At 57.2% G+C, this 53,387-nt stretch carries 54 protein-coding genes, 3 tRNA genes and 1 pseudogene; 23 read left to right on the forward strand and 35 right to left on the reverse strand.

The genetic code is table 11. From position 1 onward, the window contains the following. On the forward strand, window positions 1–249 hold a 249-nt coding region (locus DHN12_RS21905; protein ID WP_159090158.1), incomplete at its 5' end, for an integrase core domain-containing protein. A gap of 126 nt (window positions 250–375) precedes the next feature. Here DHN12_RS21905 and DHN12_RS21910 read toward each other — a convergent pair. The 7 genes from DHN12_RS21910 to DHN12_RS21940 form a co-directional block, all read right to left on the reverse strand. After that, the gene (locus DHN12_RS21910) at window positions 376–1,578 is read right to left on the reverse strand and encodes an integrase arm-type DNA-binding domain-containing protein (RefSeq protein ID WP_108862089.1); all 1,203 of its coding nucleotides are present in this window, start codon (window positions 1,576–1,578) and stop codon (window positions 376–378) included. A gap of 165 nt (window positions 1,579–1,743) precedes the next feature. Then, window positions 1,744–1,818 (reverse strand) — tRNA-Phe (locus DHN12_RS21915). 79 nt (window positions 1,819–1,897) lie between these two features. Beyond that, a complete protein-coding gene (locus DHN12_RS21920) occupies window positions 1,898–2,080 on the reverse strand; it encodes a DNA gyrase inhibitor YacG (protein ID WP_058275399.1) in 183 nt (60 codons plus the stop codon). Continuing rightward, window positions 2,077–3,099, reverse strand: a complete 1,023-nt coding sequence (locus DHN12_RS21925) for a ribonuclease E/G (protein ID WP_108862090.1) — start codon at window positions 3,097–3,099, stop codon at window positions 2,077–2,079. Before DHN12_RS21925 ends, DHN12_RS21920 begins: the two co-directional genes overlap by 4 nt. Then, entirely contained in the window at window positions 3,096–3,674 is a 579-nt protein-coding gene (locus DHN12_RS21930) for a nucleoside triphosphate pyrophosphatase (RefSeq protein WP_058279387.1), read from the reverse strand. Before DHN12_RS21930 ends, DHN12_RS21925 begins: the two co-directional genes overlap by 4 nt. 11 nt (window positions 3,675–3,685) lie before the next feature. Further along, entirely contained in the window at window positions 3,686–3,904 is a 219-nt protein-coding gene (gene infA, locus DHN12_RS21935; RefSeq protein WP_005978431.1) for a translation initiation factor IF-1, read from the reverse strand. Window positions 3,905–3,995: 91 nt separating this feature from the next. Continuing rightward, entirely contained in the window at window positions 3,996–4,871 is an 876-nt protein-coding gene (locus tag DHN12_RS21940) for a carbon-nitrogen hydrolase family protein (RefSeq protein WP_108862091.1), read from the reverse strand. A 497-nt stretch (window positions 4,872–5,368) separates the two neighbouring features. Here DHN12_RS21940 and DHN12_RS21945 point away from each other — a divergent pair, with 497 nt between their 5' ends. Beyond that, window positions 5,369–5,728, forward strand: coding sequence for a CHAP domain-containing protein (locus DHN12_RS21945; protein WP_306346077.1), 360 nt, complete (start codon window positions 5,369–5,371; stop codon window positions 5,726–5,728). A gap of 139 nt (window positions 5,729–5,867) precedes the next feature. On the opposite strand, the gene DHN12_RS21950 is transcribed toward DHN12_RS21945, so the two are convergent. The 10 genes from DHN12_RS21950 to DHN12_RS24680 all read right to left on the reverse strand — a co-directional run bounded on the left by DHN12_RS21950 (window position 5,868) and on the right by DHN12_RS24680 (window position 12,557). Continuing rightward, window positions 5,868–6,461, reverse strand: a complete 594-nt coding sequence (locus DHN12_RS21950) for a GNAT family N-acetyltransferase (protein WP_108862093.1) — start codon at window positions 6,459–6,461, stop codon at window positions 5,868–5,870. Further along, window positions 6,454–6,852 carry a ketosteroid isomerase-related protein gene (locus DHN12_RS21955; protein WP_108862094.1) on the reverse strand — a complete coding sequence of 133 codons (399 nt, stop codon included), beginning with the start codon at window positions 6,850–6,852 and terminating at the stop codon, window positions 6,454–6,456. Before DHN12_RS21955 ends, DHN12_RS21950 begins: the two co-directional genes overlap by 8 nt. A 2-nt stretch (window positions 6,853–6,854) precedes the next feature. Continuing rightward, window positions 6,855–7,307 carry a low molecular weight phosphatase family protein gene (locus DHN12_RS21960; protein WP_108862095.1) on the reverse strand — a complete coding sequence of 151 codons (453 nt, stop codon included), beginning with the start codon at window positions 7,305–7,307 and terminating at the stop codon, window positions 6,855–6,857. 3 nt (window positions 7,308–7,310) lie between these two features. Beyond that, window positions 7,311–7,790: a UPF0262 family protein gene (locus DHN12_RS21965; protein WP_108862096.1), complete on the reverse strand. Its 480-nt coding sequence runs from the start codon at window positions 7,788–7,790 to the stop codon at window positions 7,311–7,313. A 68-nt stretch (window positions 7,791–7,858) separates the two neighbouring features. Next, a complete protein-coding gene (locus DHN12_RS21970; protein WP_108862097.1) occupies window positions 7,859–8,659 on the reverse strand; it encodes a hypothetical protein in 801 nt (266 codons plus the stop codon). A 121-nt stretch (window positions 8,660–8,780) separates the two neighbouring features. Next, window positions 8,781–10,082: a histidinol dehydrogenase gene (gene hisD, locus DHN12_RS21975; protein WP_108862098.1), complete on the reverse strand. Its 1,302-nt coding sequence runs from the start codon at window positions 10,080–10,082 to the stop codon at window positions 8,781–8,783. Between the two features lie 60 nt (window positions 10,083–10,142). Then, the gene (locus DHN12_RS21980; RefSeq protein ID WP_234416745.1) at window positions 10,143–10,610 is read right to left on the reverse strand and encodes a GNAT family N-acetyltransferase; all 468 of its coding nucleotides are present in this window, start codon (window positions 10,608–10,610) and stop codon (window positions 10,143–10,145) included. A 43-nt stretch (window positions 10,611–10,653) separates the two neighbouring features. Then, entirely contained in the window at window positions 10,654–11,130 is a 477-nt protein-coding gene (locus DHN12_RS21985) for a DUF2948 family protein (protein WP_058275388.1), read from the reverse strand. Further along, window positions 11,127–12,395 (reverse strand): UDP-N-acetylglucosamine 1-carboxyvinyltransferase, encoded by a 1,269-nt coding sequence (murA, locus tag DHN12_RS21990; RefSeq protein ID WP_108862100.1) that lies wholly within the window; start codon window positions 12,393–12,395, stop codon window positions 11,127–11,129. Before murA ends, DHN12_RS21985 begins: the two co-directional genes overlap by 4 nt. Window positions 12,396–12,401: 6 nt before the next feature. Next, the gene (locus DHN12_RS24680; protein WP_199520031.1) at window positions 12,402–12,557 is read right to left on the reverse strand and encodes a hypothetical protein; all 156 of its coding nucleotides are present in this window, start codon (window positions 12,555–12,557) and stop codon (window positions 12,402–12,404) included. Between the two features lie 83 nt (window positions 12,558–12,640). Between DHN12_RS24680 and DHN12_RS21995 the strand changes: the two genes are divergently transcribed. Next, window positions 12,641–12,715 (forward strand) — tRNA-Thr (locus DHN12_RS21995). Between the two features lie 545 nt (window positions 12,716–13,260). Here DHN12_RS21995 and DHN12_RS22000 read toward each other — a convergent pair. From DHN12_RS22000 to DHN12_RS22015, 4 genes are read right to left on the reverse strand one after another with little or no spacing between them, the layout of a single operon-like run. Further along, window positions 13,261–14,172, reverse strand: a complete 912-nt coding sequence (locus tag DHN12_RS22000; protein WP_108862101.1) for a glycosyltransferase family 4 protein — start codon at window positions 14,170–14,172, stop codon at window positions 13,261–13,263. 13 nt (window positions 14,173–14,185) lie between these two features. Beyond that, window positions 14,186–15,172 carry a glycosyltransferase family 2 protein gene (locus tag DHN12_RS22005; RefSeq protein WP_108862102.1) on the reverse strand — a complete coding sequence of 329 codons (987 nt, stop codon included), beginning with the start codon at window positions 15,170–15,172 and terminating at the stop codon, window positions 14,186–14,188. A gap of 20 nt (window positions 15,173–15,192) precedes the next feature. Then, on the reverse strand, window positions 15,193–16,107 hold the full coding sequence (locus DHN12_RS22010) for a glycosyltransferase family 2 protein (protein WP_108862103.1): 915 nt from the start codon (window positions 16,105–16,107) through the stop codon (window positions 15,193–15,195). Then, window positions 16,104–17,342: an oligosaccharide flippase family protein gene (locus DHN12_RS22015; RefSeq protein ID WP_108862104.1), complete on the reverse strand. Its 1,239-nt coding sequence runs from the start codon at window positions 17,340–17,342 to the stop codon at window positions 16,104–16,106. The genes DHN12_RS22010 and DHN12_RS22015 overlap by 4 nt, the downstream gene beginning before the upstream one ends. A 195-nt stretch (window positions 17,343–17,537) precedes the next feature. Here DHN12_RS22015 and DHN12_RS22020 point away from each other — a divergent pair, with 195 nt between their 5' ends. Continuing rightward, entirely contained in the window at window positions 17,538–18,767 is a 1,230-nt protein-coding gene (locus tag DHN12_RS22020) for a polysaccharide biosynthesis/export family protein (RefSeq protein ID WP_108862105.1), read from the forward strand. 1 nt (window position 18,768) lies between these two features. Here the strand turns inward: DHN12_RS22020 and DHN12_RS22025 are convergent, their stop codons facing one another. From DHN12_RS22025 to DHN12_RS22040, 4 genes are all read right to left on the reverse strand, one after another. Then, window positions 18,769–21,306 carry a PAS domain-containing hybrid sensor histidine kinase/response regulator gene (locus tag DHN12_RS22025; RefSeq protein ID WP_159090161.1) on the reverse strand — a complete coding sequence of 846 codons (2,538 nt, stop codon included), beginning with the start codon at window positions 21,304–21,306 and terminating at the stop codon, window positions 18,769–18,771. Between the two features lie 45 nt (window positions 21,307–21,351). Next, complete coding sequence (locus tag DHN12_RS22030; RefSeq protein WP_199913565.1) at window positions 21,352–21,858, reverse strand: molybdopterin-dependent oxidoreductase; 507 nt, start codon at window positions 21,856–21,858, stop codon at window positions 21,352–21,354. A gap of 101 nt (window positions 21,859–21,959) precedes the next feature. Next, window positions 21,960–22,841 (reverse strand): UTP--glucose-1-phosphate uridylyltransferase, encoded by an 882-nt coding sequence (locus tag DHN12_RS22035; protein ID WP_108862107.1) that lies wholly within the window; start codon window positions 22,839–22,841, stop codon window positions 21,960–21,962. Window positions 22,842–22,861: 20 nt separating this feature from the next. After that, window positions 22,862–24,235, reverse strand: a complete 1,374-nt coding sequence (locus tag DHN12_RS22040) for a WecB/TagA/CpsF family glycosyltransferase (protein WP_234416746.1) — start codon at window positions 24,233–24,235, stop codon at window positions 22,862–22,864. A 252-nt stretch (window positions 24,236–24,487) separates the two neighbouring features. On the opposite strand from DHN12_RS22040, the gene DHN12_RS22045 reads away from it, so the two are divergent. The 5 genes from DHN12_RS22045 (at window position 24,488) to DHN12_RS22065 (ending at window position 30,177) form a co-directional block, all read left to right on the forward strand. Further along, complete coding sequence (locus DHN12_RS22045) at window positions 24,488–25,102, forward strand: response regulator transcription factor (RefSeq protein ID WP_108862108.1); 615 nt, start codon at window positions 24,488–24,490, stop codon at window positions 25,100–25,102. A 114-nt stretch (window positions 25,103–25,216) separates the two neighbouring features. After that, a complete protein-coding gene (locus DHN12_RS22050; RefSeq protein ID WP_108862133.1) occupies window positions 25,217–26,698 on the forward strand; it encodes a hypothetical protein in 1,482 nt (493 codons plus the stop codon). A gap of 5 nt (window positions 26,699–26,703) precedes the next feature. Further along, window positions 26,704–27,972 carry an O-antigen ligase domain-containing protein gene (locus DHN12_RS22055; RefSeq protein ID WP_234416751.1) on the forward strand — a complete coding sequence of 423 codons (1,269 nt, stop codon included), beginning with the start codon at window positions 26,704–26,706 and terminating at the stop codon, window positions 27,970–27,972. Between the two features lie 204 nt (window positions 27,973–28,176). Beyond that, complete coding sequence (locus DHN12_RS22060; RefSeq protein WP_108862110.1) at window positions 28,177–28,458, forward strand: HlyU family transcriptional regulator; 282 nt, start codon at window positions 28,177–28,179, stop codon at window positions 28,456–28,458. Window positions 28,459–28,836: 378 nt separating this feature from the next. Beyond that, the gene (locus tag DHN12_RS22065; RefSeq protein ID WP_108862111.1) at window positions 28,837–30,177 is read left to right on the forward strand and encodes an adenylate/guanylate cyclase domain-containing protein; all 1,341 of its coding nucleotides are present in this window, start codon (window positions 28,837–28,839) and stop codon (window positions 30,175–30,177) included. A gap of 616 nt (window positions 30,178–30,793) precedes the next feature. Here DHN12_RS22065 and DHN12_RS22070 read toward each other — a convergent pair. Continuing rightward, entirely contained in the window at window positions 30,794–31,297 is a 504-nt protein-coding gene (locus tag DHN12_RS22070; protein ID WP_108862112.1) for a hypothetical protein, read from the reverse strand. A gap of 384 nt (window positions 31,298–31,681) precedes the next feature. Beyond that, window positions 31,682–32,632, reverse strand: coding sequence for a GlxA family transcriptional regulator (locus DHN12_RS22075; protein WP_108862113.1), 951 nt, complete (start codon window positions 32,630–32,632; stop codon window positions 31,682–31,684). 137 nt (window positions 32,633–32,769) lie between these two features. Here DHN12_RS22075 and DHN12_RS22080 point away from each other — a divergent pair, with 137 nt between their 5' ends. Genes DHN12_RS22080 through DHN12_RS22095 form a run of 4 tightly spaced genes read left to right on the forward strand, consistent with a single transcriptional unit; the run spans window position 32,770 to window position 37,242 of the window. After that, on the forward strand, window positions 32,770–33,480 hold the full coding sequence (locus DHN12_RS22080) for a GntR family transcriptional regulator (RefSeq protein WP_108862114.1): 711 nt from the start codon (window positions 32,770–32,772) through the stop codon (window positions 33,478–33,480). A 7-nt stretch (window positions 33,481–33,487) separates the two neighbouring features. Beyond that, the gene (locus DHN12_RS22085; RefSeq protein ID WP_108862115.1) at window positions 33,488–34,405 is read left to right on the forward strand and encodes a dihydrodipicolinate synthase family protein; all 918 of its coding nucleotides are present in this window, start codon (window positions 33,488–33,490) and stop codon (window positions 34,403–34,405) included. A 3-nt stretch (window positions 34,406–34,408) separates the two neighbouring features. Further along, a complete protein-coding gene (locus tag DHN12_RS22090; protein ID WP_108862116.1) occupies window positions 34,409–35,905 on the forward strand; it encodes an aldehyde dehydrogenase in 1,497 nt (498 codons plus the stop codon). After that, window positions 35,902–37,242 (forward strand): FAD-binding oxidoreductase, encoded by a 1,341-nt coding sequence (locus DHN12_RS22095; RefSeq protein WP_108862117.1) that lies wholly within the window; start codon window positions 35,902–35,904, stop codon window positions 37,240–37,242. The genes DHN12_RS22090 and DHN12_RS22095 overlap by 4 nt, the downstream gene beginning before the upstream one ends. A gap of 4 nt (window positions 37,243–37,246) precedes the next feature. Here DHN12_RS22095 and DHN12_RS22100 read toward each other — a convergent pair whose 3' ends face one another. From DHN12_RS22100 to DHN12_RS22125, 6 genes are all read right to left on the reverse strand, one after another. After that, window positions 37,247–37,981, reverse strand: a complete 735-nt coding sequence (locus DHN12_RS22100) for an SDR family NAD(P)-dependent oxidoreductase (RefSeq protein WP_108862118.1) — start codon at window positions 37,979–37,981, stop codon at window positions 37,247–37,249. Further along, the gene (locus DHN12_RS22105) at window positions 37,978–38,709 is read right to left on the reverse strand and encodes an SDR family NAD(P)-dependent oxidoreductase (protein WP_199913566.1); all 732 of its coding nucleotides are present in this window, start codon (window positions 38,707–38,709) and stop codon (window positions 37,978–37,980) included. The genes DHN12_RS22100 and DHN12_RS22105 overlap by 4 nt, the downstream gene beginning before the upstream one ends. 11 nt (window positions 38,710–38,720) lie before the next feature. Beyond that, the gene (locus DHN12_RS22110; protein WP_108862120.1) at window positions 38,721–39,824 is read right to left on the reverse strand and encodes a mandelate racemase/muconate lactonizing enzyme family protein; all 1,104 of its coding nucleotides are present in this window, start codon (window positions 39,822–39,824) and stop codon (window positions 38,721–38,723) included. Window positions 39,825–39,900: 76 nt separating this feature from the next. Beyond that, window positions 39,901–41,448 (reverse strand): trimethylamine methyltransferase family protein, encoded by a 1,548-nt coding sequence (locus DHN12_RS22115; RefSeq protein WP_108862121.1) that lies wholly within the window; start codon window positions 41,446–41,448, stop codon window positions 39,901–39,903. Window positions 41,449–41,604: 156 nt separating this feature from the next. Continuing rightward, window positions 41,605–43,431, reverse strand: a complete 1,827-nt coding sequence (locus DHN12_RS22120) for a BCCT family transporter (RefSeq protein WP_108862122.1) — start codon at window positions 43,429–43,431, stop codon at window positions 41,605–41,607. A gap of 275 nt (window positions 43,432–43,706) precedes the next feature. Further along, the gene (locus DHN12_RS22125; RefSeq protein ID WP_108862123.1) at window positions 43,707–43,892 is read right to left on the reverse strand and encodes a hypothetical protein; all 186 of its coding nucleotides are present in this window, start codon (window positions 43,890–43,892) and stop codon (window positions 43,707–43,709) included. Window positions 43,893–43,987: 95 nt separating this feature from the next. Here DHN12_RS22125 and DHN12_RS22130 point away from each other — a divergent pair, with 95 nt between their 5' ends. The 9 genes from DHN12_RS22130 (at window position 43,988) to DHN12_RS22160 (ending at window position 51,459) form a co-directional block, all read left to right on the forward strand. Further along, on the forward strand, window positions 43,988–44,893 hold the full coding sequence (locus tag DHN12_RS22130) for a LysR substrate-binding domain-containing protein (RefSeq protein ID WP_108862124.1): 906 nt from the start codon (window positions 43,988–43,990) through the stop codon (window positions 44,891–44,893). A gap of 99 nt (window positions 44,894–44,992) precedes the next feature. After that, complete coding sequence (locus tag DHN12_RS22135; RefSeq protein ID WP_108862125.1) at window positions 44,993–46,147, forward strand: aromatic ring-hydroxylating dioxygenase subunit alpha; 1,155 nt, start codon at window positions 44,993–44,995, stop codon at window positions 46,145–46,147. A gap of 59 nt (window positions 46,148–46,206) precedes the next feature. Then, window positions 46,207–46,446: a hypothetical protein gene (locus DHN12_RS22140; RefSeq protein ID WP_108862126.1), complete on the forward strand. Its 240-nt coding sequence runs from the start codon at window positions 46,207–46,209 to the stop codon at window positions 46,444–46,446. 110 nt (window positions 46,447–46,556) lie between these two features. Next, a complete protein-coding gene (locus DHN12_RS22145; protein ID WP_108862127.1) occupies window positions 46,557–48,977 on the forward strand; it encodes an FAD-dependent oxidoreductase in 2,421 nt (806 codons plus the stop codon). Between the two features lie 121 nt (window positions 48,978–49,098). Further along, entirely contained in the window at window positions 49,099–49,560 is a 462-nt protein-coding gene (locus DHN12_RS24945) for an FAD-dependent oxidoreductase (RefSeq protein ID WP_234416747.1), read from the forward strand. Window positions 49,561–49,838: 278 nt separating this feature from the next. Continuing rightward, the gene (locus DHN12_RS24950) at window positions 49,839–49,985 is read left to right on the forward strand and encodes a hypothetical protein (protein WP_234416748.1); all 147 of its coding nucleotides are present in this window, start codon (window positions 49,839–49,841) and stop codon (window positions 49,983–49,985) included. A gap of 15 nt (window positions 49,986–50,000) precedes the next feature. Next, window positions 50,001–50,258: a hypothetical protein gene (locus tag DHN12_RS24955; protein WP_234416749.1), complete on the forward strand. Its 258-nt coding sequence runs from the start codon at window positions 50,001–50,003 to the stop codon at window positions 50,256–50,258. 68 nt (window positions 50,259–50,326) lie between these two features. After that, a complete protein-coding gene (locus DHN12_RS22155) occupies window positions 50,327–51,301 on the forward strand; it encodes an alpha/beta fold hydrolase (protein ID WP_108862128.1) in 975 nt (324 codons plus the stop codon). A gap of 81 nt (window positions 51,302–51,382) precedes the next feature. Beyond that, window positions 51,383–51,459 (forward strand) — tRNA-Met (locus DHN12_RS22160). 382 nt (window positions 51,460–51,841) lie between these two features. On the opposite strand, the gene DHN12_RS22165 is transcribed toward DHN12_RS22160, so the two are convergent. Next, on the reverse strand, window positions 51,842–52,300 hold the full coding sequence (locus tag DHN12_RS22165; RefSeq protein WP_159090163.1) for a cytochrome c family protein: 459 nt from the start codon (window positions 52,298–52,300) through the stop codon (window positions 51,842–51,844). Next, window positions 52,251–52,697 (reverse strand): ankyrin repeat domain-containing protein, encoded by a 447-nt coding sequence (locus tag DHN12_RS22170; protein ID WP_108862130.1) that lies wholly within the window; start codon window positions 52,695–52,697, stop codon window positions 52,251–52,253. Before DHN12_RS22170 ends, DHN12_RS22165 begins: the two co-directional genes overlap by 50 nt. 264 nt (window positions 52,698–52,961) lie before the next feature. On the opposite strand from DHN12_RS22170, the pseudogene DHN12_RS24960 reads away from it, so the two are divergent. Then, window positions 52,962–53,387, forward strand: a pseudogene (locus tag DHN12_RS24960) (IS481 family transposase); the annotation flags it as partial.

The raw sequence follows: 53,387 nt of genomic DNA on the forward strand, positions 1-53,387 counted from the left end.
GTTGGCGCCCAGACGGCTTACATTGAACCTGGGAGCCCGTGGGAGAACGGATACTGTGAAAGTTTCAATGGCAGGTTCAGGGACGAGTTGCTCAACGGTGAGATCTTCTACAGTTTGCGCGAAGCACAAATCCTGATCGAACAATGGAGGAGACACTACAACACAAAACGCCCCCACAGTGCTCTGGGCTATCGCCCGCCAGCGCCCGAAACCATCATCCCGATGGATCACAGGCCGATCATGCACTAACAATCAACTTGGACCAGTCAGATGAGGCTGCTCACGATGATGTTCTTCACATCAACAAAGGTCAGGAGTCTTCGCCACCCGATCGATTCCTGACTCAGGGTAATAAACTTTTCAGATTTCAACACTTCACCGATCATTCTGAGCCGCCTCTTTCATTCTGCATAACTCACCCGCCCACCAGTCTGCCATTCTCACCCGTTCCTCCCAGTGTTCTCCCCGAACATAGGCGCGTCGCACGTCGTTGCCCTCAACATGGGCCAGAGCACGTTCAACCGCGTCTGCAGCCCACAGACCGCTTTCGTTTGCGAAGGTGCTGAACGTTGCCCTGAAGCCGTGTGCGGTTATCTGATCGGACGAGTACCCCATCCGCCGGAGTGCAGCGTTCAGAGTGTTTTCCGACATGGGTTTCTTCCAGGACCGCGCGGAGGGAAACAGATAATCGCTTGTTCCCGTATGACAATGCAGTTCTTTCAGCTGATCCAGCGCCTGCTGCGGCAACGGAACACGGTGAGGGCGGCGCATTTTCATTCGTTCCGCCGGGACACGCCATGTCGCCTCCTGACACTCAAATTCATCCCATGTCGCCAGTCTGAGCTCTCCGGGGCGCGGGGCCAGAAGGGCCAGGAGATGTAGCGCGTGTTTAGTCGCAGGCTGACCCGAGAAAGCGTCGATCCGGTTCAGAAGCAGGCCAAGCTCTTTCGGATCAAGTATCGCTGATCTGGAGCGCACCTGAGGACGGATAAGCGCGCCCTTAAGTGCCTCTGTCGGATCCTTTTGCGCCCGTCCGGTCGCAATTGCATAGCGGAACACTGAGCCGATCGTGCTCCGGAGCCGGCTGGTTGTTTCATAGGTCCCTTTGCTCTCAACCTGCCTTAGCAGGCGCAGAACATCCGGGGTCTCTATCTGCGCAACAGGGCGCTCTGAAAGCACCGGCTCAGTCTGACTGACGAGCCAGTTCAGCTTCTTCAGAGTGGCAGGCGCCCGCCCTTCTTTTTCGAGCTTTGCGACATACTCCCGGGCCACCACGCCAAAGGTCACTGCGCGTTCCCGTTCGGCCTCAATCCGTGCCAGTTTCCGCTCCTCTCCCGGGTCTTTGTCTTCCAGCAAAAGCAACTTCGCGGCATCACGTTTTTCGCGTGCAAGTTTGAGGCTGACAAGGGGGTAAGGACCCAGAGACAGGAGCTTTTCTCTACCCCCAAACCGGTACTTGAGCCGCCAGAGCCTGGACCCGCCCGGATTGATCAGCAGGTGCAGACCGCCCCCATCGAATATTTTGTAAGGTTTTTCGCGGCTTGCGGTGTTTCGGATGGCTGTATCGGTCAACGGCATAGGAACAGGAATCGAATTAATGTGGTTTTGAAAATACCCCCGGAAATACCCCCAGATCGTCTGGCTGCCCCCGGAATCACCTGAACGACGCTGGACTCAGAATGCAGCAAAATCATGGCGTTACCGAAAATATCGGACAGTGCTGGACGCTGCTGAAAGTATAAATGGTGCCCGGGGGCGGAATCGAACCACCGACACGAGGATTTTCAATCCACTGCTCTACCCCTGAGCTACCCGGGCACGGGAACGGCGTTTGCCGTTGGGTGGAGGCCTTCTATGACTTGCTACAGGCAGTGTCCAGAGGCTTTTTCACATTTTTTCAATGTGGACGTTGTTGCTCTGGTTCGGGATCGGAGACTTCTGTTTCAACGTCCTCTTCCCGCTGCGATGGAACCGCGTAGGACCCGTTCAGCCACTTGGCCAGATCAATATCAGCACACCGTTTCGAACAGAATGGCCGAAACTCGGTTACAGACTTTTCTGCGCAGATCGGGCAGCTCATTTCAGAACTTCCGACAACGGGATACGGCCGCGTTTGCGCTGTAGCTCGTAGTGGCCAAGAGGGGTCCAGCCTGCCAGCGTGGTTTCGACCGAATCTGCCTTCAACGCAGCGCGCAGAGAGGCCTCGAACCCACGGCGATCCTTTTTGGGCATTGGTGCTAGGTCCAGAGTGATTTGCCCCCCAAGACCGCGAACGCGCAAGGCACGGGCAAGCCCCTTGGCACAGGCGAAATTTACTTTGGTTCCGGCTGCCATCGACGTGTCGGACCCGGTGTTGACATCCACAGCGACCAAGGCCCGGGTGGGCTGAATATATAGATACCCGCCTCCGGGCAGTGGCTCGGAAATACCACGCGCCACGTCCAATGCATCCACTACGCCATGCGTTTCGAAACTGCCCGGCTGTGTCACAACCTCAGCTGGGTAGGTCCAGTCGCGCCAAGCCAGAACGTGGGGTCCGTCACCTTCCAGCAGCAGCTCGGGCTCAGTTCCCAGATCGTTCAAAACCTGATCCGCATGGGCCAGCATCGCGCCGATATCTTCGGCGATTTCAGCCGCGCCTTCGCCCTCACAACAGGACCGCAGGATCAGGCCATGGCTGCTGCCCTCCATGCTCTCATGAGCGATTTCAAGAAGGCGGTCACGCTCATCTTCGTCGTGGATGGAACGTGAGATATTCAAACCGGGCGCATCAGGCGTGACGATCGCATAGCGGCTTTTGAACAGAACCCGATCGGTCACTGGCAGCGCCTTACCGGGTTCGGCATAGCCCGTCACCTGAACCAACATCAGTGCACCGGGTGCGAGCCCTTTGATCTGTCGTAGAAAAGCCGGACCGTTAGGTGTGGTCAGGAACATGCCGCCCTGCCCTTTGACCGGTCGGTCGGCACGGGCACGGTAAATCGTACCCGGCGCGGGCGCGTCAGCTGCAATCAGGAAATCGTCCAGCTGACCGTCGACCATAAGGGCGGCAGCTTCGCGGTTTTCGATGTGATCCAGAACAATGGTTCGACCCTTCATGACACCTCACGATACAGGGGATAGCCGATGCCTTGCAAAAGCGCGGCAGTCTCGGACAGGGGGAGCCCCACGATGCCGGTAAACGAACCAGAAATCCAAGGGATGAAAGCCCCGGCAGGGCCTTGAATGGCGTAAGCGCCTGCTTTGCCCTGCCAGTCTCCGGTCGCCAGGTAAGCGTTGATTTCAACGTCTGACAGGCGTTTGACCTTGACCTGAGACACAACATCACGCTGTAGAACGCGGTCCCCGCATCGTACGGCGACCGAGGTGATTACGCGGTGCCGTCGACCGGACAAAGCATGCAGGAATTCAGCCGCCTGGCCCGCGTCTTCCGGTTTTCCCAGAATACGGCGACCCAGTGCGACAGTGGTATCCGCACAAAGAGTTACATCGTCGCCATCGGCCTGTACCGCCTGCACTTTTGCCCGCGTAATGCGATTGCAATAGGGCACCGGCAGCTCACCTTTCAGCGGCGTTTCATCAATGTCGGGTGCACGGATGGCATCGGGCTGCACGCCAAGCTGGGCCAACAGGTCCAGCCGCCTTGGGCTGCCCGATCCTAAGATAAACGCCATTGCGGCAGGCGTTACTTGAAGCGGTAGTTGATCCGACCCTTGGTCAGATCATAGGGGGTCATCTCGACCTGAACTTTGTCGCCGGCCAGAACACGGATGCGGTTCTTGCGCATCTTGCCTGCCGTATGTGCGATGATCTCATGGCCGTTTTCCAGCTCGACCCGAAACGTCGCATTAGGCAGGAGTTCCTTCACGACACCGGGAAATTCGAGCGTATCTTCCTTGGCCATGTTGTCTCCACATTTAAGTTGCACCCGCAGAATCTGCGGGGATGTGCGCTTAAATGAGCCTATTTTGGCCCTATTTCAAGGGCGGAATCACCTATAGGGCGGATATTGTGACCGAATCGACTCGGGGTGATTGCTCATCCCAATGAGTTCGGTTGAGGACATGGCCATCGGAACGCACACAGGCGATGGCCGACATGTCGACCTCAGCATAAGTCCAGCCGGGTTGGTTCAGGGTGCCTTCGGCCAGCACTCCGGTCGCGGGAAAGCCCTTGTCCGGTGGACCAAATATACCGCCAGTGCCGGTGTTCAGGTCAACGACTTCGGACCAATCATTAACGCCCACTAGGGACGACATCACCGTAACGCATTGATTTTCTAATGCTCTGGACATCGCGCCGATACGCACACGCCAATAGCCTGACAACGCCTCGGTGCAGGACGGGACAAGGATAAGGTCTGCCTCGCTGAGAGCACGACCCAACAGCGGAAACTCACTATCGTAACAGATCAGCACCCCGATTTTGCCCAGCGCAGTATCAAACAGCTTCAGCGGGCCGCCAGAGGCAATATCCCAAGACTCGCGTTCGAACCGGGTCATGATCTGTTTGTCCTGGTGGTCCTGTTTGCCATCTGGGGCATAGAATGCAGCCCGGTTCACAGGTCGCTCGGGGCCATCCACAACCGGGGCCGATGCGCCCAGAATGTACGCCTTGTACTCCTGTGCGAGGCGCTGGTGCAGGTTTCGCACTTCCTCCATCCGATCCGAAACCGCGTGGATTGACCGCCCCAGATCACCCGCCACCTCGGCCCCGTCGAGCGTCGACAGCTCCATCGCGCCATATTCAGGAAAAACCAGCAGGTCCGCCCCCTGCCCCGCGGCGTCTGAGATCCAGCGGTCCAGCTTGTCCTCATACTGCGCCCAGCTGTCGAGCCAATCGAGGTTATAGGCGGCAGTAGCGACTTTCATGGGCTATCCTTGCGGTCCAAACTCGGGCGAATTTATGTGTGAGTTCGCGGTCTGTATAGCCCCATCCTGTCAACATGTGTATTGAACGAACAACACCACTGTGAGCCCAGTGCTGACTTCTTGTTCAAGCGCAACATCCATCACAACGATTGCATATGCGTCTTCCATCTCAGCCATTGAGTTAATAACGGCACAGGGAACTGGCAAAATCTTGCTGGAGAATTGGCAGGCCCCTTTTCAATTTCGGTCAAATCATCGTAGAACCCCGTTAGTCTTCGAAGCGGCAATGAAGCATCTTGGAATACAGCGCCCACAAAACAAATACGATTTGGCCGCGCGTGTCCGGCACCGCCCGAACCGCGATTGCGGTGGGAGTTTGTTGTATTGTCTCCGCCTGCTCCGAGCGTCCAACCGATGCGGACCTCAATCCGGAACGTCAGTCAATGGCTTTGCGGGAGGTCGCGCAAAAGCAAGCCCGGGGGCAAAGGGTGTGGTGCGTGCCCTACGCACGTAACCTCAGCGGCATCCAAATTCGCGGCAACGCCAAGGATTGGTGGGGAAGGGCGCGCAGTGCATTTGAACGCGGCAATGAACCAGCTGTCGGTGCTGTGATGTCGTTTCGAGCAACCAGCGGGATGCCCTTGGGTCATGTGGCTGTCGTGTCGGATATTGTCACGGACCGGGAAGTCATTGTGAATCACGCCAACTGGCACCGCAACAAGGTATCGTTGAAAATGGGCGTCAGGGACGTATCCAAACACAATGATTGGACCTTGGTCCGGGTCGAAACTCAGCCGGGCCGGTATGGCAATTTCTACCCAGTGAACGGGTTTATCTATCCGAAAGATGACGGGTAGCTCAATTTCTCTTCGCGTCTGCCGCAAGGCATCGGAATGCGCCACGAGCGTTTCCTGCTTCGGCCGTGAATAGCGAGCACTTACCGTTTGCGCGGGGAGGTCTAACGTCGATATCGTCCGCAGAGCAGACGAAAACTATCTACAAATCCCGCATCCAAAACTGCAGTCGCTTTGCTGTCTCGCCCTCTTCCCCTACATCCTTCCACAAAAACTGCGCGATCACACCGGGCAGTGGCTCATATCCCCGCGCGCGCCAGAAGGTATCCAAGGGGCGAAAATTATCGGGCCGCATTGGGTGGTCGGGCGCGCGCTGTGCACTGCAAAAGGCACATTTTCTGTAGCCCAGCTTGCGCGCGTGTGCCTCGCGATGGTCAAAGAACTTATGCCCAACGCCCTGCCCCCGATAATCCGACAAAAGGACGGATTCGGCACAATAGAAGATTTTGGCCAGATCTAGGCCCGAGCCTTCAAAGGCGGCGGCAAAATCGTCGGCGTGATCGGTCAGAGGGGCACCGGTCGAAGCGCCTATCAGGCGGTCACCATCGAATGCTCCAACAACGACTGCTTTGTCGCTGTCACGGTAAGATTGCAGGTACTTCCGCTCGTAGTTGACGTCGCCGTCATACAGATACGGCCACGCACGAAACACCCGAATCCGCAAACGCGCCACATCGTCCAAGGCATCTGTCAGCGCCGCCCCGGTCAGGGGGCGGACAGCTGTGACCTCAGCCATTCGAAACCTGCTTGGTCCAGTCAGCGAGGTTGTAGAACGTGGTAACGCGGGTGATCTTGCCGTCTTTCACGTCAAAGAAGGACCCGGCGGGCAAGCGATAGGATTGACCGCGGGCTTCGGGCAAACCCTCATCCGTCTGCAGATAGGTACCGTTCACAGTGAACTCGGCCGCAGCGCGAGTACCGCCTGCGGCCTCAAACACCACGATGTCCGTCAAGTGTTCCTTATAGCAGCGGTTCATATGGGCGCAGAAGGCTACAAATTTTTCCTTGCCTGCGCGAATCTGGCCTTCGTTCACGTGATGCGCCACGTCATCTGACAGGCATGCCAGCATGCCGTCGACGTCACCAGCATTGAAAGCGTCGAAATAGGTCTTGACGGTTTGGTTCATGGTCACTCCGTAGGTTTGCCCCAGCGGCCTTTGAGATGCTGAATGATCTGGTCGCGGGTCTGTCGGTAGTGAATTAACTTGTCTGCGCGGCTTTCGCCCAGTCCGGTAGGGTCCATTATTGGCCAATAATCGACATCCAGGTGAAAAATGCGGGTCAATTCCAGCGCCTGACGCTGACTGGCCGGTGACAACGCAACGATCAGGTCGAACGAGCTGAGGTCGTCACCCCATTCCTGCATCTCATCAAACGAGCGGGACCGATGGCGGGACAGTTCAACGCCAACCTCCTGACAGACCGCGATGCAAAACCCGTCAATCTCAAGGTCATTTCGCACACCGGCGGATTGTACGTAGGTGCCGGTACCATAGAACTTTTTCATGAGCCCTTCGGCCATAGGGGACCGAACCGCGTTATGGTCGCAACAAAACAGGACCGACTGCGGTAAAGGCTTCACGCGTCAGCCCCCGAAATGCAGCACGCAGATCAGCGTGAACAGGCGACGCGCGGTATCGGTATCTATGTCGGCCTTACCTTCAAGTCGCTCCTGCAAGACGCGGCTGCCTTCGTTGTGGATGCCGCGACGGGCCATGTCGATGGTTTCGATCTGGCTAGGCGGCAGGGTCTTTACCGCGTTGAAATAGCTTTCGCAGATCTGAAAGTAGTCTTTGACCACCTGGCGAAACGGCCCCAGCGACAGATGAAACTCTGCCGCCTTTTCTTCGGCCTCTGTGGCAATGTCGAAAACCAGCCGTTTGTCGCGGATCGATAGCTGCACACGGTAAGGTCCGTCGGGCACGACACGGTCATCGCGTACAGGCAGCGCAAAGCTGTTTTCTTCCAGCAGATCATAGATCGCAACCTTACGCTCCTGCTCGATTTCGGGGGTCGGCGGAGGCAGGTTTCGGTCATCTAGTTCGATGTACGAGATACGAGTCATAATGCGTGGTCCGTTCAGGTCTGGACAGACTTATAGCAATAAAAATTAATGAACAACGCAAGAGCAGATCAAATCGGAAACACCGCAGGGTCGATTTTATGATTTTTCAGAAGCTGATCGATCAGAGAGCCTTCATTGAAGCTTTTAACACCTGAAAACATCCGTCGGAACCACGATCCATAAAAGTGAATCGACATCTTGTCCTGCCACTCGAGAAAATCGAGCTTTGAAATGTCAGGGTCGTTCCACAATGCGCGGAAGCGAGGCGGAATAGAATACAGCTCGGTACGGGGCGTTGCCATCGCACTCTCATCGCCAAGGGACACGAAGTGATACAGCATTGGGGGCCCCAAACTGAACAAGGGCAAACTCCAATACGTGGACCTGCCAAAAATGCGCAGATACGCTTGCTTCTGTTCTTCTGGCCACCAGGGCGGAATAAGATCGCTTTCGAATGCGAAATGGCACATCTGCTTTAAGGCCGGGCTTTCAGACGGAAAGGCCAGTACGCCATTCATTAGTCGTTTTTTCTTTCGATTTCCTTGCGGAAACAAGTAACCTTGGTTGGTCTCGAACGGTCTGAGCGCGTAGGCATCGGCATCCACCCAGATATAGTCGGTATCCTGCATAAGCTTCAGGCGGAACAAATCCGCGTGAACGGCAACGGATCGGGTGATCGGGTCGCAGTAAATCTCGGACGTGTCAAAAATTTCGCGTGCGTCGCACGCCTCAATGTAGTCCGGAATGTCCTCTAGGTCGCCATAGTGGTAGACGATCGGCTTCTGGTCCACATCTGCAAAGGACTTCAGGCACAAATGCTCCAGAAAACTAAACCGCTTGCCGATCCAGAGTGTTGCCACGCGTTCCAAGTCTGGCTCCTATGTGTCAGGTCCTTCGGTCAAGGCGCCGTTGAACAACAGGTTGTTTCAAGTCCCTACCTAGATAATCCGTGCAGGTTCGCGGCGGGTGTGACCCTTAGGCCATAAGGATTTAGCCGTTCAGACGCTTCAACCGCGCCGTTACTGAAAGTCCATGCGCCTCGAGGCTTTCGGAGTTGGCCAGCTGTTCGGCTGCGGGTCCAATCGCACGCAGGGCGTCAGGTGTCATCTGGCTCAGGGTCGTACGTTTGAGGAAATCCATCACACTGAGGCCCGACGAGAAACGGGCCGAACGCGCTGTTGGCAGCACGTGATTGGGACCACCGACATAATCGCCAATGGCCTCCGGTGTGTACTGGCCCAAGAAGATCGCCCCGGCGTGGACAGTCTTAGCGCTCAGCGTCACTGGGTCCGCCACGCACAGCTCCAGGTGTTCGGGCGCGATGCGGTTCGACAATGCCGCTGCTTCGTCCAGATCACGTACGGTGATTATCGCGCCAAAATCACGCCAGCTTGCGCCCGCGATGGCGCGGCGCTGCAGAGTTTCCAGGCGTTTATCGACAGCTTTGGCGACAGCTTGTCCAAATCCTGCGTCATCTGTAACCAGGATCGATTGCGCGCTTTCGTCATGTTCTGCCTGGCTAAGAAGGTCCAGTGCAATCCAGTCAGGATCGTTGTCCTTGTCGGCGATGACCAGAATCTCGGACGGACCGGCAATCATATCGATGCCAACCTTACCGAATACGCGGCGCTTGGCGGCGGCTACAAATGCGTTGCCCGGACCCGTGATCTTGTCGACCGCTGCAATTGTGTCGGTGCCATAGGCCAGTGCGGCAATCGCCTGTGCCCCGCCAATGCGATAGATCGTGTCCACACCGGAAAGCTGCGCCGCCAGCAGGACCAACGGGTTCACTTGCCCGTCTGGTGTCGGCACGGCAATGGCCAGACGCTCAACCCCAGCGACCTTCGCGGGGATTGCGTTCATCAGCACGGAAGACGGGTACGATGCCAGCCCGCCGGGCACGTAGAGACCGGCAGCCGACACAGCTGACCAACGCCAACCCAGCATTGCGCCCGACGAATCTGTCCACTCGTGATCCTCTGGCAACTGCTTTTCGTGATAGGATCTGATGCGCTCAGCGGCCAATTCCAAAGCAGCCCGATCTTCGGACGAGACCTGATCCACAGCCTCGGTGATCTGTTCAGGGCTGAAGGCCATTGTTTCGGGCGTCAGCTCCAGCCGGTCAAACTTGGCGGTCAGCTGGATCACCGCCGCATCGCCACGTTTCCGCACGTCATCGATAATCCCGGCGACAACGGCGTCCACATCCGGGCTGTCCTCGCGCTTGGCGGACAACAGTGTTTTGAAGGCGGTCTCGAATTCAGACGACGTCGTGTCGAGGAAAACAGGCATGTTCTGGCACTCCGGAGCGTTTGATCGGGACATACCGCCCAGATGGGCCGGCCTCAACCCTCAGTCCCGTAGGTGCAGCGATTTGCGCATACCCAGACAGGACACGTCATTGCGCTGACTGCAACCTCCGGTGGTTTCCCAGCCGTGCCGCGCATAGAAACCCTGTGCCGTTTGGGTGGCTTCAAGCTGCCCCTCGGTACAGCCAAGGGCGATTAGTTCCTGCTCAAGCGCCTTCAACAAAGCGCCGCCAATACCCCAACCAATGTGATCTGGATCGATATACAAAAGCGTGATTTCTCCGGCTTCGGTCAGCCCACCGACTGCCGCAGGCTGCCCGTTATTCTCAGCAAGCCAGATTTGCGCCCCGTTCCTGATCCAGCCTCTGATCGTCTCCGGATCCTTGTTAGCGACCCATTGTGCGATCACCTCAGGATTATCCTGATGGTCCGCCTTACAAAGTTCGGTAATTGACCGGATCAGAACGCGGCTCAGATCGAACACGTCGAAAACGGTCGCACGGCGCAGCACCAGACCCCGTGGGGGTCCGGTGAATGCCTGCGCTATGCCGCGCTTATTCCGGATGGTGCGGTGCCTGACCGGATGGGGCCTGATACGGTCGGGTCACGTCCTTGAGGGTGACATCCAGCGCCTCGACCGACAAGCGGATCGTACCGTCTCCCGCCAGTGTCAGCATGATCTGCCCGGCACCGTCTTCGCCTGCTTCGAAATCAATCGACAGCAGGGACATCACCATTTCCTTGTCGCCGCGTTCGACCCCCTGGCTCGCCACAGATAGTACTGAATCGAAAACCAGAACCGACTGCACCCGTTCAAACGGGCGGTCGCGGCGGGCAGCGGCATCCTTGTCTTCCCAGCGGAACCGGTTCAGCAACAGGCCAAAGCGACGCTCAGAGGGCCGCCACGTCATCTCGGTGATTGGGAAAATCGCATCCTGCGCCAGGGTCGAAATCACCTGAAGATCATCGGCGTCCTCGGCCCCCAGATTCAGTGGGGCTTCGCGTCCGTCTTCGAAACTTGCATCTGTCATTGGCCTTTGATCCGTTCAATCTTTGCGCCCACGCCTTCCAGCTTACGCACCACATGTTCATATCCGCGGTCCAGATGATAGACCCGACTGACTGTCGTTTCCCCTTCAGCCGCCATTCCGGCCAGAATCAACGAGACTGAGGCCCGCAAATCCGTCGCCATCACGGGCGCTCCCTTCAGACGTTCAACCCCGGTCACGGTCGCCGTGCCACCGTGCACTTCAATATTCGCGCCCATGCGCACCAATTCCGGGGCATGCATAAAGCGGTTCTCAAAGATACGCTCTTCCAGAACCGAGGTACCTTCGGCCGTACACATCAAAGCCATCATCTGCGCCTGCAAATCTGTCGGGAAACCGGGGAATGGCTCGGTCACAACATCCACAGCGTTAACACGGCCGTTCTTACGGGCAACCTTCAGGCCTTTTGGGGTTTCTTCGACTTGCACTCCCGCCGCATCCAGCTTGGCCGCAAAAGATTCGACCAAAGCCATCCGACCACCCAACAACTCAACCTCACCACCGCACATCGCGGGGGCCAACATATAGGTGCCCAGTTCGATCCGGTCGGTCACCACCTGATGCGTCGCACCGTGCAAGCGATCAACGCCCTGAATCTCGATGGTCGAGGTCCCCTCACCCGAGATTTGCGCGCCCATCTTGCGCAGACATTCGACCAGGTCGACAATCTCAGGCTCGCGCGCGGCGTTCTTCAGAACGGTCGTGCCTTTGGCCAGCGTGGCGGCCATGACGATGTTCTCAGTCGCGCCCACCGAGGCAAAGCGCATCTCATGCACTGCGCCTTTCAGCCCACCCGGGGCATTGGCGTGCAAGTAACCGTCTTTAAGCTCGATCTCGGCGCCCAGCGCCTCAAGCCCTTCGACGTGCAGGTCCATCGGCCGCGCACCGATGGCACAGCCACCGGGCAGCGACACAACAGCCTGTCCAAAACGCGCCAACAAAGGACCCAGCACCAGATTGGACGCCCGCATCTTGCGCACGATCTCATAATCCGCCGTCTGACTGGTCAGGTCATGGCTGGACATCGCCAGCACCTGCCCGTCCTGCAGCGAAGACACTTCTGCCCCCAGCGATTGCAACAGCGCAGTCATTGTTTTGATGTCACTCAGTCGCGGCGCATTGGTCAGCGTCAGCGGTTCTTCGCTGAGCAACGTTGCAGGCATCAGCGTCAGGCATGCGTTCTTGGCCCCCGCAATCGGTATCTGACCGTTCAGCGGCCCGTTGCCCGTTACCAAAATCGAATCCATCTGCTCTTATCCCTCGTCCTTGCCGGTCTTGTCCTCGGATGCCGCCCGCGCCTTGGCTTGCGCCTTGCGCCGCGCCATATTCGCCTTAAGCGCGGCCTTAAGCCGTTCTTCGCGCGCGTCCCCGGATTTACCGTCTTTTTTAGGTGAATTTTTGTCTGCCATTGTCTTTCTCTACAGGAGACGAAAAAAACCGTCCAGACACCCTTGCGCCGCGTTTCGTTTGAGTCTAATCACCCGCCCACAGCGCTGCTGTAGCTCAGAGGTAGAGCACTCCCTTGGTAAGGGAGAGGTCGAGAGTTCAATTCTCTCCAGCAGCACCATAAAATCAAAGACTTATAGGATTGTCCGCGTGCGCCCACAGTGGACAGGCGACCACATGGGGGCCATCGCACAGGATTGCTCATCCGATGGCTACGTTGCGCCGATTGGCTTGAGCATTCGATGATAGGCTGCACCTACCTGACTAACCCGCCCCCCGGCCTACCCCCACAGTCAGCCTTGCGTGTGCCATTGAGGCTCGCCGACTTTGCGGGGCATGATTTTCAAAGGGCCATCCCTTCTGAAGTAAGGCTCTCGGTGTTCTTTGAAGGCTGTCGGATTGGGGGCTCGGGACGAATGCCCGCTTCAGCCCGACAGTGGACGTTCACACAAGACGGAGCTAGGTCCGAGGTGCGGACATAGCTGCCGTCCACTTGGCACAAGGCAATAACCGCTCGCAGTCCACAGAGGGCACCAAGATGTACTGCGCTAAGTAGGCTCGCGCACAAAACGCAAAGCTGGCCTCAGGCAATTTCTTTGAAATCACAGTTGATTTTGCAGCGAATGGCTCGGCAATAACGCAAAAGATCCAGTGTCAAATTTTGATTCAGCTGCTTTTCTCAATAGTGTTGGAAAGCAGAAAATTATTGATCGCAAGTCGCCAATCATAAGGGTCAAGGTTGCAGAATGAAACTCTCGTATCTCCTTCACGGTCACGTAACCCATCAACTTTACTGGCGATCACATTGCGCTTCGCGGCAAGCGCTTCGTCCAGCACAAGTCCGTAAGCCTCCCAACGCGACGGAATCGCAACAATATCGACGGCTTGATAGGCCTCTGCAGGGTCCTCGGCGTGGCCCCGAAATTCTATGCGCGGGTCACCCTCTGCCAGTGTCTCAAGGTATAAACGCTGACTGCCTTCGCCAAAGATCAACAAACGCGCGCCCGGCGTTCGGGTTAACCGAAAGCCTTGGATCAGGATGTCGAAGCCTTTCTGCTGCTCGAGCCGCCCGATGGCACCAATTGTGGTCTTTGACTTGGGAGGCATCGTGTTGCGCGACAACTGCTCAAGATCAACGGTCGGAGGAATGACGGTCAGCTTTTCCGAGGCGGCCAGGCGTCTTTCCTTCATCCAGCCCGACTGCGAATGGCTGACCGCGACCACCTGATCGAAGAAGGAATAGATCACCCTCAGCATTGCAAAGAACCGACGTTTGTGTGGGACATTCAGAGTGGTGAATGCCCGGGTGTAACTGTGTTCGACATGGACCAGTCGAGTGTCCAGATGCATTGCGCGAAGCGCCGAGAACGCGGGTAAGCTTCTCCAGCTTGGTACGACGTGGGACACGATGACATCCGCATTCAGTTTGCCCCAAGAAAATGCAGTCCGTTTGACCTTCAACACCTTTTGATCGACCGTTTCGGACAGATCTGATTGCGCCAAAAGATGGTCGAGCATCCGCATCACGCCGCCCGCTGTCGTGTCGTCCACCAGGTGGAGTATCTTTTTCTGTTCCATGATGACGCCTCTCTCAGATCGATTGCAGTTTGGATTTCATTTGTCCCAGCCGGGTGATTGGGCCGGGTCCAAACGTTTTCAACACAAGAGCTGCGGCGAAAGTGCTGAACGTTTTCACAGGTTCCTCAAACACCGGGCGGAGGCTTTCCTGGACGCTGCGTGCAAACAACTCCCAAGCTTTGTCCCGATCGAGGTTGGTGATAGCCCGCCGCGCCAGATAGCGCAGCTGATAAGCACGGGACGAGGGTTCGTGCCGGGCAAAGAATTCAGGGTTCAGCGGGCGCAGCTTCGCGACCATCCTCTCCCACGCCTCTAACTGGCGATCTAAAGCCGCCGAAAGCCCGCCTGCATTGATCCGGTAGTGGGTCAGCAGCCCCGGAACACCTTCGATCTGCCAATCGGTCTTCAACATCAGCCGCATCCAGCATTCGATATCTTCGGACTGCCGGAAGGTCTCATCGAAGACCCAATCCCGCTCGGTTTCAAAGCTCGGGCGGTAGGCCAAAGCCTCCAGCACTGTCTTTCGAATAACGGCCGCCGATCCGTTGCCGATCGGGTTGCGGTTCAGAACATGTGCTGCGGTCACATTCTTCAGGCGGGGTGCTTGTTTGATCCCCATCATGCACCCCGCTTCGTCGATCAAGGCACTGCCGGAGTAACTAACCCCCACGTCCGGTTCGGCCTTGAGATGGTGAATATGAGCCGCCAGCTTCTCGGGCATCCACAGATCGTCGGCGTCGCATAAGCCGACTAATTTACCCCGCGCGGCAGCGATGCCAGTATTTCTTGCCCCCGCCAGCCCACGATTGGCTTGCCCGACAAGTCGTACGCGTGTGTCGCCTTGGTGCGCGCGAGCAATCTCGGAGGTCGCGTCCTGCGATCCATCGTCGACGATGATGATTTCGAAATCGTCATAGGTCTGCGCCTGCAGTGAGGCGAGCGTTTCGGCCAAGGTTGCTTCGGCATTGTAAGCGGGTACGACGATGGATGCTGTGGGCATGGTGATCTCCTTCAGAATTCTTAAGAAAACAACGCGCTTTTGATCGCTTGCGGTAGGATCGGGGCCAGCGCGGCCCCTGCGGCGGTAGGCAGTCCTCGGCGCAGGGGCAGCAGAAAACTGCGCGCATGCAGGCTCAAGCCTTTGCGTGTGTAAGACAGCGCCTGACCCTGATGCCCTAACCGCAACGCCCGGCGGGCGAGATAGCGCAGATAGACGGCCTCGGACGACCGCGACGGGAACACGCCATATGATGCGGCTGTTTTGACCGCGTAGGCCCGCCCAGCGCGCATGGCGGCCAAATCCGAGGACAAGCCCCGGGCGCTGGTGCGATACCAGACCTGAAATTGATCCACCCCTTTGATGGTGAACCCTTCGCCTGCGAGGCGGATCAACAGCTCCAAGTCTTCGTTATGCACCGTTCTCGCGTCCAACCCGCCAACGGCGTTAAAGACCTCGCGACGGATTGAAAGGTTGGACATGGTGCAGACCGGGTTCTCAGCCAACAGGTCCTGAATGGTCAGTGGTGCGTTAGGAACCCTCGAGCATGTCTGAGAATCTCCGAGCTGATCGGCGAAGAACCTGATCTGCCCAAAAACCGCATCCGTCGAAGAGGATTGGAAGGCTTCGTTCAGCTGCGCCAGCTTGTCCTTGTGCCACAGATCGTCTGCATCGCAGAACGCCAGCATGTCTCCCTTGGCCAGTTCGGCCCCATAGTTGCGGGCGGCACTTGGGCCATCGAAGGGGCTGCTTGCGATCCGGATACGGTGGTCTTGGGCAATGTGATTCAGCACAATGGACAGGCACGCCTTCGAGGGACGATCGCCGACGCAGATCGCCTCCCATTCCGTGAAGCTTTGCGCGCGAATGCTGGTCAGCGTGTCAGCAATTGTGTCCGCATCGGTGTGAAACGGCACGATGATGGTAAAGCGGGTCATTGGAAGCCGAACCTCTCTGTTGTCTTTTGATCCCGAGGCAGCAGAACCCAAGAGGCGATCAACATGAGGGCAGCACTGGTCATCAGGTATCCAATCGCCACCGGCATCAGCCCGAACGGCGCCATGATCGCGGTGTTGAGGATCAATGCGAATGCAAGGGCCGTGCTGACTCGTAGCTCGGTGATCGCGCGGTTCTCGGACCGCAGCCAGCCGGCCACGGCGGACCAGATGACGCTGGGCAATGCGGCAAGGCACAAGACCGAAACCACCGGTGAAATCTGCTGCCACTCAGCACCCAGCAGCAGCGGCACGTAGATCGGTGCAAGCGCGGCTTGCAGCAAAACCAACGGGCTCAGCACCAGGAGGGACGTGCCGAGCCCATGACGCAGCGCCTTGGTTTTATCCGGGGCTGCGCAAAGATGTGGGAAAAGAACGACTGAAAAGGCCTGCGTGAACGATGTCGCCAAGCCGAGCCCAGCGTTGAAAGCCATGAAGTAGATGCCAAGGCTCTCGGCCCCCAGCATCGCGCCAACCACAAGCTTGTCGGCCTGCAAACGCAGAACTTTGACAACCTCAACCCCCAGAACAGCCCAGCCAAAGTCAACAAAGGGGCGAAGGGCGGCAAACCCGCGCGGCGCGTTTGATGCCCAGGGACGTAGACGGCGCATCAGGACCAGCCAAATCGGGGCGGCCAGCAATCGGGGCAGCACCAAAGCCAGCGGCGAGGCCCAGAGCAGCGCCAGTAGCGCGGCCATAGCATTTGCGCCAACCACCTGCCCTCCGGCAACAGCGGCTGTCTTTTGTAGCTTGCCCTCACGCATCGCAAGCGCGGCCTGCACCAGACCGGCGGGCATGAACAGGTACTCTCCGGCCAGAATAGCGAGCAGCAGCGCCAGGGTCTGGTGCCCTATCGCATAGAGGGCAATGGCGATGGTCACCTGCAGCAAAAACAGTGCCCCGCACCAGACCCAGAAGATACGATGCGCGGTGTTGCAGCGCTGTTCCAGCTCGGACTGCGGGGCTTGGATGATCCTCTGCCCCACGCCGTTCTCGGTTAGCGCCTTTAGGATATCCCCTGCCGCGAGGGCAGCGGCAGCCAGCCCTATAGCCTCGGGGCTGAGAGTGCGGGCCACAACCACGACCACCGCAAGACGTGAGGCTTTTGCCGCCACTTCGGACACCGCATAGGCTAGCAGGTGCCGCAGGAAACTGGAATGTACCAATCGCTGAGTCATATCGCCAAGTGTCCAAAAACAGTGTTGGGATCAGTTCTAATTGGCAGCAACATCCCTGTCCCAGACGCGGGCGGACAGCCAGACGAACCATCGGGCGAGCGACCTATCCGATTGGGATAAACGGCAATCCCGATGCCGGTCTGACACACATCAAGACACTGCTGTAGCTGTGGATGCAGTTCAGGAGAGTTCAAAATGAAACGACATTTCAAAGTTTTGGTTTTAGGGGCCGTCAGCGCGATTGCTCTGTCGGGTTGCAGCAGCATGAAGACCCCGCGCAACATCGAACCCGTCGCAAAAGGCGAAAGCTATCAGGCCCAGTACCGTGCCCCATCACGGCGCCGGGCAAATGCGCCCTTGCTGCAAGCGGAACACTTGAACGGGCGCGCCTGTATGCCTCCGACCGGGGATCAGGGCACAGACGCCTTTGCCAAATGGTCTAAACCCGCGCTTAGCCCTTTGCTGGGCGAGAAACTTTCGCGCAATGATATGGTACAGATCACAATCGACGGAGATGAGCTTCTCAGCGACACCTATGTTGTGTCCCGCGATGGCGACCTGAAGCTGCCGTACCTGCCGCCGGTGCGCGCGCAGGGCAGAACGACCGAGCAGGTCGAGCGGGACGTGGCCCGGGTTCTGGTAGCCGCACAGTTCTACGACAGTACCCCGCGCGTCACGGCGCGCATCAGCGATTTCGCCTCGGTCACTGTCGGCGTGAAAGGCGCGGTGTTTGAACCCCATTCGGTCGAGATCGGAGGCATCCCCGGCGACGCACTGGATCGAGGGCGTCAGGGCGTGCTGGGTGCCTCGACCGAGGCGCGCAACCTCTCGGTCGCCATTCGCGCTTCCGGAGGTGTGCGCCCGGATGCGGATCTGTCAGCAGTTGAGCTGCACCGGCAGGGCACGATCTACCGGATGGACCTGCGCGGGGTGTTCGAAGGCTCGGATCCGACCGACATCATGCTGCTGACCGGGGATCAGATCGTGATCAACAGCCGAGGGTGTTTCCAGGATGATTTGATGCGTCCCAGCCCGATCAGCCCGCCCGGCGTAACGCTTTATATGTCCAACCTCACGCAACCTGCCACCGGCAACGCAGAGTCAGCCATTGGAAGAGACGTGCGTGAGGTACCCTATGGCACGCGCTACCTGCAGGCCGTAGTCGATACCAATTGCGTCGGTGGGGCCAAGACCACCAATGCCAATCGCAGCGCGGTCCTGTTCACCCGCAACCCGATGACCGGGAACTCGATCGTTATTGAACGCAATATCGAAAAGCTGCTGCGACGTGGGGATCGCGATGACTATGACCCCTATGTTCTGCCAGGAGATGCGATTGCATGCTACGACAGTAAGGTTACCGGCCTGACCGAGGTCGCCCGCGCAGTTGGCATCGTCGGCGCAGCGGCGCTGCTGGCGCCCTAAGTCAATCCCAAGCGGGCGATGATTTCGCCCGCTCCCAAGCAGTGGAGACTGCAGCGAGTTTGTTAGTGATGTCTTTGTGTTCTTTGGCTGCAGTCTCTACCGCAACTAACGCCTCTCGAAACTCTTCCACGCCGAAGGTTGCTGCACTCCCAGCCAATTTGTGACAGGCCTGAGCTATTTGACTTAAATCTGTCTGGTCAAATGCCCCGGTTTCTAGCTGTTCAACCAATTCATCCCCTTCGGCAATGAACTTGGCATGCAGGCGGGCAAAGACTTCAGGGCCGAGGCTGCCTTTCAACTCCGCTAACGGATCTGGCTGCGCATGCTCCGAAATCTGCCCGTCGGTGCGCGTGACCACCGAAAGCGCCCTGCGCAGGGCATTCAGCGAAATCGGTTTTCCAATGAAAGCCGTCATACCGGCGGCGCGAAAGGTCTCAACCGCATCTGGCAGGACATTGGCCGACACAGCGATAATCGGCACATCGGTCGACTGCCCCTGACCGCCACGAATATGGCGCGCAGCGGTTGGCCCATCCATCACTGGCATGCTGATATCCATCAGGATCGCATCGAACCTCTGACTGCTGGCCTTGTCGACGCCAACCAGCCCGTTCTCCGCCGTAGTTACACGGTGCCCGTCCAGCGCAAGCATATTGCAGATGACCTCGAGGTTGATCTCGTTGTCTTCGACCACCAACAAGTTCAGCGGGAGAGCGGTCTCGGTATTGATCTGAGCAGCTTCTAGCAGTTGGTCGCGCGCTGACGGCTGTAACGGTATCCGCAGCCAAAAAACGCTTCCTTCGCCCAATGTGCTTTCCGCCCCCATCTCACCACCCATGGCCTGCGCGAACCTGCGGGCAATTCCCAGGCCAAGCCCGGTCCCTCCGACCGTTCGACCGATAGAGGGATCGCTGGTGTAGAAGTCATCAAAAATGGCGTCGATCTCATCCTCGGCGATGCCAGCCCCGCTGTCGATCACACGCACTTCGTAGACATGCGCCTTACCCTGACCGCAAGGTTCACATCTTTCGACCTCGATCGACACACGGCCATTTTCGGTAAACTTGATCGCATTACCCACAAGGTTCAGCAGAATTTGCCGCAACCTTTGCACGTCAGTCGCGACATGCGGATAGGCTCCGCCCACCCATTGCCACGAGATTGAATTGCCGCGCGAGGCCGCATTGCCGCTTTGACCATCCACAAGGTCCTGCAACATCGCGTTCAGGTCGGTTGGCTCGTGCGCGACAGACAGCTTGCCGGCCTCGAACCGAGCAATATCCAGCACTGCATCCACATGATTTTGCAGAACCTGGCCCGAGATCTCCATGTTGCGGACAAACTGAGACTGCTGTTTGGTCGTGCGTGTATTCTTGAGAAGGGTGAGGTTGCCCAGCAACCCGTTCAACGGGGTTCTGATCTCATGACTCATAACAGTCAGAAAATCCGACTTGGCCTTTTCCCCGGCAAGGGCACGGTCGCGGGCCGAGACAAGCTCTTTCTGATCCGCAACGCTTTGTGAGATATCGCGGACAAAACCGATAACAATTTCCTCCTCCCCGGCCTGAGCGGATTGCAAAGCGAGTTCGACGGGAAATACATCGCCATTCTTGCGCAACGCCTCAAGTTGAACGCGACCCTTGCCAACCACGTGGCGGTCGCCCCCGCTCTGCATCCGCTCCATGCCTGCATCATGCGCCGCGCGTAGATGCGCAGGAACAATCAAGTCGCCGATCGAACGCCCTTTGGCCTCATCTTCGGAATACCCGAAAATCGCCTGTGCAGCTGGGTTGAACTCCAGCACTTCGCCGGCGGCGTTCACCACGATCACGGCATCCAATGAGGTAGAAAGGATCGTATTCATGCGCTGGTTGGCCTGCTGGATTGCCCCACCGCGTCGATCTGCCTTGCGATTGACCACCAAGAGATAGGCGCTGACCGCGGTCAGCGTCAGAAACAATCCCCCGGACAAAACGGCCAGTTGAAACAGGCTGAGCGCGGTTTCTTCACGGCGCTGATCCGACTGGCTTGCAAAGTACGAGATCGCCGAGACCGAAAGCTCTCGCACTTTTTGAGCGATCCCCTGCGCGCCGTCATAGAGAACCGGCAGCCCCGCCTTCAACCCAGGGTCCTCAGCATCGATTGTAGGCACCGAGACCTCCAGATATGCGGAGACGTCGTTCAGAGGTTCAGCGAATTTCGGGTCACTTCGCAGCGTTTCAAACAGACGCGAGGTGTCTAGAATATCGATACGGCTGTAAAAAAGATCGAAACGGCGCCGGACAAGGTCCAGGTTTTCTGTGCTTGGCTCTGCGTCCGATACACCCGTCTCAAGCGCGTTGAGGTAGAACAGGAACTCGACCTCGACCTGCGTCAACGTCCATTGCACGTTATCTGTCTGGGCTGACTGCCGGTCGCTTAGGTCAGATATCACCTTGACGGACAGCAACACGACCAAAGCAAGGGCGCCCAAAACGGCGATACCGATGAGCCCGAGAGCCCACCGGCGCCGCGAGTGGTATTGGAAATTTCTTGTCAAAGTCTTGCCCGTATCACCCACTTCACACTGTGTTGTAACCCCACGCTATTTAACGATTTCCAACCTGTCGAGTTGCCAAATGCTGCGAGAGTAAATCACCTCGGTCTGGTACTTGGTGTCACTGTCATATGGATATACGATCCATAGCGGACCTTTCTGCCGCCGGGACATCGCCGCGCCGTCCATCTCATAGGCGACAATCGGGTCTTGCGCCGATATTGAGCCCACAGGTATCTCAACCGCGTAGTCGTTGATCGCCGTTGCCCGGATCGTAGCACCTTCTGCTTCGACCTGTTCCAGCAAGACAGAGAGGGGAACGCCGACAAAGGTGGTCTCGCCTTCAGTCCAGATCGTCGAGGTTTCAAAGCTGCGCTGCGGTAGCGCCTGCAACATTTCCATATCGAACTGCGCCGCCCCGTCGGGGCCGGTCTGTGCAATGTTGCCCGAAACGGTCAGGACCACTCCTCCTGTCGGAGTTCCCAAGTCTGCGGCTTGCGCAGGCGTCAGGCAAATGGTGAACGCCGCTGTGAGGATCGCAAAAAACATACGCATCGTAGTCTCCACTTCATTGACCTCAAGAAACCAGAAAGAGATCCGCCGCGACAGATGGGCATGGGGATACGCACCTATCCGAACGGATAGGTGCGCAGGTCTCATGCCGCGGCAGACAGGAGGTTCATGCGCTGACGCAACATGGATTTGAAACCGTCACGCAGCTCGGCACGTTCCAGCGCAAAGACGGTCGTTGCCTCAAGATATCCGGCGACTGACCCACAATCGAAGCGCTCTCCTTGAAAAGCGAAACCGCAGCATCCGGTCGCTTCGATATCGGCCGCAATCGCATCGGTCAGTTGAATTTCATTACCCGCGCCGGGTGCCAAACCGTCCAGCTGATCGAAGATCGAAGGGTGCAGCAGATACCGCCCGACAATGCCAAACTCTGACGGAGCCTGATCGGCCGCGGGCTTTTCGACCAACCCTTTCAGATGCTGTACCTGCCCTGTCCCATGCGCGATATCGACCACGCCATAGTCGCTGATCCGGTCGGATGGAACGGCCTCGGTTGCGATCATGTGGCTGCCTTGAAAGTTCTGGACCATTTGCGCCAGGACCGGGCGCCGCGCGTGGATCACATCATCCGGCAGGATCACCGCGAAGGGATCGTCACCGACAAGGTCGCGCGCCAGAGACACCGCGTGGCCCAAACCACGCGGGCTGTCTTGTTGGATAAAGTTGTATGTCTCATCATCAAGATTCGATCGGCGCAAACGGTTCAGTAGGTTGGTCTTGCCACCATCCTTCAGTTTGCGCTCCAGCCCTGAGTTGCGCCCGAAATACGCCTCGAGCACGGATTGTCCGGTTGAGGTGACGAAGATGAATTCATCAATCCCGGCGGCGCGAGCCTCGTCCACAGCGTATTGGATCAAAGGGCGGTCGATCAGCGGCAACATTTCCTTTGCCACAGATTTGGTGGCGGGCAGAAACCTTGTGCCCAGACCCGCGACCGGGAAAACAGCTTTGCGAATACCTGTCATTTCAATGCTCCTAGGTTTGATCAGTAAGCGCCGCGACCTGACACGACGGCACGTGCGGTCATTGCAATGAGGATGAGGTTCAGAAGGGGCGAGCGGGAGCGGACATAGGCTGCATCCAGCGCGATCATGTGGTCAAAGCCGATGCCGGCGCGGCCCGAAACCTGCCAGAGGCCGGTGATGCCGGGACGCACCTGCAGGCGCTCCAGCGCTTGTTCGGGATAGGCAGCAACCTCTTCGGGCAAAGCTGGGCGCGGGCCGACCAGCGACATATCCCCTTTTAGCACGTTGAAGATTTGCGGCAATTCATCCAGCGAGAACCGGCGCAGAACCTTCCCAACGCGGGTGATGCGTGGGTCATTTTTGGCTTTGAAGCACACGCCCTTACGATCCGAATGGGTGAGCAAATCCGCACGTCGCGCTTCGGCGTCCTGCGTCATCGAGCGAAACTTGTACATCGTAAAGGGCACCCCGTTTCGACCAATACGTGTCTGCCGAAAAAAGGCGGAGCCGCGACTGTCCAATCGCACCAATGCGGCGATTGCGGCCATGGGAAGGGCCAGAAGAGACAGCGCGACCACCGCCAAAGTGAGGTCCAGCAGGCGACATGCTGAGACCTTGGGAACAGAATTGTGCGCGACACGCACGAGGAATTCGAAATTACCCAATAGATATCTGCGGGCCATACGGCGGGGCTCCATCGCCAACCGCCATGCCCATTCCATCCGGGCGCGCCGAACGATGCGCGGTGCCCGACGCACATTCCCGGCCAGGAAGTCGAACAAAGCACCCACGCCAAGCGCGATTCCAGGGTCAAGCCGGTGACGGTTCTGCGTAATCCAAAGCTCCTGCAGTGGGACGCCCATAGCGATCAACAGAATGTCCGCGCCAGATTGGTTGATATCGTCGATCGCCTCATCAACCCGCGCTGCCCCTTCATAGCCATCGCGCGTACCAACCACGACCAAATCGGGGATCATGTGCTGCAACCGCGCCGCCGCAGCCTGAGCTGTTCCGGGACTTCCCCCCAACAGGTAGACCGACTGGCCAAGACGCGCGGCACGTTTTAGTAGTTTTGGAACAAAATCCGTACCGTTCAGATTCTCGGCCAACGGGACGCCTTGCAACTTCGCCGCGACCTCCACCCCAATTCCGTCAGGTAGGATCATATCTGCCCGGGCCAAAGCTGCTCGATATGTATGGTTGCGGGTCCTTATATTTGCGCAATGTGCATTCAGGAAAAACACAGTCCGGCGGGTCCCATCCAGCAGTTTTGAGATCACCTGTCCGGATCGGGCGTTCACAACTGGCAGACCCAAAATCTCAGGCTTTTCCAAAGTTGGTATGGGTGTTGGCTGCGCGCCTTTATGCATATCTTGGACTGACAGGAACTGCATGGAACTCTCCGATCAACGATGACAATCTGTGGCTTCAGACTGCCAATGAGACCCTGCAACCGATAGGCGAGCATCCGGAGAGGGATCGGAGAATAGGTCTATTCAAACGACCCCGCAGCACATAGCGTGGTGAAAACGGCCCGCTGACCTATCCGATTGGATATTCACCTGTCCGTCAGGAAGGCTTCATGCCATGGGTTCAATGTTTTACTAACGCATATGGGTGTGGTTGGGGGCAGACGGAGATTTGAGATGAAAGTTCTTATTGCTGACGACCACGACCTTATTTTGGATACGCTCGTTGCCTTCATAGATGCAGCAGGCGGGATCGAGGTGGAGACCGCGCCGGATTTCCCAGCCGCGAAAACTTTGATTGAGAACGACGGAGCCTTTGATCTGGTTCTTCTGGACCTGAACATGCCCGGCATGAACGGGTTGGCCGGACTTGAAACCTGCATCGCTTTGGACAGTGCCCAGCATGTGGCCCTGTTTACCGGCGACACCTCGCGTGATCTGGCGCAACGCGCGCTAGAGCTTGGTGCAGCCGGTTTCGTCCCAAAAACTTTACCGGCTAAATCTCTGGTCAACGCGATCCGCTTTATGGCGATGGGGGAACAATACCTTCCTGCGGGTTTCATGAACGCAGAGCAGCCGGAAGACTCCCACCCCATGGCTCAAAAACTGACAGAGCGTGAGCGGCAAGTTCTGAAAGGGCTGACTGAGGGCAAATCCAACAAGGAAATCGCTCGTGATCTGGATCTGTCAGAGCCGACAATCAAACTGCATATGAAGACTTTGTACCGAAAAGTTGGTGTCAGCAATCGAACGCAGGCCGCCCTGGCCGCGCGCGAGGCTGGGTTGTTCTAGGCCTAACTATCCGAAGGGATAGGGGACGCTCCCAATCCCCTCGGCCCCTAGCCTGCTGAGCGAATGATCAGCAATCAGATGCGGTGTATCACCCTTGTAAGAAAGGGTTCTTCCATGCCGCAACAGATTTCGAACTCCTCTGAGTCCACGCGCGACATGCAATTTCTGCATTGGGTGCGCATTTCCCGGTCCAATTTCAGAACGCTCGGGTGGCGCCGCATCGTAAAGGGCGGGCGCCTTAGCGATGTAGGCCGCCTGCCTCGTTACGTGGCATTATACCTTCTTGGGGCGAGTTGCATCTGGGCCCCGATCAGCGGCTATTTGGCGACCGCGCCTGTCAAATACACCTCTCACGCATCATTAATCCTGCCAGGATCTGGCGCTTCGGCATCGGTCAATCTGGCCAATATCGGTCAGGCATCCTCGTACGCGAATTCCGCCTTTGCCAACGGGTCAATCAGCCCGACCGAGACGTATAAACGTTTGTTGTCGGCCGACCGTATACTCGACGCGGCAGCCAAGGCGGTAGAGGCTGACCGGGACGCGTTTGGAAAGCCGCGGGTGCAACTGGTCGATCAAACCAGCCTGATCCATATCGAGCTTCAGGCGGCCTCTCCGGCAGACGCTCAGCAATATGGAGACGCCTTGGTGGCCGCCTTTTTCGCTGAGATTGACGCCCTGCGCGCCGATGAAATTGCCACCCGTCAGGCCAGCAATACCGGCGCGATCGAAGACTACACGAGCGCAATTCAGGCCACGCGGGCCGAGATCAAACAGCTGCAATCGCAAAGCGGTCTGATATCAGTCGCGCAATACCAAGAGCAGGTCGCCGCTAATGACCGTGCAAAGCAGGAGCTGCGAACGCAGGAGAGCGAGCTGGCACGCCAATCGGAACGTGTCGCCGCGCTTCAAGTCGCGTTGAATCTGCCCTCTGACGCAGCGGCGGCAACGCTGAAACTCTATGCTGATGCGCAGTACCTATCGTTGCTTGCGGATGTGTCGGTGGGGGCTGCAAAGCTGGCGCAAGCCGACGCGACCTACGGATCGCGCCACCCAATCTATGTGAATGCCCAAAACGAATATGAAGGGGCGCGTTCGGTTGCTTTAAAACGCGCGGCGCAGGTGACTGGTCTTGAGGTCGAGCAGCTCGGTGGTCTGGATCGCGCGCCGGAAGGGCAACGGGCGCAGTTGCTCAGCGAGTTGGTGCGCGAAGATGCCTTGCGCGCCGGATTGGAAGAGCATGTCGCGACACAGCGCGCGCAAGTTCGTTTGGAAACCCTGCGCCTGTCAGACCTCGCCCCTATCGCCGCTGAATTGGAGGACCGGCAGAGAGATTTCGCCGTGGCAGAAGCCGTGTTCGCCTCTGCCATCGCGCGGTCCGAGTCGAAAAAGACCGATGTCTATGCCTCCTATCCCTTGATCCAAGTGCTGGAGAACCCGTCTCTGCCGACTCGCCAGTCTTCGCCGAACAAGAAGATCTCGATTGCCGCCGGGATCGTTGCAAGCCTTATGCTGCTGATGGGTTTGGTTCTGGCATGGATCCGGAACCCGCTGATCTCAAAGCTGCTGAAAGACCAGAAAGAGGCCGCAGTTTGACGCGTGTGGCCCCTCAAACGCCAGCCGAAAAGATCGTCTGGTGTACGCTGATCTGGACATGGCCGTTCTACGGGCTTGGCGCGCTGTATGTTGTCGGTCCGGTGCTAGGTTGGATGTTGGCTACGATAGCCGGGGTGTCACTTTTTCTCGGCCCGGTGATCCGTTTGGATATGCGTGCAACGGGCCCTGTACCTGCTCTGGTCTGGATCTGGAGCGTTGGCATGCTGGTGATGCTGGTCTCACTTTGGGCAGGCCACGCGGACTGGAACCTCGGCACCACCAAAACGATCAAATCGAGTATCGGATGGGCAAAGGGTTGGGCGCTGATCCCGTTGTTTATCCTAGCAGGGGCGGTTTTGCCAATACGGCGCGAGGTTTTGGTCAGAGGGCAATGTGTGGTGGGCCTTTGGACCTTGTGCCTTCTGCCGTTGCTCATTGCCGCCCCCTATGCCGGTCTGCCGCATCTGCTGTTTACATCTCCCCTTAAAGCAGTAGGCGGCCCGGGACCTGAATATTTCTCGGTCTACCTGTATACAATCGACCCCGCCAGCGGCACGCCGCGGTGGCAGTTCTTTGCGCCCTGGTCGCCATTCGCAGCCTTGTTGGGTGTCTGCATGGTCCTATTTGCCCTGGAAGAAAAGCACAGCAGCTGGAAGGTCATCGGCTTGGCTGCCGGAGTTCTGATGATCCTTATGTCCAAGTCCCGAATGGGTATGGTCGGATTGGTGATCTGCTCGCTGTCACCCCGCCTCTTGCCACTTGTCGCCCGCAGCTTGGGGTGGATTCTATTGTCTACAGTCACCACCACCGTAGCCGTTTGGGGCGCAGTCTTTGTCGAATTCGGCAACCGAGCCCTTTACAGGTTCAAATCCGCGCGCGCCGATAGTACCCGCGTACGCGAAACTCTGCAGCGTATAGCGTATGAGCGCTGGCAATCGGATGCGATGGTTTTCGGGCACGGCACAGTCAGACCCGGTGCGCATCTTGTTGAGTACATGCCGATCGGCAGCCATCACACCTGGTACGGATTGCTATTCGTGAAAGGGCTGACCGGATTTGCCGCGTTTATCGTTCCTTTCCTCGGTCATTTAGCAATCGTCACCCTGGACGCCATAAAGTCGGAACGCGGGAGGCTGCCGCTCGGGCTGTTGCTCACAGTTCTCCTGCTGACCTTTGGAGAGAACGTTGAAATCCAAACCTATCTACTCTGGCCGACCTTACTGATGCTCGGATTGCATTTGCGAGAGGTCAAATCAGTGTGTCTGGGAAGCTGATACGCCGCTAGGATTGTTGCGACACCAGCGTAGTGTCAGACGTCACTCTTTTGGGTTGGTTCTTCACTGCTGATAGGGACATTTTGACCTTGTAAAGTGAGTACTTTCACATCGGGCAACCAACGAATTGACCGTGAATTGCTCTTCAGCCCGGCATTTAGTGGCACTAGTCGCCGACTAGAGCCGGCTGAAAGGAGCCGCCCGTTGTCCCTCTACTCAAAACTCTTCGGCGGCGTTGAGAAGTCCGAGCCGGACCCGCTCTCTTACAAAGGGTTCGAGATCTTCCCCGACCTGATGGCGGAAGGCAGCAAATACCGTCTGTTGGTCCGTTTGGAGAAGACCATCGACGGAGATCGAAAGACCCATACTTTGATCAGGGCGGACGTGTTTGACAGCCGAAATCAAGTCGAGAGCTTTAGCATTGCAAAGCCGAAGCAAATGATTGGTGAGCAGGACGAAAACGTTTTCGACTTGGCAAGCCGGTAGCTTGAAGCTCGATCTATTGATCGGGAGCACTATGTGAGCGGCACCGTGCGCGCGCCGCTAGGCATGCTTCTACGTCCAAGATTGAACGGACGGCTTAGGTTATCATTGGTCAACCATTTGTTGGGCAAAGGAGACTGTTTATCCGCCCTGTTGGTTTGTTAGCGGCTTCCGCAAAGCGCGGAAAGCGAACGTTCGCGAAAAACACTGTAAGACAGGTTTGTCCCGCATCGCAGTCATTAATGTACTGCAGAGAGAATGGCTCCTTTGCGGACACAGCAGCCGTCAGAATTATTGGCTACAATATCAAACTGAACGAATGGTTTTGGCTTTTGCCATGAGTGAGTCATATTCGGCAGCGAAACGCATTCGGAACGCGCCATGACCACTTTTATAAAACCACCCACTCAATTCACACGCGCGGGCGATGTTGCAATCGCGTATCAAGTCGTCGGCGAAGGGCCGGTCGATTTGATTTATATCTCCGGCTGGCTCCACAACATTGATGTGGTCTGGGAGCACCAGGGTTACCGAGACTTCCTTCGCGGACTGGCAGAAAAGTGCCGGGTCATCATGTTCGATAAACGCGGAACAGGAATGTCCGATCGTGATGTCGGAGCACCCACGCTGGAAGAACGCGCGGAAGATATTCGTGCTGTTATGGCTGCCGTAGGCGGTGAAAAAGCAGCAATTTTCGGAATCAGCGAAGGAGGCGCGATGACAGCAATGTTCGCAGCGTGCTATCCGGAAAAAGTGAGTTCAATCGTAATGATTGGCAGCCGTCCCTGCGACGCATGGAAACCAGACTGGCCGAGAGGTAGGCGACGTGCTGAATTCGAAGAGGACCTTAAACACCTCGAAGCCAATTGGGGAAACCTTGGTTGCGAGTTGGAGTGGGCAGCCCCTTCAGTTAAGGATGATCCGGAAGAACAGGCATTTTTTAATAAACTGCTCACTTTGTCTGCTAGCCCCCGTTCGGCAATTGCCATCACGCGTCTGAATTATGATACGGACTACAGGTCAATTCTTCCCGCAATTGAAGCTCCTGCTCTCATTTTGCACCCTGAAAAGGATATTTCCATTTCGGTGGAAGACGGGCGGTACCTTGCGGAGAACATTCGCAATGCCCGTTTTGAGTTCGTAAAGAACTCAGATCATCTGCCTTGGATTGGCGACACGCGTGCCATTGTAAAGCAAATTACCGATTTCGTTTGCAGCGAAGCACCTCAGAAGGAAGAAACCCGTGTGCTTTCGACAATTCTCATGACCGACATTGAAGGGTCGACCGCCATCGCGACACGCGTCGGAGATGAGGAATGGAAACACATCATAGAGAAACATGATGCTCTCGCAGCGCGTGCAATTGCCCGCCACGACGGAACGTTGATCAAGACAATGGGTGACGGAATACTTGCTACTTTTGCCGGTCCCAGCCGGGCTATCGCATGCGCGGAGGCAATAAAGTCCCAAGCATCTGATATTGGTCTCACCATACGCGCGGGCATCCATACAGGAGAGTGTTTGCGCCGGAGCAATGATGTTTCCGGTTTGGCAGTAACTATCGCCGCGCGAATTCTTGAGTTAGTGCCGGGTGGCGAGGCTTGGGTGTCTGGCGTTGTAAGAAGTCTCGTCGTTGGATCGGGATTACAGTTTGAGTCATTGGGAGAACGGCAACTAAAGGGAGTTCCCGACGAGTGGCCTTTGTATAAAGTTTCAAGCTGACAGCTTTTTCTTGCTGACTTGAGGCTGCGTTGGGCTCAATGCAGTCATTCGGTGCGCAATGTATGAACAACTGCTCTGCGGACAAAGCCGCCATTTATTGTCCAACGCAATCGGCACTCGAATTACCTCGGTCGGTGAATACTCCGCACTAAACTTGTTCACTTTCCAACCGGCGTCAGTTCTATTGACACCATACTTATTGGTCACCCAGAGATATGGTAGTGTTCTTGCGCAGACAACACGTTGGATCGCGAATTGACCGAGTTTAGGTTTTCCCCGTCGAAGTATCCCCACCTACAATGCACTGCCACCAGCAAACGTAGTGGCAAGCGCTGTAAACGATGTCGTCGCCCTGGGTGGGCCGTATGCCGGATGCATGGGGCTGGAGGCCGATGCACAGAGGCACGTCAAAAACCAGAACCTAGTGTCGGATCGAATAACCAGAGAAATCGGATGGTGAAGATGGGACGCCGCCTGGGGTTGGGACTTGGCGTATGCAAACCCACTTGCCGAGAGAAACTTGAATTTGTCGATCCACTCTCCCATTGAGAAACCGACTGTGTGTTGAATTATTTTTTGTCGAAATCACCCAGCGCGTGTGGGATCCCCGGTCGCGTCAAATACGCCGTTCCGACGCTGACAATGCGCCCGCAAGCGAGCTCTTGATCTCTGACGGGGTGTCCCGACCTTGCTGATTCAGCTTTGCGGCGATCCAGCCCGCAGAATGTCCACGGCATCCGATCTTGTTCAAGCGCGCCGCGGCCGGTGTTGTCACTTCACCCTGAGCCAGGGCCATGGATGCTTCAACCTCTGTGTCCGGCAGGATCATTCTAACGGCGCTGAACACGTCCATCGAGACCTGTAAAGTTTGACGCTCTAGCCGATGGGCGGCGTTGGTCAGCAATCGCGTGCAATAAGCCGACAAGAAATACCAACGGAACACCTGAAAAACCTGACCGTTGGACGCCGCCATATCCGGCGCGCGACCCGCAACAGCGGTCAGTTCGGAAAAGGCAGCTTCGGCCAATTTGGCCGCATCGCAAATCTGACGCTCGCGACTGGCACGAGAAACCGCGCCGTTGGCGAAGCGGGAGTCAGATTTACCGATTTCCAAGTGCATTGGTATCCTCCACCGTCAAATTGTGATGAAGATATAAAATCTGACGGCATCGCCCGCATGGGAATTGCGGTCAGAATTTCCCGATTTGTCGTCTTTTTTGGCCAACTTCAGAGTCTGTCTATACATTTCACCCTAAAGTTGGCCTGTTTTGAGCCATTTGGTCAACTGGTGAACACCGCAAACGTTAATGTTTTAAACAAAAAGCACACATATCTGACACGATCTTGTAATAGTTATGCCCACTTCGATATGTATGAATACTCAATCCTGCTGACCAGTTTACCAGTAAAGTTTTAACGAGGGGGTACGAAGCAGGATCAGGGGGTGAGCGCCTGTTCAGCCAGGCTCGCCTTAGGACAGAGACGCTCCCCCCGTCCTTATCACTTAGTCTATCTTGTTCTTTTGAGCATGTGGCGTCACACCAAAACTCGACCGGTAAACGCGCGAAAAATGTCCCGGATTTTCGAACCCGCAGGCCATTGCCACTTCGGTCACGGATGCCTCGGTTTGCAATAACAGCTTCTGAGCGCGCTCCAGCCGAAGCTCCATAAAGTACTTCTTGGGCGACGTGTTGAGGTATTTACCGAACAACCGTTCCAACTGGCGTGTTGAAATCCCCAGATCCCCGGCAATATCAGATGGGGAAACCGGTGCCTCGATGCAGTCCTGCATGATATGAATTGCCTTGGCGAGATGCGCGTTACGCATCCCGTTGCGCGATTGAAGGGACACGCGCTGTTTGGCTGTGGCATTGCGCACGGCGTTGTAGACCATCTGGTCAGCAACCGCGATGGACAACTCTTCGCCGTGGTCCCTTTCAATCAGGTGCAACATCAGGTCGGCGGTCGCCGTGCCACCCGAGGCGGTGATGTGCTTTTCATCGGCGACAAAGACACTGCGCACCAGATTCACCTCGGGAAAGGCCTCCATAAAGGCATCGTGGTACTCCCAGTGAATGGCGGCCTGCATCCCGTCCAGAAATCCTGCCTCGGCCAGCAACCACGCGCCCGAACACAAGGCGCCGATGGCCGTACCTCTCGCCCGCTCGCGCCGCAGGGTTGCAAGCAAAGGGCGCGAGACATGGTTGCGCATATGAATACCTGACAGCACGAACAGTTGGTCGGTCTTTGGCAACGCGTCCAGTCCCCCATGAACCAAAGTCACCGACCCGTTGGAACAGACGGCCTGCTTGCTGTGTTCGGATACAAAAGACCACTCATACAGATCTTGACCGCTGACGAGGTTGGCAATGCGCAGCGGCTCGACCGCGCAGGAAAAGGCGAGATGCGAGAATTCCTCGATCAGGATGAAAGTGATGTGGCGGGGTTGGCGCATAGACGTCCGATTCAGTTTGACGTGGTCGACGGCCTATGCTGCACGATTCTTTTCTGTATACAACTTGTATTTTATTGGAATACAGAGAATGAACGAAATAGCCGGCACGATTCGCGCAGCGACTGTTGGAGGAACGGATGAAAGACGACGCCAAATCCCGAAAGGCCGAGTTGATGGAGCACCTGAAAGTGTCGATCCTGACGCTGCGCCTGCAACCAGGCACAGATTTGGACGAAGCGCATCTGTCCGACGCTTTCGGCCTGTCCCGCACGCCATTGCGTGAAGTGTTCCGGCAACTGGCGGGAGAAGGCTATCTGGACTTGCGCACCAATCGCAGTGCCCGGGTGTCTGAGATGTCTTATACCACCCTGCGTGACTTCTTTCTGGCTGCACCCATGGTCTATGGCGCGGTTTTGCGACTTGCCGCGCAGAACGCCACACGAACTCAGATCAACGACCTGAAAGACTCGCAACAGGCGTTCAAGGCTGCGTTGCAATCCGGATCCGCCGAAGATCGGGCGCTGGCCAATAACCGCTTTCATGATGTGACCGGAGAGATGTCAGGCAATGTCTACTTGCGGCCATCATTCAACCGGTTGCTGATCGACCATGCCCGGATCGGGATGACCTTCTATAGACCCCAATCCGCGCACAAGGCCGAGAACCTGTCCGAGGCAAGTCGCCAGCATGACGCCATCATCGCCGCCATCGAGGCGGGCGATGAGGCGGCTGCTGCGCAGCTGGCCGAGGACCACTGGAACCTGTCACGCGACCAAATCGAACTGTTCGTGATGCCTGCTGCGCTGGATATCCCGATGGGTATCCCGCCCCTTTCGAAACCTGCATGAGGACGGAATGAACCCGATTTTCAGATTTGAGGGGATCTATACCCCGGTGGTCACGCCCTATCACCAAGATGGCCGCGTGAACTGGGATGCCCTGTCCCACGTGATCGAATACCTGATCGAGAATGGTGTGCACGGGCTGATCTCGGGCGGGTCAACGGGTGAGAACTATGCCCAGACCGTCGAAGAACGGCTGGAACTGGCGTCGTTCACGCACAAGCAGTTGAAAGGCCGGTTGCCTCTGGTTGTCGGAACTGGAGCGATGCTGACGCCGGATTCCATCGCGCTGGCCTCGGGCGCGCGTGAGATTGGCGCAGACGCGATCCTGCTGGCCAGCCCACCCTATTCTGTGCCGACCGATCGGGAAAACGCCCTGAACGCGCTGGCTATCGACAAGGCCGCTGACTTGCCGGTGATGTTGTACAACTACCCGCACCGCACCGGTACAATGATGGGGGAAGAATTCCTTGACCGCGTGGGGCGCAGCCGAAACTTCTGCGGCATCAAGGAAAGCTCAGGGGATATCAACCGGGTGCATTTGTTGGCGCGGGATTACCCGCATATCCAGCTTGGCTGCGGCATGGATGATCAGGCGCTGGAATTCTTCGCCTGGGGCGCACCGTTCTGGGTCTGCGGTGGGTCGAACTTCCTGCCAGCCGAACATGTAGCACTATATCAAGCCTGCGTTGTCGAAGGGAACTTCGCCAAGGGCCGCCGCATCATGTCCGCCATGATGCCGTTGATGCGGGTGCTGGAACAGGGCGGCAAGTTCATCCAGACCATCAAGCATGGCGTCACCATGAACGGGGTCGACGCAGGCGCGATGCGGCCCCCGCTTAAGGGGCTGAACAAGGATGACAAACGCGCATTGGAACAGGTGACGCGCGTGATGAAGAAAACAATCGCAGATATCGTGGCGGAGGGCTAAGGCATGGAATTGCTGACACAAGACGAATACAAATCCATCGCTGCGGGCCTGACCTTGCCCACCGGGGCCTTCATCGACGGCGCTTTCCGCCCGGCTGTCTCAGGCAAGACCTTTGAGACGGTGAACCCCGCTACAGGCGAGAAACTGGCCGATGTTGCCGCTTGCGACGCGGCGGATGTGGATTTTGCCGTCGAAAAAGCGCGAGAGGCATTTGACGATGGGCGCTGGTCCAGGATGCACCCCTCGGATCGCAAGGGCATACTGATCCGACTGGCCAAGTTGATGATCCGCAATGCCCGTGAATTGGCAGTGATGGAGAGTATCGACAGCGGCAAGACCATCTATGACTGCGAAACCGTGGATATCCCCGAAACGATCCACTGCCTGAAATGGCATGCCGAGGCGATCGACAAAATCTATGATCAGGTCTCGCCCGCCAGCGACGACCACATCGCCATGGTGGTTCGCGAACCCATCGGAGTTGTGGGGTTGGTGCTGCCGTGGAACTTCCCGCTGCTGATGCTGGCGTGGAAGATCGGACCTGCCTTGGCGGCGGGCTGTTCGGTGGTGGTGAAACCAGCAACCGAAACCACGCTGACCGCCCTGCGCCTCGCGGAACTGGCGATGGAGGCGGGCCTGCCGCGCGGCGTTCTGAACATCGTTCCGGGCGGCGGTGCTGATGTCGGTGAGCCGATTGGTCGACACATGGAAATCGACATGGTCTCTTTCACCGGCTCGACCGTCACTGGCAAACGGTTCCTGACCTATTCGGCGGAAAGCAACGCCAAGGAGGTTGTGTTGGAGATGGGCGGCAAGAACCCGGCCATCGTGATGGATGACGCCGAGAACCTTGACCGCGTGGCGGCCCATGTCGTGAATGGCGCGTTCTGGAATATGGGTGAGAATTGTTCCGCCTCGTCCCGTCTGATCGTGCACAAGGACGTAAAGGCCGAGTTGCTGCAGCGGATCGCCCATCACGCGAAGCAGTGGAACATCGGTGATCCGCTGGACCCGGAAACCCGAATAGGTGCGTTGGTCAGCGAAGGCCACTACAACAAGGTCTGCGGCTACTTGGAACAAGCCGAAAACGTGGTGATTGGTGGCAATGCCAACAAGGGTTTTGTCGAAGCGACCGTGGTCGAAGTACCCGGCAATCACAGCACTCTGGCGCGCGAAGAGATCTTTGGTCCCGTTCTGTCGGTGATCGAAGTGTCTGGCTTTGACGAGGCCATCAAGATTGCCAATGACACCGACTATGGCCTGTGTGCTTCGATCTTTACGGCTAACGCCAAGCGAGCCATCCGCGGCGCGCGGGCGATCCGCGCCGGAACCGTGACGGTGAACAGCTTTGGCGAGGGTGACATCACCACCCCCTTTGGCGGCTACAAACAATCCGGTTTTGGTGGCCGCGACAACTCGGTCCACGCCCACGACCAGTACACCCAGTTGAAAACCATCTGGATTGATCTGGCCGATGACGCGGACGAGACGATCGATTGACGGCCTATACTGCAAAACGACTGCCACGACAGACCGGGCAGGCGGGGTGGACCGCCATCCTGCCGCCCCAAATATCGCTACCCCGGCTTGAACAGAACATCTCAGCCGACGTCACCATTGTCGGTGGCGGGTTTGCCGGGCTCAACGCTGCGCGCAGGTTGCGCCAGCTTGACCCAGCGCTCAAGGTTGTTCTGTTGGAGGCCGGTCGTTTCGCCGAAGGTTCCGCTGGCCGCAATTCGGGCTTCATGATCGATCTGCCCCATGATCTGGCCTCGGACAATTACGCCGGAGGCGGGCTGGAAGCAGACCGCGCAACCATAGCCCTAAACCGCCGCGCAATAAGATTTGCAACGAACGTGGCTGAAGAATGCGAGCTGCCGCAGGAAATGTTCGACCCCTGCGGTAAGTTCAACGCAGCCGCCACACGAGCCGGGGACAGGCACAACCGCGAATTCGCCGCACATCTGGATCGGTTGGGAGAGCCTAGCACGCTTTTTGACCGCCAACAGATGCAAGAGATCACGGGCAGCCCGCACTACAGCTCGGGCCTCTACGCACCCGGCACAGTGATGATCCAGCCCGCCGGCTACATTCGGGCTCTGTCCTCTCACCTATCGCCACATATTGATCTGTTCGAAAACTCTCCTGTTACCGGCTTTGAAAAACAAGGCGTGGGATGGCTGGTAAAAACACCTGAAGCGCAGGTTTCGACGGGCCGTATCATTCTGGCCAATAACGGCCATCTGGAGAGCTTTGGCTTTTACGAACGCCGACTGATGCACATCTGCCTTTACGCGTCGATCACCGAGCGTTTGACGCCTGAACAGATCACGACATTGGGCGGTCAATCCCGCTGGGCCGTCACTCCGGCTGATCCGATGGGAACCTCGGTTCGGCGGGTCTCGGGCAGCTATGGCGACCGGATTCTGATCCGGTCCTGTTCAACTTTTCACCCGACAATCGAAACCAGCCCCATGCGCCTGCGCAATGCAGGCTGGGTGCACGACCGCAAATTTCGCGAACGGTTCCCGCATCTGCCCAATGTGCAAATGGAGCATCGTTGGGCCGGAATGCTTTGCCTTAGCCGAAACGGATCAGCGGCGTTCGGAGAGTTGGACAAGGGCGTCTTCGCGGCCTGTTGTCAGAACGGTTTGGGAATTGCCCGAGGGACGTTGCAGGGCATGGCAGTGGCGGAATTGGTCACGCAGGGCGGATCGGACATTGCGGATCATTTCCTGGCCCAACCGATGCCGCCGCGCCTACCACCCGAGCCGTTCGCATCATTGGGTGCAAATAGCTATCTGATTTGGAAAGAGTGGCGTTCAGGAAAGGAATGACCTGTCAGGGCAGGCTGAGCTTGGTCATGCGACCGCCGTCCACGGTGTAGACCTGACCGGTGACAAAACTGGCCTCTTCAGACGCAAGAAACGCTACCACTGCCGCGACCTCCTCTGGTCGGCCAGTCCGGGCGACGGAATGAATGCGGCCAATGTCGCGGCGAAATGCATCCGGGTCCGGCTGAGCGTCGATGAAACCCATGTTCAGTTCAGTGTCGATCCAGCCGGGCGCCACCGCGTTGCACCGGACCCTCTCTGCCCCGTGATCCACGGCGACGGCACGGGTCAATCCGTGCAATCCGGCATTGGTCGCACAATAGGCCGCATGGCCAGGATTACTGCCCAACCCTTCGATCGAGCCGATGTTGACGATGTTCCCTTGCGTCTGCCGCAGATGGGGCAGCGCCGCCTTGATCAGCAGAAAAGGGGCCGTCAGGTTAACTGTCAGGTTGCGCTGCCAATCCTCCAGGCTCATGTTTTCGACAAGGGCTTCTTGCATCATGCCCGCGTTGTTGACGAGGATATCCAGACGCCCTGCCCGCTCAACAACCCGAGTGACTACAGATTGCGGGCTGCTCGGATCACCAAAATCTGCCTCGATCCCTTCGAACTTGGGATCTTGCCCGCGTTGTGCAGTAAAAACCCTTGCCCCGTCCTGACGCAGTCGTTCAGCAATGGCCCGACCGATCCCGCTGCGTCCGCCAGTGACAAGGGCGGTTTTGCCTTCAAATCGGGTCATGATACTGGCTTGCCTCCGTTCACCTCAAGCACCGCGCCGCAGATATAACGCGACGCATCCGAGGCCAAAAACAGGATCACATCAGCAATGTCTTCGGGTTCCGCAATTCGCCCCAAGGGAACAGTCTGCCCCAGCTTAGCGACAGCTGTGTCCGGGTCGAACCCGCGCTTGGCAAAACCGGATCGCAACATGGGTGTGTTCACCTCGTTCGGGCAAACCGCGTTGATGCGGATGCCCTGATGGGCGTGGTCCATCCCCATGCATTGGGTCAGAGAGGCAATCGCGGCCTTGGTCATGCAGTAGACAGCGTGGTTTGGACCGGGGCGCAGGCCCCAGCAGGATGCGGTGTTTACGATCGCCCCGCCTCCGTTCACAGCCATAATCGGGATCGCAGCGCGGCAAATGCGAAAGGGGGCCTCGACGTTCACGCCCAGAGACAGAGACCAATCCTGATCCGAGGTTTCGGTGACGGCACCCCGCGTAATGACACCCGCATTGTTGACCAAAATGTCCAGCCCGCCCAGCGCATCTGCTGCCCTTTGCGGAAGTGCATCGGAATAGGCCGGGTCCAGCAGATCACCGGGCAGATGGGCATCAGCCTCGATCCCGTCGGTCAGGCGGTCAGCAACAGCAACCTGCGCGCCGGCGGCACGTAGGCGGCGCACCAGAGAGGTTCCGATCCCCCCCGCAGCGCCCGTGACCAAAGCCGATTTTCCTGCAAACTCCATAATATGCTCCTTCAGAAAGATGCGACCGGCGCGCCAAAGCGGGTTTCGTCGGGCACGACACCCAGCCCCGGTCCGGTTGGAACTTGGATATGCCCGCCTTCAATGCGAATTCCATTCTGGGCATCGTAATTGCCTTCGATGTATGGCGCAGCCAGCCAAACGCCTTCCAGCAGATCGGGCCGAACAGTCGCGCCGATATGTGTGCATGCTGCGGCAATAATGTCCCCTCCCCAACTGTCGTCGCAGGTATGGGGCAGATTACGCGCCTCACAGAGGTCTCGGAACGCGCGCATGGGCTGCAGGCCACCGATCCGCGTGACCTTCATACCGAACCCATCCACCAGACCAGTGCCCGCCGCAGTGATAACCGTGTTCAGATTGGTGGCGTTTTCGTCCATGTAGATCGGGTGGCTCACTTGTGACCGTATCTTTTGCAGATCTTCGATCGTATTGCAGGGTTGTTCCATGACAAACGGAATGTCCGGGCATTCGCGGCTGACACGCAACGCATCACGAGTTGTCCAGCCGCGGTTTCCGTCCACGGCCAGGCGCATGCCTGACGCGCCGATTGCCTCCCACACTTTGCGGATGGTTTCGATATCAATTTCAACCGGCCGACCACCAACCTTGATCTGCAGGCGTGGGTAACCTTCGGCCAATTTTTCCCTTGCCAGAACCGCAATATCGTCAGGCGCCCCAACCCCCGTCGCATAGTATGAGGGAACCTTGCCGACCGCAGCGCCGCCATGCAGTTCCGACACGCTGATCCCAAATTTCTTGCCCAGCAGGTCATGTGCGGCGATGTCGATAGCCGCCTTGGCATAGTTGTGTCCGTTCAAAAGGCCATCCATCCGTCGGTGCAGCCCTAGCGGAGAGACCTCGGCACCCAATAGTCCTGCGGCCATCTGAGCCAACGCAGCCCGAGCACCAGCGGCGTGGGCCTCAGCATAGGTGGGGCCAACCGGGCAGGTCTCTCCCCATCCGACCAATCCGTTGTCGGCCACCAGTTTGACCAATGTGGTGTCCAGGGCCCAGACCTCGGCATTGGCCATTGTGTACGGGCCGTTTTTGACAGGCAGATCGTGGCTATAGATTTGAATTTCAGCGATTTTCACGACTTGTGTTCCGTACTGCTATTGAAGGGATAAACTCTCCCAACTGGCCGGGCGGGTGGAAAACGGGGGATTAACTTCAGTAACTTTGGTTCAGCTCATCAGCGGCCGGGATTTCACGCTCACGTCGGGCGATGTAGTCCAGCAGGGCCTCGTTTTTCGCCTCATCCAGTTTGGGTTCTTCATACTCGGCCAGCAACGCGCGCGCGCGGTTCAGGGCGCGCGCGGTGATTTCAATGCTGCCTTCTGCCTGCCATTGTTCGATCGAGTTGTTGTCGAACAGCTCGGGCATGAAGAATGCACTCTGGAAATTGTCCTGTGTATGTGGGTGACCAAGATAGTGACCGCCGGGCCCAACTTCCGGAACCGCAGCGAGGGCTTGATCGAAATCGTGCCACTTTGGCCCCTCGGCCATGCGGTACGCCATCGCACATTGTTCGGCGTCGACGATAAACTTGGCCACGGAACAGTGCATCCCGGCCTCATTCCACCCGGCCGAGTGCCAGATGTAATTGGCTCCCGCATGCATGACTGCCTGCAAGGTGGTAGCAGATTCATATCCGGCCTGAGCATCAAAAGTCTTGGCCCCACCCAACGTGTTCGAAGTACGCCAAGGGACGTCATAATGCCGTGCCATCTGGCCAATCATGAAATTCATCAGGCTGATCTCGGGTGTACCCGCCATCGGCGCACCGGATTTCATCGACACGGTCGACAGGTAGTGGCCATAGATCGCCGGAGCCCCCTTGCGGATGACCTGCGTGTAGGCCAGCGCGCTCAGCGCCTCGGCATTCAACTGGGCTACCGTGGCCGGAACAGATGCGGGGGTATTGGCGCCCCCCAGAACGAAGGGTGAGCAGAGCACCGGCTGATTGCGACGGCAAAATGCCCGCAACGCACCCAGCATGGTTTCGTCCCACACCAGTGGTGAATTGCCGTTGCAGTTACCGGTGGTCACCGGGTGATCTTCAAGGAATTCCTCGCCAAACAGGATCGCGCACATATCCATCACATCTTCGGCGTTCTTGGGTGAGGTGGTCATGCCCATGAACGTTTTGTCCGAGTGTTTCATCGACGAATAGGTGATGCGCAGGTGGCGTTGACTGATCGGATGGTCATAAGGTTCCACGATGTGATGCGCCGAGGAATGCAGCGCGGGCATCATGTGGCTGAGTTTGTGGAACATCGCCAGATCTTCCAGCAACGGATTTCGGCGCACGTCGTCCAGATCGCGCAGGAATGGTGCGCCGGTCATCGGCACAAAGATCGAGTGCCTCCCTCCCAGCCGCACATTCTTTTTCGGGTCCCGCGCGTGATATGTGAAATCGCTGGGTATGGTGGCAATCAACTCGCGCACCAAACCACGGTCGAGGTAAACCAGCTCCCCTTCGACCTTGGCTCCGGCTTTTTTCCAGTCTTTCAGCGCAATCGGGTCGCGAAACTGAACGCCGACATTTTCCAGAATATCCATCGAAGCAGTGTCGATGCGTTCGACCTGAGCACCATCCATCACCTCACACAAGGGGATACCTCTGGTCAGGCCGGGCAGCATTTCAAAGTTCGGGGCAGTGCGCAGGGCGCGACGGGCAGAGCGTCCGCCCGAGCGTGTCGCGGTACGAATGTTCACGGGGCAATCCTCCAATCTTACTTTTCAGATTGACGGATTCGGCGGCGGCGCGCCTCACTGATTGCGATATCTGTTTGCAGGAAACGACACGGGAACCCGGAACGAAAAACGCCGCCCCAACTGGGGCGGCGTCTGTTTTGGCATTAAGACCTGCGCTTATTCAGCAGCCTGCGTGCTTGCATCAGCATGCTTGTCGCGCCGACCATCACGATAGAGCGCCTTGGTCAGCGAAACCATCATCAGCCCCATAACAACCGTAAAGGGCAGAGCACCGATGATCATCGCATTGCGCAACGCGTCCATCGGGTTGTTTTCTCCAGCGGCCAAGATCAGCGCACCGATCACGGCGGTCAGGATAACACCCCAGATGATACGGTGCTTGACGCCGGTTTCCTGGCTGCCACCGGACATGATGGTGTTCATAACCAGAATGCCTGAGTCCGCAGAAGTCACTAGGAAGGTCATGATCAGGATCACGCACATGACGTTCAGCATGGACAGAAGCCCACCGTCGATCATGTAAGACAGCGTCACGAACAGCTTGTTGGTGTTCGACGCACCGATGATCGCGCCTTCTGCTGCACCAGCCAATTCCAGATCAATCGCAGTGCCACCCAGAACAGTCATCCAGGCAAAGCAAACCAGCGCCGGCGCCAGTACGCAGCCAAGAATGAACTCACGAACAGACCGACCCTTGGAGATGCGCGCCAGGAACAGGCCCACAAACGGCGAGAACGCAATCCACCAAGCCCAGTAGAAGGTGGTCCAGCCCGACTGCCAGCCAAACTGACGGCCTTGCTCGCCTGCGGCGTAAACAGCCGCCAGCGTGTCATCACTCAACTCAGCCGCAGCACCTTCAAGACCGCTTTTAAAGCCGTCAAAGCTGCCCCATGCGTTGGTTGCGCCACCTACCAGATCAGCCGCATGCGCCTGCGCTTCTGCAGGCAGAGCCGCTGCAAACGCTTCGGTCGACAACGGACCGTATGCACCAAAGCTCAGCGAGAGGAAGTGCAGCAGGTAGTCAAACAGTGCTGTGCCATAGGTCGTCATAGCGAATACGAACGAGCCAAAGATCACAAAGGTGCCCAGCAGGATGATCGACAGAACAAGGTTCAGGTTCGACAGGTATTTAACACCGCGACCAACACCCGAGACCGCCGAAATTATCGACAGACCCATGATGACAACCAGACCTGCGATCAGACCAACTTTGCTTGGTGTGGGTACTTCACCGCCAAAATCCATGATCCATTCCATGCCGGTGATTGCATACAGACCGTCGATGAACTGGCTGACACCAAACCCGATCGTAACGGACACACCCAGGATCGTCGCAACAACGCCCAGAACGTCAACGACGTGGCCGAGAAAACCGTTCATCAGACGACCGAAAAGCGGGGTAAGAGCCGCGCGAATGGTCAGAGGCATGTCACGAGTATAGGCGTAGTAGGCCAGCGACAGGCCGGTCACCACGTAAATTGCCCAGGCATGAAAGCCATAGTGCAGGAAGGTATACCGATACGCGGATTGAACGGACTCTGGATCATTGCCCGCAACTGCACCCGCAACGACCTCGGGGTTCGATCCCCACAGACCCAACGGTTCAGCGGTGGCAAAAACCATCAGGCCGACACCCAGACCCGCTCCGAACATCATCGAGAACCAGGAGAAGTTCGAAAACTCGGGTTTTTCGCCCGCTGTTCCCATAACCCGCTTTCCGGTCGTTGGAAGGATGGCAACAATGACGAGGAAGATGACAAACAGGCCGACAATGACCACGTAGAAGCTGTTGAAGACTTCCAGCAACTTTCCGTTCCAGCTGCCAAGTGTGCTATTGGCATTGGCCGGAAAGACAAGTGCCCATAGCACAAGGGCAACCATGATGCCCTTACTGATTAGGGCGATTGGGACGCTGTAATTTTCATAGAATCCGGCATCGGCCGTTTCTATCTCCAGATCCGTAAAGGGTTCGGGTATCGACATGTTGCTCCTCCGTGGTGCTGTATCAATTGCGAAACTGCCTCTGCATTTCACGCAATTCGCCCAATCGCCTCGAACGATGGGGAAGGTGCTGCAGCAGACGTATCGGCTCTTTCTTGTTTCGTTTCTGTGTTTCAGAAATGCGGCACCGCCGCATGGTCTTACGCCTTCTGAGTTGCATTGAATTCAACACACCGTGCAATCAGGCGATACTCGGTCTTACCAACTGGGAATGGGTTCGCGCCTCCTTCACGTCCCCTTTCGACCTTTCCCGTTTGTCAGTTCGGGACATCATTGTGTCGCAGTACCGTCTTGCGACGCCCGGAAAATTCTCTCGAAAAGCCCGAAAAATACAACGTTTGTTGGTAGAACTGACTATAGTGGCGCTCCGTTCTAAATTCGGCCAGAACCGACGCATTGACGAAAAATGCGACATCCGCCTTTAACTTGAGCCAGAAAAACATCAAATCATCAAAAGCGCTATAGCTTTCACCTTCAAAAAAACTAAAACTGAGTTGATAAAAATTAAACTAACCCGAAAAACGATTCACCAGCTTCCATGTCCAGACGCCACTACAACCTGCCGCCGCTGACAACCTTGTCAGCTTTTGAGGCCGCCGCCCGCCACCTGAGCTTTAAGAACGCCGCCGTTGAACTGTCTGTCACACCCGGCGCGGTCAGCCACCAGATCAAGGCGCTTGAAGGCGATCTGGACACACCGTTGTTTCAACGCAAGCATCGCGGCGTTGACCTGACCGAGGATGGCAAGGCGCTTTATGACGCGCTGTCCACGTCCTTCGGGCGCATCTCGAAAACGCTGAGCATGATCCGCGACCGATCGACAGCCGGAAAGGTGACCGTAGGATCGACAACCGCGGTTGCCGCGATGTGGTTGTCTCCGGCTGTCATTCGGTTCTGGCGGGACATGCCCGAAGTCAATGTTGATCAACTGTCACAGGATCGCCCCTTTCGCGATCGGCCTGACGTCGACTTTTTCATTCGCTATGGGCGGGACAGCGATCCCAACCTGTCACACACTCCGCTGTTTCGCGACCAGCTAGTCCCGGTCGGAAGCCCAGAGATGGCAGAAAGGCTTGCGGATGCCGGTCTTGAGGATCTGACCTCTGAACGGCTGATCCATTTGGAGTCAGAAGACCGCACCTGGACCACCTGGCCCGAATGGTTCCAGCAGTTGGGATATAATGGCACAGTGCCCATTGAATCCCGCGTCAACAGCTATTCCGTCGCGCTGCAGCTTGCGCGCAAGGGTGCCGGGCTGGCGCTGGGTTGGCAGCGGCTGATCCAACCCATGCTGCAATCAGGCAAACTGGTTCCTATCGGCACACATCAAGTGCCCGCTCCGAACCAGTTTTACCTGGTCGGACGCCCGGACGATGAGCTCTCAGACAGTGCCCGCGCCCTGAAGAACTGGATCGTTCAAGAGGTTCAGGAAGGTTCGGTTTAGGTGAAATCACTCTCTGATGAGCTTTTCTGATATTGAGACCAACAGGTTCAATCCGCCAATAGGGATTAATAGCATCCAGCAAAACCTCAGGAGAGCCCGATGAACAAGCATAGCGCGCTGTCTTCCGTTCTGGCCGATGTAAACGTCGCAAATGGCCTGCCGAACGAACATTACATCGATCCGACCGTTTTCGACGAAGAAAAGCGTTCTGTGCTGTATACCAACTGGTCTGGGATCGGCTTCGGCAAGGATGTTCCGGAAGAAGGCGATGCAAAACCAGTCGACTTTCTGGGCATACCGCTGCTGATTGTCCGGGACAAAGACGGCGAGGTTGGCGTTTTCCAAAACACCTGCCGCCACCGCGGGATGATCCTGGTAGACACGCCGCGAAAAATCGGCGGCGCAATCCGCTGCCCCTACCACAGCTGGTGCTACAGCCTGAAAGGTGAGCTGCGCGCAACCCCGCATGTGGGTGGCCCCGGCCAGAACAAGCACGAAGACGTCAATCGCGAAGACCTGGGCCTGATCCGCGTGCGGTCTTACGTCTGGCGCGACGTGATCTTTGTGAATGTTGACGGCACAGCGCCGGAATTCGAAGAGGTTCACGGCGCCCTGCTGGAGCGATGGGAAGAGTTTGACAAACCCGTCTTTCACGGCGGTGAAAACTCGTCGTTCAAGCTTGAGGTCAAGACCAACTGGAAGCTGGCGGTCGAGAATTATTGCGAAAGCTATCACCTGCCGTGGGTGCATCCCGGTCTGAACAGCTATTCCAGGCTCGAGGATCACTATAACATCGAGGTACGCGGCCAGTATTCCGGACAAGGCACAATGGTCTATCGCCAGTTGACAGATCAGGACGGAGCAACGTTCCCGGACTTCGATGGGCTAAGCGACAAATGGGACGAAGGCGCAGAGTACATAGCGCTGTACCCGAATGTTCTGTTGGGCGTTCAGCGCGACCATGCTTTCGCCATCGTGTTGGAGCCGGTCGATCAGGAAAACACGGTAGAACACATCGAATTATACTACGCAAAAAGCCTCGAAGACACGCCGCAACATGACGGGCTGCGCGCCTCAAACGCGCAGCTGTGGAAAACCGTGTTCGAAGAGGATGTCTTTGTGGTCGAAGGCATGCAAAAGGGCCGGCATGGAATGCTATTCGATGGCGGTCGGTTCTCGCCCGCGATGGACGGCCCGACGCACAACTTCCACCATTGGGTCGCGACGCAAGTTGAAAACGGCCGCTCGGAGTAACCCTTTTGGATTGGTCAGCCGCCGGGTGGCTGACCGGTTGCCCGTGGAAGGAGACGCCCATGGACAAACAGGAGCTGGATCGCCTTTTACTGGACGCACATGATCGCAATGATCATGCCGATCTGATCCGCTTATACACCCTGGCTGCGGATGAGCGCGAAGCGGCACATGACGTTGACGCGGCCTGTTTCTACCTGACGCATGCTTTTGTTTTCGCGCTGGAATCCGGCGCGCCCGAGGCTAACGCGCTGAACCAGCGGCTAGTCGCATATGACCGCGCCCAAAAGCTGGAATTCTGAGTTTAGCCTCAGGTTAGACCCACTCAACCCAACATGAAATTTATGTCCGTTGCCGGGGCCATTGCGATGATGACACATGGCTGCGGAATCAACTTTGATACGGCAGGCTCATGAAAACGAATGCACAGGCGGTGGTGATTGGCGGCGGGGTGATCGGGTGCTCGATCCTCTATCATTTGACCAAACTGGGATGGTCGGATGTGGTGCTGCTGGAACGGGATGAGCTGACATCAGGCTCGACCTGGCATGCGGCGGCAAACATCCACGGCCTCCATGACAGCACCAATATCAGCCGCATTCAGCACTACACGATGAACCTGTACAAAGAGCTTGAAGCCGAAACCGGCCAGAGCTGCGGCGTGTTCCAGCCCGGCTCGCTTTACCTCGCCCAAACCGAAGAGCGTGAACATCAACTGAAGCTGCAGGCCGCCAAGGCCAAGCTATACGGCATGAACTTTTTTGAGATCAGCATAGATGAGGCCCAGCGCCTGAACCCGCTGGTCAACTATGCCGGCATTCGGTGTGTCATGTTCGAACCCGACGGCGGAAACGTGGACCCTTCAGGCGTAACAAACGCCTATGCGGTCGGCGCGCGCCAACGCGGAGCCGAGATCCATCGCTTTACCCCCGTCACTGCGACCGACCAACAGGACGACGGCACCTGGATCGTAAGGACACCCAAAGGTGACATCCGCACACCTTGGGTCGTAAACGCCGCCGGTTTGTGGGGCCGCGAAGTCGCCAAGCTGGCCGGGATCGAGCTGCCGTTGCAACCGACCGAGCACCAGTACTTCGTGACCGAGACAATGGCCGATGTCGAAGCGCATGGCACCCGCCTGCCCTCGGTCAGCGACCGAGATGGTGAGTATTACCTGAGACAGGAAGGCCAAGGCTTGCTAGTCGGGGCCTATGAGAAAGACATGAAGTTCTGGGCAGAGGATGGCACGCCCCTGGACTTCGCGCATGACCTTTTCCCCGACGATCTGGAACGGATCGAAGAGAATATGATGAACGCCATTGAACGCCTGCCCGCTGTTGGTGAAGCCGGGATCAAACGCGTCATCAACGGACCAATGATCTGGTCGCCCGACAGCAACGTGCTGATGGGCCCGGTACCCGAGGTTGACGGGTATTTCTGCTGCAACGGGATCATCCCAGGGTTCTCGCAGTCTGGCGGCATGGGACTGATGGCAGCGCAGTGGATCATCGAAGGGGAAACGCAGTACGACATGTTCGCGTGGGACATGGCGCGGTTCGACAGCTGGGCGACCAAAGACTTCACGATGGCCCGGGTACATGATCAGTATGCACACCGTTTCGCCATCCATTTCCCCAACGACGAACGCAGCGCAGGGCGCCCAGCGCGCACGCGCCCGATTTATCATGCACAGGCGGAAATGGGGGCCGTATTCGGCCTGAACGCCGGCTGGGAACACCCCTTGTGGTTCGCGGACACATCCGGAGCCACCGACACTAATGGTTTTACCCGTCAGAATTGGTGGGGACCTGTTGGTGAAGAGTGCCGGATGTTGCGTGAGCATGCGGGGATCATCGATATCTCGAACTTCGCCATATATGTATGCCAGGGCCCCGAGGCCGAAGATTGGCTCAACGCCGTTTTCGCCAACACTATGCCCAAGGCGGTTGGCCGGTCCTGCCTGACGCCTCTGATCTCGAAGCGCGGGGGCATCGCGGGGGATTTCACCGTAACCCGTGTGGCGGATGACGAATTCTGGATCATCGGATCCGGAATGGCCGAGCGGTATCACAAACGGTTCTTCAAACAAGTCCCCCTGCCCGATGGCACCACATTCGAAAGCCGGACCGAGGCCGTGTGCGGGTTCAACGTCGCTGGCCCAAAATCGCGCGAGTTATTGCAGCGCCTGACCAATACCTCGCTGGCCACCGAGGATTTCCCTTTCATGCGATCCGCCAAAATCGAACTGGCCGGAATCGAAGTACTGGCCCTACGGGTCTCGTTCACGGGTGATCTGGGGTGGGAGGTTCACTGTGCCACTGAAGATCAGGCCCGCCTGTATGACGCCCTGCTTCGGGTAGGTCAGGAGTTTGGCGCAGGCCCAATAGGCAGCCGAGCACTGATGTCGTTGCGCGTCGAAAAAGGGTATGGCTCGTGGAGCCGCGAATACAGCCCGGAATACTGGCCGCATGAGGTTGCGCTGAACCGTTTGTGCAAGTTCGGTAAGGACTTCCTGAACAAGAATGCCGCCGAAGCCATTTTGGCCAAGCCCGCCCGCGAACAGCTGGTCCTTCTGCATCTGGATGAGGCCGACACGGCCGCGTCGAACGCCGACGCGACCGGAGGCGAGCCGATCTTTAAAGACGGACGGGGCATCGGTCGCGTGACCTCTGGGGCCTATGGCTATTCGGTCGGCATGTCATTGGCGCTCGGTTTTGTGACTGGTGCCAAACCGGGGGAAGAGGTCGAGGTGATGGTGCTGGGACAACCGCACAAGGCGACCATTCTGTCTGAGCCACCTTTTGATCCAAAAGGCAAAATCCTGCGCGGCTAAAGGAACTGTGAACAGCCCCAGACTCGACGGGGAGCTGTTCACCCCCACCTCTGCGCCTATAGGCTGACCAAACCATAACGGTCGTTTTGCGAAGGGTGGGCGCACGGAAAATCGCACAGATATGCTGATCGTCGGCGCCGGGTTATCCGGCCTGATCATAGCGATTGAGGTCCGCAAACGCGGCATCAAGGACATTGCGGTCCTTGAAAAAGCGAATGAGATCGGCGGGACGTGGCGTGAAAACACGTATCTTGATGTTGCGTGCGATATCCCCTCGCATTTCTATTCCATGGCGACGCATCTGAACCCGGATTGGAGCCGGGCTGATGCAGGTGGTGCCGAGATTCAGGCCTATCTGAAACAAGTCTGTTTTGACGAAGGGAATTACGATCTGTGCCCTTTTGGCCAGCAACTGAAATCTGCCCGTTGGGACGGCTCCCGCTGGCAGGTGGAAACCGAAAGCGTGCAACGCTGGTCGGCGCGTTTTCTCTTTTCTGTAATAGGCGCGCTGCACACGCCCAGTATTTCCGACATTCCGGGGGCGGACAGCTTTCCGGGGCCTTGCTTTCACAGTGCCGAGTGAGATCACGACACGGTGCTTGAGGGAAAACGCGTAGCGGTCGTGGGAACAAGTAAACCCACCGTCCAGTTTGCACCAGAGATTGCCAAGACCGCCGCCCACATCACCGTCTTTCTACGCAGTGCACCCCATGTGCTGCCACGCCCGGAGGGCCCAATCGCGCCCTGAATCTGCGCAAACACCTGACGCTGCCCTACAGGATCGGCTGCAAACGCATCCTCAGCTCAAACGATTGGTACCCGGCACTGGCGCGCGAAAACGTGATGTTGATCCCGCACGGTGTGGCATCAATTGATGGCGATCAGATCATTTCAGCGGACGGAAGCCGAACACAGGCCGATATCCTAATCTGGGATACCGGGTTTCATATTACAGATGTCGTAGAGCGCTTGGATGTAACAGGGTCCGATGGCCTGGCTTTGCGCTAGGTCTGGGCGGACGGGATGAAAGCGCATCTGGGCACCGGCATCGCAGGCTTCCCGAATTTCATCATCCTTCTCGGTCCACATATTTGCATCGGCCGCAAATCGGTCGTTCTTATGATCGAGGCACAGGTTCGCCATATCGGCCGAGCGCTGGATCAAATGGGTCGCGACGGGCTGCAGGCCGTAACGCCCTGCCCAAAAAACAGGCTGCATTCGAACAGGAAATACAAAAGACCGGAACACGACGCTTTGGCCCAGGACCGTTTCCGAGTATGAAAAGCGTATGGCGCAATCCGGGCTGGAACAGTACCGCCCTACCCCTTCCTCAGGCGGAGTGAGATGAGATGACCACTATCCTAGTTATCGTCCTTCTGGTCGGCGGCTTCTTTGTCAGCATGAACCTGTGGACCCGGCGACTGACCCGGCAGGGGTTGCAGTGCGTCCCGCAACTTGGGCAGATTGTCCCGGTGCAGGGCGGCAGCATTCATTACGTGGAAAAGGGCGACCCCACCAAGCAGACAATCGTTATGATCCATGGGCTTGCGGGGCAGCTGCAGCATTTCACCTATTCCCTGATGGACCTGTTGGCGGGTGACTACCACGTCGTCGTTGTCGACCGCCCGGGCTGTGGCTATTCTACCCGCGATAACGCAGATCTTGGACGCCTGCCCGAACAGGCCAGCATGATACAAGAATTTCTGGACACCAAGGGCATTTCAAATGCCGTTTTGGTCGGGCACTCATTAGGCGGGGCCGTATCGCTGGCCATGGCGTTGGAACACCCAGAGAAAACCAAAGCGCTCGCTTTGCTCGCCCCGTTGACGCAAAAGCTGTCGAATACGCCGCAAGTTTTCAAACCGCTGGAAATACGTACCGAGTGGTTGCGCAACTTTATCGGCAACACGATCGCTGTACCCATATCGGCTAAGACCGCCCCGCATACATTGGGAGCCGTTTTCTATCCGGAACCCGCGCCAGATGACTTTCTGGACCGCGCCGGCGGTGCGCTGGGGTTGCGCCCTACGGCCTTCATTACCGCGTCGCAGGATGTTGTAGGGGTGGATGAAAGTATCGGAGCCCAGGTAGACCGCTATACCGGCTTGTCCGTACCCGGCGGCATTCTGTACGGGGCACAAGACACCATACTTTCACCCACCGCCAACGGTGCCCCCATGACCCGGTTCGGACTGAGCGACGAACAGATCGAAGGGTTGGGCCATATGATTCCGATCACTGCACCCGACGCCTGCGCGGCCTTCATTCGTAGAATTGCTGATACTGCAGGGGTCGCCCCACCACAGGCAACCAAAGCAGATTGATCGGGGCAAAATAATCCCTATCCGGCGGCGTTTTCCCCCTTGACCCGCCTCGGCCCGTCGCTTAAATCGCCTCTCACTCATGGCGGAGTAGCTCAGTTGGTTAGAGCAGCGGAATCATAATCCGCGTGTCGGGGGTTCAAGTCCCTCCTCCGCTACCAAAATCACAACACAAATTATTGAAATCATTCAACTTTCCGTTAAGCTAAACGCATCGCACCATCATTTTCACTATTCTTCGGTCAATAGTCTTTAGTTTATCAACGACTATGAACCGGTATGAATAAGCAAGAGACAGAAATATTATAGCCGGACGCAGCTTTCGGACAATTTGGCGGGGTTTTCCGGACACTTTAGTGTAATGCGGCGCGGTTATTGGCAGACAGGCACGCGGTTATTGGCAGCAAACTGAGCCGATATCCGGACACAACAGCCACCAAACAGACCTTCGCTACCTTTGCAGCGAATGGAACTAGCAACGGCAGCTCCGCGGGACAAAAGCGGACCTTAGCCCGATTACCTGTACTGGCGTGTGATATTGGCTCATTGCACTCGAAGCGTGCTAAGGAACACAATCAAAACGACCCTTTCGGCGTCCGAAAGATCCGGCATCAATGCCATCTGTGTCCCGGGAACAAGCCCTGCGGGGTCGGCGGTGAATTGATTGAGTTCTGAGATGTTCCAATCACCGGATAGGGATGCCATTGCGTTTGAGTATTTGTAACCTTCAACACCGGCTTTAGTGCGTCCGACCACACCTATGAGCGACGGACCGTGATTGTGTGCGCCGGATGGAGCGGTTCCTTCTTCGATAATATGGCATTGCGTGCAACCAATCGCTGAAATCAGCCCGAGCTCTAGGTTGGCAGTCGCCAATTTAGTTTCGGAAACGGGCGGCGGTTCGATTGGTTGTGCACCACTTTCCGAGAGAAACGAATTCATATCTGCCTTATCATTTTGTGGCCAGATTGATTGGTGGCACACCCCAAAACTCTCGTGCATTAACGTTTGCACCATAAGCGACAAGAACTTTGGCGGCGTCCAGTGCGCCTCTCTCGGCGGCATCATGAAGCGGCGTATAGTCTTTATCACCGGCCTGAGCGCTTGGGTCTGCGTCCGCCTTCAGTAAAAGTTCAACCATCTTTTCATGGTTGCCACGGGCTGCCTTTTGCAAAGGACTACCAAAGTCGAGCGTTGAGTTGGCATGTGCGCCATGTTCGAGAAGGATTGCAACAATGTCAGTATGGCCGGATTGAGCGGCAAAGAACAAAGGGCGCTCCAAACTGGTTGGATCAACGCTTGCTTCGGCGGCGAGCGACGCCTCAAGCGCCTCGGCATCACCATTACTGGCCGCCCGCAAAATATCGTCTGCCAGAGCAATTTGCGAATACAGAGCCACCGTTGGAACCGGGAAAAGGAACTAATTGGCGATACTGAAACGTCGCATCAAGAAATCCTCCGTAAGTCGTAGCTGCGCCAATTATATCATAAATCGCTGCAGTTCGCCGCCATGCCAATACTTTACTGTTTCTGCAAAACCAGTTGACTTAGACTGCCCAATGGTCAGGTCCGCTCTGGGCTCACACCGGTCATACGACGATTTAGGTAGGACCCAGGTGTTTGATCCGAAGGTTTGATGGTGCGATCCATTCGATGGAATCTTATGGGACAGATACGTCACGGCTGCGCCACGACAACGCATGTCATCCGCGCAACAATACAGCGATCGCAAGCTTTGAACGCGGAGCTGAGCCGCGAACCTGGAATCAACGTGAAAACCGTTTCCAGACGGCGAAAGCGCCAAACGGTTGAGGACAGGACCAAAGGAGCCGAGATCGACTGTTCCAAGCAAAGATGAAGAGGCGGTGATCGTTGCCTTTTGGCGTCATACTTTGCTACCGCTTGATGACTGTTTATATGCTCTACAGCCCTCCATTCCTCATCTTACACGATCTTCATTGCATCGTTGTTTGCAGCGACACGGCATCTCACGACTGCCTGATATGGATGGGGACAAGCCGAAGCGGCAGAAGTTCAAGCGGTATCCAATCGGCTATTTTCATATCGACATCGCCGAACTCCGGACCGC

Origin of the sequence: Ruegeria sp. Alg231-54 (genome assembly GCF_900143525.1) — a bacterium.
Taxonomy (GTDB): Bacteria; Pseudomonadota; Alphaproteobacteria; order Rhodobacterales; family Rhodobacteraceae; genus Ruegeria.

Bases quoted from the DNA above. Each gene is read 5' to 3' on its own strand.
- DHN12_RS21910 (WP_108862089.1), bottom strand. From the start codon at position 1,578: ATGCCGTTGACCGATACAGCCATCCGAAACACCGCAAGCCGCGAAAAA.
- DHN12_RS21920 (WP_058275399.1), bottom strand. From the start codon at position 2,080: ATGAGCTGCCCGATCTGCGCAGAAAAGTCTGTAACCGAGTTTCGGCCA.
- DHN12_RS21925 (WP_108862090.1), bottom strand. From the start codon at position 3,099: ATGAAGGGTCGAACCATTGTTCTGGATCACATCGAAAACCGCGAAGCT.
- DHN12_RS21930 (WP_058279387.1), bottom strand. From the start codon at position 3,674: ATGGCGTTTATCTTAGGATCGGGCAGCCCAAGGCGGCTGGACCTGTTG.
- infA (WP_005978431.1), bottom strand. From the start codon at position 3,904: ATGGCCAAGGAAGATACGCTCGAATTTCCCGGTGTCGTGAAGGAACTC.
- DHN12_RS21940 (WP_108862091.1), bottom strand. From the start codon at position 4,871: ATGAAAGTCGCTACTGCCGCCTATAACCTCGATTGGCTCGACAGCTGG.
- DHN12_RS21950 (WP_108862093.1), bottom strand. From the start codon at position 6,461: ATGGCTGAGGTCACAGCTGTCCGCCCCCTGACCGGGGCGGCGCTGACA.
- DHN12_RS21955 (WP_108862094.1), bottom strand. From the start codon at position 6,852: ATGAACCAAACCGTCAAGACCTATTTCGACGCTTTCAATGCTGGTGAC.
- DHN12_RS21965 (WP_108862096.1), bottom strand. From the start codon at position 7,790: ATGACTCGTATCTCGTACATCGAACTAGATGACCGAAACCTGCCTCCG.
- hisD (WP_108862098.1), bottom strand. From the start codon at position 10,082: ATGCCTGTTTTCCTCGACACGACGTCGTCTGAATTCGAGACCGCCTTC.
- DHN12_RS21985 (WP_058275388.1), bottom strand. From the start codon at position 11,130: ATGACAGATGCAAGTTTCGAAGACGGACGCGAAGCCCCACTGAATCTG.
- murA (WP_108862100.1), bottom strand. From the start codon at position 12,395: ATGGATTCGATTTTGGTAACGGGCAACGGGCCGCTGAACGGTCAGATA.
- DHN12_RS24680 (WP_199520031.1), bottom strand. From the start codon at position 12,557: ATGGCAGACAAAAATTCACCTAAAAAAGACGGTAAATCCGGGGACGCG.
- DHN12_RS22000 (WP_108862101.1), bottom strand. From the start codon at position 14,172: ATGGAACAGAAAAAGATACTCCACCTGGTGGACGACACGACAGCGGGC.
- DHN12_RS22005 (WP_108862102.1), bottom strand. From the start codon at position 15,172: ATGCCCACAGCATCCATCGTCGTACCCGCTTACAATGCCGAAGCAACC.
- DHN12_RS22010 (WP_108862103.1), bottom strand. From the start codon at position 16,107: ATGACCCGCTTTACCATCATCGTGCCGTTTCACACCGATGCGGACACA.
- DHN12_RS22015 (WP_108862104.1), bottom strand. From the start codon at position 17,342: ATGACTCAGCGATTGGTACATTCCAGTTTCCTGCGGCACCTGCTAGCC.
- DHN12_RS22020 (WP_108862105.1), top strand. From the start codon at position 17,538: ATGAAACGACATTTCAAAGTTTTGGTTTTAGGGGCCGTCAGCGCGATT.
- DHN12_RS22030 (WP_199913565.1), bottom strand. From the start codon at position 21,858: ATGCGTATGTTTTTTGCGATCCTCACAGCGGCGTTCACCATTTGCCTG.
- DHN12_RS22035 (WP_108862107.1), bottom strand. From the start codon at position 22,841: ATGACAGGTATTCGCAAAGCTGTTTTCCCGGTCGCGGGTCTGGGCACA.
- DHN12_RS22040 (WP_234416746.1), bottom strand. From the start codon at position 24,235: ATGCAGTTCCTGTCAGTCCAAGATATGCATAAAGGCGCGCAGCCAACA.
- DHN12_RS22045 (WP_108862108.1), top strand. From the start codon at position 24,488: ATGAAAGTTCTTATTGCTGACGACCACGACCTTATTTTGGATACGCTC.
- DHN12_RS22050 (WP_108862133.1), top strand. From the start codon at position 25,217: ATGCCGCAACAGATTTCGAACTCCTCTGAGTCCACGCGCGACATGCAA.
- DHN12_RS22065 (WP_108862111.1), top strand. From the start codon at position 28,837: ATGACCACTTTTATAAAACCACCCACTCAATTCACACGCGCGGGCGAT.
- DHN12_RS22070 (WP_108862112.1), bottom strand. From the start codon at position 31,297: ATGCACTTGGAAATCGGTAAATCTGACTCCCGCTTCGCCAACGGCGCG.
- DHN12_RS22075 (WP_108862113.1), bottom strand. From the start codon at position 32,632: ATGCGCCAACCCCGCCACATCACTTTCATCCTGATCGAGGAATTCTCG.
- DHN12_RS22080 (WP_108862114.1), top strand. From the start codon at position 32,770: ATGAAAGACGACGCCAAATCCCGAAAGGCCGAGTTGATGGAGCACCTG.
- DHN12_RS22085 (WP_108862115.1), top strand. From the start codon at position 33,488: ATGAACCCGATTTTCAGATTTGAGGGGATCTATACCCCGGTGGTCACG.
- DHN12_RS22090 (WP_108862116.1), top strand. From the start codon at position 34,409: ATGGAATTGCTGACACAAGACGAATACAAATCCATCGCTGCGGGCCTG.
- DHN12_RS22100 (WP_108862118.1), bottom strand. From the start codon at position 37,981: ATGACCCGATTTGAAGGCAAAACCGCCCTTGTCACTGGCGGACGCAGC.
- DHN12_RS22105 (WP_199913566.1), bottom strand. From the start codon at position 38,709: ATGGAGTTTGCAGGAAAATCGGCTTTGGTCACGGGCGCTGCGGGGGGG.
- DHN12_RS22120 (WP_108862122.1), bottom strand. From the start codon at position 43,431: ATGTCGATACCCGAACCCTTTACGGATCTGGAGATAGAAACGGCCGAT.
- DHN12_RS22125 (WP_108862123.1), bottom strand. From the start codon at position 43,892: ATGTTTTTCTGGCTCAAGTTAAAGGCGGATGTCGCATTTTTCGTCAAT.
- DHN12_RS22130 (WP_108862124.1), top strand. From the start codon at position 43,988: ATGTCCAGACGCCACTACAACCTGCCGCCGCTGACAACCTTGTCAGCT.
- DHN12_RS22135 (WP_108862125.1), top strand. From the start codon at position 44,993: ATGAACAAGCATAGCGCGCTGTCTTCCGTTCTGGCCGATGTAAACGTC.
- DHN12_RS22140 (WP_108862126.1), top strand. From the start codon at position 46,207: ATGGACAAACAGGAGCTGGATCGCCTTTTACTGGACGCACATGATCGC.
- DHN12_RS22145 (WP_108862127.1), top strand. From the start codon at position 46,557: ATGAAAACGAATGCACAGGCGGTGGTGATTGGCGGCGGGGTGATCGGG.
- DHN12_RS24945 (WP_234416747.1), top strand. From the start codon at position 49,099: ATGCTGATCGTCGGCGCCGGGTTATCCGGCCTGATCATAGCGATTGAG.
- DHN12_RS24955 (WP_234416749.1), top strand. From the start codon at position 50,001: ATGAAAGCGCATCTGGGCACCGGCATCGCAGGCTTCCCGAATTTCATC.
- DHN12_RS22155 (WP_108862128.1), top strand. From the start codon at position 50,327: ATGACCACTATCCTAGTTATCGTCCTTCTGGTCGGCGGCTTCTTTGTC.
- DHN12_RS22165 (WP_159090163.1), bottom strand. From the start codon at position 52,300: ATGCACGAGAGTTTTGGGGTGTGCCACCAATCAATCTGGCCACAAAAT.